The sequence below is a fragment of the Kitasatospora sp. NPDC058444 genome, assembly GCF_042721415.1.
GTDB lineage: Bacteria > Actinomycetota > Actinomycetes > Streptomycetales > Streptomycetaceae > Kitasatospora.
This window is the reverse complement of sequence record NZ_JBHXLL010000022.1, coordinates 99,938-145,280: the sequence shown is the minus strand read 5'-3', so window position 1 is coordinate 145,280 and position 45,343 is coordinate 99,938. Positions and strand designations below refer to the sequence as shown.

Below are 45,343 nucleotides of genomic sequence, written 5' to 3'. Positions count from 1 at the left end.
GGGGGGGGGGGGGGGGGGGGGGGGGGGGGGGGGGGGGGGGGGGGGGGGGTGGGGGCGGGGTGGGTCTACGGGGGCGGGGCGCCCGGGGGGGGGGGGGCCGCGGCCCGTCCGGCTGTGGTGGTGCGTGTCAGGCGTGGGCGCCCGCCGGGGCCGTGCGCCCGCCGTCGTCCGCGAACCCGCCCAGGACGAAGTCCTCGTCCACCTGTGTCGCGAGGTCGATGCCGACCTTGGAGTTGGCCCAGCTCTCCGCGTTGCGGCGGTGGAAGAGCACCGCCTGCTCGGTGTAGCGGCGCGCGTCCCGCCGCCCGTACGCCGCGTCGGCCGCGACCCGCAGTTCCTCCAGCACGGCCCGGTTGGCCGGCTCCAGGGACTTCAGCGGCGGCTCGGCGCCCTGCTCCAGGCGGCGCACCCAGTCCGACTGCCCGAAGGTGGTGAGCAGGTCGCCGCCGACCTCGCGGCGCAGGAAGGCCAGGTCGTCCGGGCCCTGCACCTTGTTGCCGACGACGTGCAGCTGCACGCCGAAGTCGCGGGCGTAGTCCCGGTACTGGCGGTAGACCGAGACGCCCTTGCGGGTCGGCTCGGCGACCAGGAAGGTCAGGTCGAAGCGGGTGAAGAGGCCGGAGGCGAAGGAGTCCGATCCCGCGGTCATGTCGGTCACCAGGTACTCGCCGGGGCCGTCCAGCAGGTGGTTGAGCAGCAGTTCCACCGCGCCGACCTTGGAGTGGTAGCACGACACCCCGAGGTCCTCCTCGGTGAACGCGCCGGTCGCCAGTAGCCGCACCGAGCCCTCGTCCAGCGCGATCGGGCGGGCGCAGGAGGCGTAGACCGGGTTCTCCTCGACGATCCGCAGCAGCCGCGAACCGCGGCCAGGCGGCGTGGTTTTGATCATCTCGTCGGAGGAGCGGATCAGCGGATTGCTGCCGCGCAGGTACTCCTTGATCTCCGGCAGGTGTCCGCCCAGCGGGGGCAGTCCGGCGGCCTGATCGTCCGTCAGCCCCAGGGCGGGGCCCAGGTGCTGGTTGATGTCGGCGTCCACGGCGATGACCGGCCGGCCCATGGCCGCCAGGTGGCGGATGAACAGCGCGGACAGCGTGGTCTTCCCGCTGCCGCCCTTGCCGACGAAGGCGATCTTCATCTGGGGACTCCGGCTCTCGCTCAGGGCCCTCGCTGCGGGCCGCCTGCCCAGGGTGCGCGCGTCGCGGACCCTAGTTGGAAATCGTTATCGTCTCCGATAGTGGTCATGCTAGCCGGGGTTTGGGTTTCGCCGCGGGCGGGAAGTGAGGATTGCCTCTAACGGGTGATGCGGGGTTGCTGTTCCGGGAGGGGCGGCCTGTTCATTACTCTCGGGTAGGTGAGCACTGGAACTGATCCCCTCGCCCCGCTGGCCCAGCTCCCCGGGGTCCCCGACGCGGTGGCCGAGGTGCGCAAGGCCGTCGACCGGCTCTACGGCCACCGGGTGATGCGCCGCCGCGCGGCCGAGGTCACCTCCGAGTCCGCGCTGCGCGGCGCCCGCGCGTCGGCGGCCCTGGCCGGGGCCGACTGGCCGCTGGAGGAGGTCCGCCGACGCAGCGACTTCAGCGCGGACCCCGAAGCCCGGACGGTCGGCGCGGCCCTGCGGATCGCCGCCGAGGCCGGTCAGCTGCTCAGCATCTGGCGGCACTCTCCGCTGCAGGTGCTGGCCCGGCTGCACCTGCTCGCGGTCGGCGACGGTGATCCGGCCGCCGGGCGCCCGCGTCGGGCCGGCGAGGGCGCCGAGGAGCTGTTCCCGCTGGCGCTGGAGCCGGTGGAGAGCGTCGAGGTCGACGCCGTGGACGGGCCGTTGCCCGTGCTGCCGCCCGCTCCGGGTGCGGAGGAGGTGGCGGCCCGGCTCGACCAGCTCTCCCGGCTGCTGGTGGCGCGAGCGGAGGGCCAGGGCGTGGGCACGCCGGCCCTCGTCGTGGCCTCGGTGGTGTACGGCGAGCTGCTCGCGCTGCGGCCGTTCGGCACTCACAACGGGGTGATCGCGCGGGCCGCCCAGCGGATCGTGCTGATCGCCGAGGGGCTCGACCCGAAGTCGATCTGCCCGGCCGAGGTCGGTCTGGCGGAGCTCGGCACCGCCGCCCACCGCCGGGCCCTGGCGGGCTACCTGGCGGGCACCCCCGAAGGGATGGCGGCCTGGATCGCGCACTGCGGCCGGGCGCTGCGGCTCGGCGTCCGGGAGAGCACGGCGGTCTGCGAGGCGATGCAGCGCGGGATGGTCTGAGCGATCGGACCGCGGCGGCGCGCGCCCCACGAGGGGGCGCGGGCGCTCGGCGCGGGGCGCGCGAAGAGGGCGCGTGGAGACGAGGATGCGGCGGCACCTGATCCTGCCGGGTGCCGCCGCTGGTGCAGATACCGGGTGACCATGCATGCACCGGAAGTGCCGATCAGACGGGGATCCTGCCCGTTCGTCTGGTCCGGCGGCCCGACAGCGGGTCGGCTGCATGTGGGTGCCCGGATATCTGTACGTGCGGTCCGTGGGGCCTGAACTGCGTTGTCGGTTTGACCTCTTAGGTCCTGACCGGGTCTCGCGGGCCGTGCTTCATTTGTATCGCGTTTCGGGCGAAAGGGGAACCCGAAACGAGAAGTCTGTCCTGGTTGCCCGTTTTGTCCAAGGGGGCGGGGCGGGGCGGTACGGCCTCAGGCGGCGGGGCGCCGCCGACGGGCCAGGTACCAGATCACCCCGGCGGTCAGCACGGCCGTCCCGGCCGCCACGGCGGTCAGCACCGAGCCGCTCGGGGCGGAGAACTCGGGCAGCCGGCGCCGCAGTTCCACCGGCTTCTCGAAGACCAGCACCGGCCACTCCCGGGCCTGCGCCTCCTTCCGCAGCGCGCGGTCCGGGTTGACCGCCGACGGATGGCCGACCGCCTCCAGCAGCGGCAGGTCGGTGGAGGAGTCGCTGTAGGCGTAGGACGCCGCAAGGTCGTAGCCCTCGGTGGCGGCCAACTCCCGGATGGCGGCGGCCTTGTTCTCGGCGTAGGCGTAGTACTCGATCTCGCCGGTGTAGCAGCCGTCCTCGACCTTGAGCCGGGTGGCGATGACGTGGTCCGCTCCGAGCAGTCGGCCGATCGGCTCGACCACCTCGGAGCCCGAGCTGCTGACGATCACCACGTCCCGGCCGGCCGCGTGGTGCTGCTCGATGAGCGAGGCCGCCTCGTCGTAGATGATCGGGTCGATCAGGTTGTGCAGGGTCTCGGCGACGATCTCGCGGACCTGCTGGACGTTCCAGCCCCGGGTGAGGGCGGAGAGGTACTCGCGCATCTTCTCCATCTGGTCGTGGTCCGCACCGCCGACCAGGAAGACGAACTGGGCGTACGCGCTGCGCAGTACGGCCCGACGGTTGATCAGTCCGCCCTGGTAGAAGGGGCGGCTGAAGGCCAGCGCGCTGGACTTGGCGATGATGGTCTTGTCGAGGTCGAAGAAGGCCGCCGTGCGCAGCCCGCCGGGTCGAGGGCGAACGGGCGGGCGGAGCTCTTCGGGCCCGGTCGGGTCGCCCTGGGACTCGTCGGCGTGGTCGTCGGCGTTCTCGGTGGTGTCCACGGGAACCGAGGATAGAGGGAGCCGCAAAACACCCCGCCATTCGGCGTACTCGCGGGCGTGCGGGTTTGTGTTTCTGGCCGCTCGGGTACACCATGGAAGTCACGGATCGTTCGCGACCGTGCTAACCCGGTCCGGCTCCTCCCCCCCGAGCCGGGCTGTGGATAGACGACCCCCGCTCTCCCCCCCGGCGGGGGTCGTCGCACGTCCGGGGCCATCTTCAGGGCTTGAACGCCCCTCGCGGCGCGTCCGTCGCCGTCGTGTCGCCGGCCTACAGGGGGTGTCGTCACCTCGGCCCGGCGATCGACTTTCGTCACTCTGCGTTGCCATTTGCTCATGTGCGTCGGGGATCGAACGGCTGGTTCCGATCGGTGGCGCGTGCCCGCTCGGAAGCGGTCCGCGGAAGGTGCCGCGCACCGGTCGGGAGAGCCTTCGAACGGGACGCGGCGGTTCACCGGTTCATCTCGGTGACCCCCTTTCGTCAATTCTTCGCCGATTAGCCCCCCGCCCGGGTGAACGATTTCTCCACAGCACACGAGTTATCCACAGGCAATCGGAACTCGGATGACGGATTCCTGATCTCCCCCCACCGTGATGTCCGACGGCGGTCGCCGGACAGGGCCTCACCCCTTCCATCCCCAGAGGCCTGTCGGGCGGCCGTCCGTCGGAACCGTCCGACGTGCGCCGGCGGCCCCCCCGGGGGCCGGCGGCGCGGAGGGGAGAATCCATGTCGACGCCGATCGCCGACCACATCACCGCCGAGGGCCCCTCGGGCGCCGGGCCGCTCATCGTCACCGAGGACGACGGCCTGGCCGAGCACCTGCTGCGGATCTGCGCGGCGGCGGGCACCGAGCCGAGGCTGCTCCGGGGCGCGCCGCCGACGCGGGAGCTCTGGGAGGCGGCCTCGTTGGTCCTGGTCGGGGACGACCAGGCCGTCCGCTGCTCCGGGCTGGGGCGGCGTGGCGGGGTGCTGCTGCTCGGGCTGGACCTCGACGACCCCGGGGTGTGGGTCAGAGCCGTCCAACTCGGGGCCGAGCACGTGCTGTTCCTGCCCGACGCCGAGGCCTGGCTGCTCGACCGGATCGCCGACGCGGCCGAGGGCGTCGGCAGCCCGGCGGTCACCGTCGCGGTGCTCGGAGGCTCCGGCGGGGCCGGAGCCTCGACCCTGGCCTGCGCGCTGGCGGTCACGGCCGCGCGGGCGGGCCGGCGGACGATGCTGCTGGACGGCGATCCGCTGGGCGGGGGCCTGGACATCCTGCTCGGCGGCGAGCGGGTCAGCGGGCTGCGCTGGCCCGATCTGGCCGGCTCCCGCGGGCGGGTCAGCGGGGCCGAGCTGGCCAGGGCGCTGCCGGCGCTCAAACGGCTCGCCGCGCTGTCCTGCCTGTCCTGGGACCGCGGCGACACCCTGACGGTGCCGCCGGAGGCCATGCGCAGCGTGCTGGCCGCCTCCAGGCGGCGCGGCGGGCTGGTGGTCGTCGACGTGCCCCGCCACCTGGACGCGGCGGCCGGGCAGGCGCTGGAGCAGTCCGACCTGGCGCTGCTGGTGGTCTCGGCCGAGCTGCGCGCGGTGGCCGCCGCGGACCGGGTCGCGGCGGCGGCCCGGATGCGGCTCGGGGACGTCCGGGCCGTGGTGCGCCCGGCGCGGGCCGGTGGGCTCCCGGCCCGGCAGATCGTCCGCGGGCTGCGGTTGCCGCTGGCGGGAGAGCTGGAACCGGAGCCGGGCCTGGCCCAGGACGTCGTGAAGGGCGTCCCGCCCGGGAGCCGGGAGAGCGGCCCGCTCGCGCGCTTCTGCGCGAGCTTCCTGAACGAGGTGCTGCCGCCGGTGCCGGTGGTCGGAGGAGGTGCGTACTGATGGTCCGTCTGCGCAGAACGGTACTCCGGAGCGGCTCGCCCGGCCCGGGCGGCGGCGGTGCGCGGGAGCACCGGCCGTTGCGGAGCGTGCCGCCGCCCGGTGGGCCGCCGGAGCCCGCGCCCGGGCACGGGCCCGGTCCCTGCCCGTACGGCCGGACGGCCCGCGAGCAGCGTACGGCGGCCCTGGTGGACGCGGTCCGGCTGCGGCTGGCCGAGTCGGGGGCCGCCCCGACGGCCGGCTCGGTCGCCGCCGCGCTGCGGGCCACCCGCCCGCCGCTCGGCGGGGACGAGGTCCTGGACACCGTGCGCTCGCTGCGCGCCGAACTGGTGGGTGCGGGCCCGCTGGACCGGCTGCTGGCGGCGCCTGACGTCACGGACGTCCTGGTGAACGGTCCGGACGAGGTGTGGGTCGACCGTGGCGGCGGCCTGCAGCGAGCCACCGGAGTCCGCTTCGCCGACGCCGAGGCGGTGCGGCGGCTGGCCCACCGGCTGGCCACCGCGGCCGGTCGGCGGTTGGACGACGCCCGTCCGTGGGCGGACGCCCGACTGCCGGACGGCACCCGGCTGCACGCCGTGCTGCCGCCGATCGCGGCCGGCTGCACGCACATCTCGCTGCGGGTCTGCCGTCCCCGGCCGTTCACGCTCGACGAGTTGGTGGCGGGCGGGTCGCTGCCACCGGAAGGTGCGGAGCTGCTGGCGGGCATCGTGCGGGCCCGGCTGTCGATGCTGGTGTCCGGTGGGACGGGCTCGGGGAAGACCACGCTCCTGTCGGCCCTGCTCGGCCTGGTCGGGCCGGACGAGCGGATCGTGGTCGCCGAGGACTCCGCCGAGCTGCAACCGGCCCACCCGCACGTGGTCCGCTTGCAGAGCCGTCCGCCCAACCAGGAGGGGCTCGGCGAGTTCACCTTGCGGGACCTCGTCCGCCAGGCGCTGCGGATGCGCCCGGACCGGCTGGTGATCGGTGAGGTCCGCGGCGCCGAGGTGTCGGACCTGCTGGCCGCGCTGAACACCGGACACGAGGGCGGCTGCGGCACGGTCCACGCCAACACGGCGGCGGACGTGCCGGTCCGGCTGGAGGCCCTGGGCTCGCTCGCCGGTCTCGACCGGCCGGCGCTGCACAGCCAACTGCGCGCCGCACTCGACGTGGTGGTGCACCTGGTCCGCGATCCGGGCTCGGGGCGGCGCCGGGTGGCGGAGATCCACACGCTGACCGGAGCCGGTGACGGGTCGGCCGTGACCACACCCGCGGTGGCCTTCCCGGCGTCCGGCGGCCTGAGCCCCGGTGCGGGCTGGGAGCGGCTGATCGGACTGCTGGCGGCGCGTGGGGTGCCGCTCGGGTCGGGGTGCCCGTGATCGCGGGGGCGGTAGCGGTGACGGCGGCCGGGTCGGCGAGTGCGGACGCGCGGGTGGTGGGAATCGCCTTCGCCCTGCTGCTCAGCGGGTGCGTCGTGGGCGCCCTGGTGCTGCTCGGTGGCGCGGGTCGGAAGGGCAGAGGACAACGGAGGTGAGAGAAATGACGCAAGGTCAGCAGGCTTTCTGCTGGACGATGGTGCTGTGCCTGGTGGCCGTCGCCGCGTGGCGCGCACTGCAGGAGCAGTTGCCGGGCGGCCGGCGCTCCAGGCTGGTGCTGGCGGGCGGCGGGCCCGCGGTGCTGAGAGCGGGCCCGGAGGTGGTGGTGCGGGCCGGGCCCCGGGGCCGGCTTCCGGAGTTCCTGGCACCCGAACTGCTTCTCCTGCCAGTCGGGTTGGCCGTCGGGCAGGCCACCGCCTCGCCGGTGCCGGTGCTCGCGGCGGCCCTGGCCGTCCTGCCGCTGCGCAGTTGGCGGGCGCGGCGGCGCCTGGCGGCGGAAGCTCGGCACCGGGCCGCGGCCGTCGTGGAGCTCTGCGCCGGCCTGGCGGGGGAGTTGCGCGGCGGGGCGACGCCGGAGCAGGCGCTGCACCTGGTGACCGCGCGGCTCGCCGCCGATCCGGAGGGGCTGCGCAGACTCGGAGAGGAGCCGGTGGCCCGGCTCGCGGCCGGCCGCTATGGCGGGGACGTGCCCGCCGCGCTGCACCTGCTGGCCGACCTGCCGGGCGGTAGCGGAGCCGCGGCCATCGCGGCCTGCTGGCGGGTGGCCGCGCACAGCGGGTCGGGGTTGGCCGCCGCGCTGGACCGGGTCGCCGAGGCGCTGCGCGGCGAGCGGGCGCTCGCTGAGGAGATCGCCGGGGAACTGGCCGGGCCGCGCGCGACGATCGCCGTCCTGGCCGCGCTGCCGGGTGTCGGGCTGCTCCTCGGCGCGGGGCTCGGGGCGCACCCGTCGGAGGTCCTGCTGCACACCCCGGTCGGGCTGGGCTGCCTCGTGGCGGGCGCGGTCCTGGAGGGGTTGGGCGTGCTCTGGACGGCCCGCATCGTCCGGGCGGCGGCCCACGGCGCGCTGGAGGTCCCTCCGGGGCGCGGTGAGCGGAGTCGAGCCCTCGGCCGTACGGTGCCCGATCCTCGGGCGAGCGAGCCGGCCTGTGGGCTGTCGCGGGTACGCACGCGGGCGCTCGGGGCGGGGGCGAGGTGATGCGAGGCATCGAGTGGGTGGCGATCGCTCTTCCGGTGGGCGCGGCCGCGGCCACGTGGACGCCGGCGCGTGGCCGGGCGAGGCACCGCCGGGTGCTCGCCCGGGCCCGAGGTGGAGAGGAGGCGGAAGGCCGAGTCGGGCCGGCGGCCTCGGGTGCCGGGCGTCGACGCCGGGTGGTGACGGCGGCTGTCGCCGGGCTCGCGGCGGCGGTGCTGGTCGGCGGCGGCGCCGGTCTGGCCGTCGGGGTGCTGCTGGCGGTGGGCGTCCACCGGTGGTCGGCCCGGGCACGGTCGCCGGTCGATCGCCGGGCGGTCCGTGACGAGGAGCTGCTGGCCAGGCAACTCCCCCTGAGTGCCGAACTGTTGGCGGCCTGCCTCGGCTCGGCGGCGCTGCCCTCGGACGCCGTGTCGGCGGTGGGGCGGAGCGTGGGCGCGCCGCTGGGCCCCCGACTGGTGGCGATCGGGGCCGAACTGGCCCTGGGTGCACCGCCGGAGCTGTGCTGGAGCCGCTTGGGCGAGCAGTACCCGTCACTGGCGCCGCTGGCGCGCTGTCTGGAGCGCAGCAGCCTCGGCGGTGTCCCCGCCGCCGGTCCGCTGATCGGGCTGGCGCAGGGGCAGCGCACGGCGGCCGCCCGCGCGGCCCACGCCCGGGTCCGCCGGGCCGCGGTGCTTGCCACCGCGCCGCTGGGGCTCTGCTTCCTCCCGGCCTTCGTCCTGATCGGCGTGGTGCCGGTGGTCGTCGGCCTCACCAGCCGTTTCGCCCAAGTGATGTGACTGAGAGTCAGTTGTGTGGACATCAGTGGACAACGAACGAAGGAGAATCTCATGACCGCAGTGACCGCAGTGACCGCGATCGGGCCCGGTGCCGGGCGTCCACTCCGCCCGTTGGCCGGGGCGTGGCGGGAGAGGAGCCGCCGGGCAGCCGGCCGGGTGCGCAGCGTGGCCCGGCTCCGGGGCCGCTCGGACGCCGGGATGACCACGGCCGAGTACGCCGTGGGGACGCTGGGCGCGTGCGCCCTCGCGGCCGGGCTGTACAAGGTGGTGACCAGTGAGGCCATCACGGGGGCGTTGACCGACATGCTGGTGCGGGCGCTCCATGCCACCTAGGACGGCTCGTCGGACCCCTGCCGGCGGGCCTCCCATGGTCGGGACGGCCCGGGGCGCCGGAGCACTCCGTGGGGTGGCCGTCGGCCGCCGACGGCCCCCGGCCTGCCGCCCGGGAGGCGCCCCCGCCGCCTCGTGCGGCACCCGCCTCGATGCCGCTCCGCCCGTGCTCCGGGTGGGCGGCAGGGGCCCGGGGACGGGTTTCGGCCGGTCGGGGGAGCGCGGTGCCGGCCGGGCGTTGTCGTCGCGGCCGCGCGGTGACGCGGGCTTCGTGACCGCGGAGACGGCGGTGGCGCTGCCCGCGCTCCTCCTGCTCGCGGCGATGCTGATCTGGGGCGTGCTCGCGGCGGCCGCGCAGATCCGCTGTGTGGACGCAGCCCGGGTCGGCGCGAGAGCGGCCGCGCGCGGGGAGGCGGACGCCGCCGAACTCGCCCGCGCGGCGGCCCCGCCTGGCGCACAGGTCCGGGTGGCCCTGGCGGCCGACACGGTGCGGGTCGACGTGGAGGCGCCGTGCACGGGCCCGGGCCGGCTCGGCGGGCTGCTCGCCGTCCGGCTCAGCGCGACGGCCGTGGCGGCCCGGGAGGACGTCCTGGTGGCGGTCACGGAGGGCGGCGGTGGCCCATGGCCGTCCTGACCGGGCTCCGGGAGACGGCGGAGCGGGCCGCTCGTGCCCGTGCGGCCCGAGCGGCCGCGGTGGGCGGACGGGGGCCGGACGCCGGCTCGGCGACGGTCTGGCTGCTCGCCCTAGCGATGCTGGGTACGGCGGTGTTCGCCGGGACGATCGCGGTCGGCTCGGTGGTCGCCGCACGGCACCGGGCCGAGTCGGCGGCCGACCTCGCGGCCCTCGCCGCGGCGGACCGACTGCTGCTGGACCAGGACGGCGGCTGCGTCCGGGCCGCCGGGATCGCCGCCGCGCAGGGCGCCGGGCTGGTGTCCTGCGCGGTCGACCGGCCGGCGGACGCCGTCGAGGTGGTGGCCGAGGTGGAGGTCCGCGGGCTCCCGGCCCGACTGCGGGTCGGCCCGGCGCGGGCGAGGGCCCGGGCCGGGCCGGTACGGGCCCCGGTCACCGGCCCCGAGGACGTACCGGACGCCGGGTCGGGCGGGGCTCCCCTCGAAGCCCCGAGCGCTCCGGCGGAGGGCTTATGAACCGGCGGGCGTTCCACCGTCCGGTTCCGAGGCCGCCGCCTCCGGCCCGGCATCCGCCTCCGGCCCGTCCGGTGCCTCCGGTGCTTGCGGTTCGTCCGGCGTCTGCGCGGCTCCGGGTGCCCCGGCGAGCAGGACGTCCAGGAGCCGGACGGCGGCGGCCTTGTCCAGCGGGTCGTTGCCGTTGCCGCACTTGGGTGACTGGACGCAGGACGGGCAGCCGCGCTCGCACTCGCAGGAGGCGATCGCCGTCCGGGTGGCCGTCAGCCACTGGACCGCCCGCCGGAAGCCGCGTTCGGCGAAGCCGGCCCCGCCCGGGTGGCCGTCGTAGACGAACACGGTCGGCAGACCGGTGTCCGGGTGCAGCGGGACGGAGACACCGCCGATGTCCCACCGGTCGCAGGTGGCGAACAGCGGCAGCAGGCCGATCGAGGCGTGCTCGGCGGCGTGGGCGGCGCCGGGCAACTGGTCGAGCGGGATGTCCGCGTCGAACAGCTGGTCCTCGGTGACGGTCCACCAGACCGCCCGGGTGCGCAGCGTGCGGGGCGGCAGGTCGAGCTTGGTCTCGCCCATGATCTCCCCGGTGGAGATCCGCTTGCGGAGGTAGCCGACCACCTGGTTGACCACCTCCACCGAGCCGAAGCTGAGTCGGCCCTCGCCCCATTCCACGGTGGTGTCGGTGTCCAGGACGGAGACGGAGGTGATGTCACGGGCGGCCGTGGTGTACGGCGGGTCGGCCCGTTCGACCAGGGCCACGGAGTCCTCCAGGTCGAACTCCCGGACCAGGTAGGTGCGGCCCTGGTGCAGGTGGACGGCCCCGGTGTGGACGGTGGTGTGGGCGGCCGCGGCGTCCACCGTGCCGAGCAGTCGGCCGGTGTCGGCCTCGACGATCTGTACCGGGCTGCCGCCGCTGCCGCGCAGGTCCACCGCATCGGCCGCGCGCTCGCGACGGGTCCAGTACCAGGAGCCGTCGCTGCGCCGGCGCAGCAGGCCGCGCCGTTCCAGGACCGGCAGCAGCGGCGCGGTGGACGGCCCGAAGAGTTCCAGGTCCGCATCGGTGAGCGGGAGTTCGGCGGCGGCCGCGCACAGGTGCGGGGCGAGCACGTGCGGGTTGTCGGGGTCGAGCACGGTGGCCTCGACGGGTGCCGCGAACAGTGCCTCCGGGTGGTGCACCAGGTAGGTGTCCAGCGGATCGTCCCGGGCGATCAGGACGGCCAGTGCGCCTTGGGCCTCCCGGCCCGCCCGGCCCGCCTGCTGCCAGAGCGAGGCCCGGGTACCGGGGTAGCCGGCCATCAGGACGGCGTCGAGGCCGGAGACGTCGACGCCCAGTTCGAGAGCGGAGGTGGAGGCGAGGCCGAGCAGTCGGCCCGAGTGCAAGTCGCGCTCCAGGGCACGGCGTTCGTCGGCGAGGTAGCCGCCGCGGTAGGCGGCCACCCGTCCGGCGAGCGGGCGGTCGAGCTGGTCCTGGGCCTGGAGCGCCACGAGCTCGGCGGCGCGCCGGGAGCGGACGAAGACGACGGTGCGGATCTCCTGCTCGACCAGGTCGGTCAGCAGGTGCGCGGCCTCGGCGGTCGCGGTGCGGCGCACGGGCGCGCCGTGCTCGCCGACGTTCTCGGTCAGCGGCGGCTCCCAGAGGCCGAAGACCATCGGCCCGCGCGGCGAGGCGTCCTCGGTGACGGCCACGGCGGGCAGGCCGGTCAGCCGCCGGGCGGTCGCGGCCGGGTCGGCGGTGGTGGCGGAGGCCAGCAGGAAGGTCGGTGACGAGCCGTAACGGGCACAGATGCGGCGCAGCCGCCGCAGCACCTGGGCGACGTGCGAGCCGAACACGCCCCGGTAGCTGTGGCACTCGTCGACGACCACGTAGCGCAACGCCTTGAGGAAGGAGGACCAGCGGGCGTGGCCGGGCAGGATGCCCCGGTGGAGCATGTCCGGGTTGGTGAGCACGTAGGAGGCGTACTGGCGGACCCACTCGCGTTCCTCGGGCGGGGTGTCGCCGTCGTACAGGGCGGCGCGGACCCTCGGCGGGGCGAGTTCGGCTGCCCGGCGGCGCTGGTCGGCGGCGAGCGCCTTGGTCGGCGCCAGGTAGAGCGCGGTGGCGCCGCGGCCGTTGCGGGCCTCGGTGCCGTCCAGCAGGTCGCTGAGCACCGGCGCCAGGTAGCCCAGCGACTTGCCCGAGGCGGTGCCTGTGGCGATCACCACAGTCTGGCCGCTTTTGGCCAGATTCATCGCTTCTGCCTGGTGCGCCCACGGCTGTTCCACCCCGAGCGCGCGTGCCGCGGCCACGACCTCCGGACGGATCGGGTCGGGCCACGGTGAATAACGTGCAGGTCGGGCGGGAAGGTGCTCCGTATGGGTGAGCCGGTCGGACCGCCCCCGGCTGGTGGCCAGGGTCGTGAGCAGGGCCTCGGGCGGGCTGTGTCGGGGCGGCATGGGGACCCAGTGTGTCACCGGCGTGACGGAGAATCGTCGTAAGCCATCGTGCGGGCATGGTCGCAGGTGGTTGAATGTGGCCGTGACGGCCGTATGGCCGTGGGTCGCAGCGCCGAGGCTTGCCACGCGTTGGCTGGGCGCGCCCGGGCTCGCGACCATGCGGTGGCGGCCGTCCGGCCGAGGATCGCACATGACGTAGCAAGGCAAGGTGCTGGAGGTTCCGTGGACCTGTCCCTGTCGACCCGTTCAGTCGGCGATCGTACGGTCGTCGAGGTTGGCGGCGAGATCGATGTGTACACCGCCCCGAAGCTGCGGGAGCAGCTGGTCGAGCTCGTCAACGACGGCAAGTACCACCTCGTCGTCGACATGGAGGGCGTTGACTTCCTCGACTCGACCGGCCTCGGTGTGCTGGTGGGCGGTCTGAAGCGGGTGCGCGCTCACGAGGGCTCGCTGCGCCTCGTCTGCAACCAGGAGCGCATCCTGAAGATCTTCCGCATCACCGGCCTGACCAAGGTCTTCCCGATCCACACCTCGGTGGACGACGCGGTCAGCGCGACCGACTGACGCGGCCGGGCCGGCCCGTGCGGTCGGCCCGCTCGTTTCATCGCGTCCGGGTGCCCGGGCCCGTGTGGCCCGGTGCGTCCCCGGGCGCCCCTGGGCCGGTTCCGCCGGCCCGCAGGGGCCGGACCTCCGGCCCCGGTCGGAGCACCCCGAAGGGGAGAGATGGCAACCGTCGAACTTCGATTCAGTGCGCTTCCCGAGCACGTGCGGACGGCCCGACTGGTCGCCGCGGCCGTCGCCAGACGGGCCGGGGTCGACGAGTCGGTGCTCGACGAGGTCCGGCTCGCGGTCGGTGAGGCGTGCTCCCGCGCGGTCGGGCTGCACCAGCGCGGCGGCATCGGCGGCACCGTCCGGGTCGCGTTGACCGATCAGGAGAAGCGTTTCCTCATCGAGGTCGAGGACGAGGCCGGCCCCGCCGCCGTCCCGGCCTCCGGCGCCGCCGAGGGCGGCGAGCCGGACGAGGACACCCTGGGCCTCGCCGTGATCACCGGCCTGGTCGAGGACCTGGAGGTCACCAACGGCACGGACGGTGGCCTGATTCGGATGAGCTGGCCGGTCTCGGTCGCCTCCGTCGCGGTCTGAGCGGCCGTTTCCGCGTTTCCGCGCTTCCGCACGCACCAGAGGGCCGGAGGGCCGGAGGGCCGGCGCGGTCGTCCGGCGGACCGGCAGCGCTTCCGTACGGCGGCGAGCGCAGGCGGCGTGATGCGCCGGACGGCGTACGGCGGGCACGCGGTGGGGAGTAGGAGCGGGGGAACCGGGAACCGGGGGACGGACATCGGCCGTGTAGGTTCGACGACCGATGACGACCGAAACCGAAAGGCTTCTCCCGGTGAACAAGCGACTGCTGGCCGTACCCGCTCTCGGCGTGCTGCTCGCGTTCGGTGCCGTCGGCTGCGGCGGCGACGACAACAGCAAGCAGCTGGAGTCCTGGGCGTCCAACGTCTGCGGCGCCGCCAAGGACCCGATCGCCCAGGCGCAGGCCGCGCTCGCCGACACCGGACAGGTGAAGACCGGTGAAGCCCCCGCCGACCTCCAGAAGCGGCTCTCCACGGACATCGGGCGACTGGCCAAGACCAACCAGGACATAGCCGCCGCCATCGACGCGGCCGGGACGCCCAAGGTGCAGGACGGCGCGGCCCTCCAGAAGGACACCGTCGACGAGCTGAAGAAGGCGGCCGACGGCTACGTCGAGGTCCAGAAGAAGCTGGACGCGCTGCCCAACACCGATCAGGCCAAGTTCGCCGACGGGCTGCGCAGTGTGGCCGACCAGGTGCAGCAGCTGGCCTCGCTCTCCACCCAGGCGCAGAGCAAGCTCCAGCGCGGCGAGCTCGGCGCGGCGATGGCCAAGCAGGAGGGCTGCAAGCCGTCCCCGACCACCGCTCCGACCAGCGGCTCCACCGGTGGTGCGGGTGCCGGCGCGAGCGGCACCCCGGCTCCGGGCGGTGCGGGCACGACCCCCGCCCCCGGTGCCACCGACACCCCTGCTGCCCCGGCCACCACCCCGGCGCCCGGCGCGACCGACGGCGCGAGCCCGGCGGGCGCGACCACCGCCCCGGCCGCCCCGGCCACCACCCCGGCGAACCCCGCTCCCAGCGCGAGCTGAGTCCGGGCGGGCCGGACGATTCGAGGCGCCCGGCCCGGACGTCGGCCCGGTCTCCGGTCCCGTCGCCGGCTCTGACGTGGGCCGGTGGCGGGAGGCTCGGCGGTCACCAGGGCCGCCGCCGGTCCGCCACGGGCCCGTGTGCCTTCGCGGAGTGCCGCCGCCGCGCGAGCCGCTGTCCCGGCCGCCCCGGCCGCCCCGGCCATCACCCCGGCGAACCCCGCTCCCAGCGCGAGCTGAGTCCGGGCGGGCCGGATGATCCGACGGCGTGCCCGTCACCGGCTGCGGGCCCGCATGCCTTCGGGGAACACCGCTGTGCGAGCCGCCGCCTGCGACCGACGCCCGCGGAGGTCGGTCGGACGACCCGGTGTTCCCGTGAGGGCGGCGCGCGGCGGCTTCGGGGGGCGCGCGTGGTGGTGCGGGCTTCCGTCCGATGGCCGCGGGGCGCAGCGGCGGCCGCGGGGCGGGAGGCGGGGGACAATGGCGGGGTGATCAGTAGCCCCGTTCTCGACCCGACCCGCCTCGCCAAGTTCCGCGAGGCGCTGCTCGCCGCCTCGTTCACCGCCGACGGGTGCCTGGACCTGCTCGGGCCCACCGGCTATTCGGCGTTGGCCCGCAGCGAGGCGGTCCCGGCACTGCGGGCGACCCGCGGTGGCAGCCCGCTGGAGACGCTGGTGCGGCTGTTCCTGCTCCAGCAGCCGGTCCCGTACCGGGCGGCCGCCGCCGCGCTGCCGGTGGAGGACTGCCTGGCGGACGGCTGGCTGCGTCCCGACGGCGATCTGGTGCGGGCCACCGTCGACGTCCGGCCGTACGCCAACGAGGTGGCCGGGATGCCCAGTTCGGATGCCTGGGTGGTCTCCGACCTGGGGTGCGCGGTGGGCGGCGCGGGTGGCATCGGTTCCGGCGAGACCGCGCACGGGGTGGCCCGCAAGGACCTGGTGCTGGGTGTCGGCGGCGCCTCCACCACGCTGGCCAACATCACCGTGCGCCGCCCCGTCCGGGCCGCGCTGGACCTCGGTTCGGGCTCCGGCGTCCAGGCGCTGCACGCGGCCCGCCATGCCGGGACCGTCACCGCCACCGACCTCAACGCGCGCGCGCTGCGCTTCACCGAGCTGACCCTGGCGCTGTCCGGTTTCGACAACACCGAGGTGTCCACCGGAAGCCTCTTCGAGCCGGTCGGGGAGCGGAAGTTCGACCTGATCGTCTCCAACCCGCCGTTCGTCATCTCACCGGCCGGCCGGTTCACCTACCGCGACGGCGGCATGGCCGGCGACGACCTGTGCCGCAGCCTGGTCCGCTCGGCCGCCGACCACCTGGAGCCCGGCGGCTACTGCCAGTTGCTCGCCAACTGGCAGCACATCAAGGGCGAGGACTGGCAGGAGCGGCTGGCCGGCTGGGTCGCGGGCACCGGCCTGGACGCCTGGATCGTCCAGCGCGAGGTCCAGGACGTGGCCCAGTACGCCGAGTTGTGGCTGCGCGACGGCGGCGACCACCGCGGCCCCGGCGGCGACTACCAGGCCCGGTACGGCGAGTGGCTGGACGCCTTCGAGGCGGGCCGGGTCGAGGGCATCGGGATGGGCTGGATCACCCTGCGGGCGAGCGGCGCCGAGCGTCCGACCGTCCGGGTGGAGGAGTGGCCGCACCCGGTGGAGCAGCCGCTGGGCCCGCACATCGAGGCCTGGTTCGACCGGCAGGACTTCCTCCGCTCGCACGACGACGCGGGCCTGCTCGCGGCCCGCTACGTGCTGGCCGACGAGGTGGTCCAGGAGCAGGTCGGCGCGCCGGGCGCGGAGGACCCGGAGCACGTGATCCTGCGTCACAACCGGGGCATGCGACGGGCCACCAAGGTGGACACCGTGGGTGCCGGCTTCGTCGGGGTCTGCGACGGGACGCTGTCGGCGGGCGAGATCGTGGACGCCATCGCGCAGCTGCTCGGCGAGGACCGGGTGGTCCTGCGGGACCGGGTGCCGGAGTCGCTGCGTCTGCTGACCGAGCAGGGGTTCATCGACCCGGTTCGCTGAGACACGGGCCGCTGAGACCCGGTCCGCCGAGACCCTGCCGAACGAGACCGGCCTCGCCGGGGTGGGCCGGCCGCCTTGCCGTGCCCGGCCCGGCGGGGCCCGCCCCTGCGCAGCTGCGCAACCCGTCGTAGCCGCGTACCCGCTGGAGCCGCGCAACCCGCCGTAACCCGTTGTAACCGTGCCGCCGTCGTGACCCGGCCGGTTCATCCGCCCGTACCCCCTGGTTCGTCCGGTCGCCGCCGGGCGGCCGTCTCCCGTTGGCTCTCCGCTGTGAAGCTCTGTCCACAGGCTGTGGACAGAGCTGGGGAGCCGGGGGCCAGGGGTGGACACGACGACGGCGATGGTGGGCGGGTCGGTGCTCGCCCTCTTCGGTGGCGTGCTGCTGCTCTGGTGCGCCGCCGAAGTGAGCCTGCGCCTGCGGGTGCGCCGCCGGGGGGCGTCGGCGGTGGCCACAGTGCTGGCCGAGGACGACGTGCACGGCCGGCTGGACAGCGCCCCGCTGCTCTCGTTCTCGGTGCTGCCCTCGGTCGGCGGCCACGGCGCGTACGGGTTCGCCGGGCTGGTGATCGCCCGCCCGCGCGGGCACACCCCACTGCGCCGTCCGGACCGTTTCGCGCCCGGTGCGTCGGTGCGGATCTGTTACGACCCGCAGCGCCCGAGCCGGGTGGTGCTGGCGGCCGGGGAGGTCGGTCGGGCGGCCGTCCTGGACCTGCTGTGGAGCGTCCTGGGCGTGGGCTGTCTGGCGGCGGGCGCCGGGCTCCTGGCCGTGGCCGGCGGCTGAGCCGCGCACTCCCGCGTACCCCCGCGCACCCCCACGTACCCCTGCGGACGACCCACGGCACGTCACGGCCGCCCGACGGAATCTCGCCCCGTCCCGCGCCCGCCCGTCGATTTTCCGTTGACAGATCTTGAAATCCGTCATTCCATCCTCCGGAACCTGCCGAAGGCCCCCCTCCACGGGGCGGGAACCTGCGTCATCGGGTTACCGTTCGAGTGGCGTCGGTGAGCCCGGCAAGTGAAAAAGCGGGATCCTTCCGTTTGACAAGGGTGGCCGGGGTACGGTCACACTCCGCTGGTGGGGGTGTCGTGCCGCGGCAGCCCCGGGACGGTGGAGGGGTCGGGCGGAGCGCAGCCCGTGCTGCCGCCGCCGACCAGCCACATAAGGACCGGGAGAGAAGAGCGAAGGTGTCCCCGAGCAGCGAGACCGCGCACGGACAGCGACTCGTCATTGTCGAGTCGCCGGCCAAGGCGAAGACGATCAAGGGCTACCTGGGCCCCGGCTACATCGTCGAGGCGAGCGTCGGGCACATCCGCGACCTCCCGAGCACCGCGGCCGAGGTGCCGGACAAGTACACCGGTGAGGTGCGCCGCCTCGGGGTGGACGTCGACCACGACTTCGCGCCCATCTATGTGGTCAACGCGGACAAGAAGTCCCAGGTCAGCAAGTTGAAGTCGCTGCTCGCGGAGTCCGACGAGCTCTTCCTCGCCACCGATGAGGACCGCGAGGGCGAGGCCATCGCGTGGCACCTCCAGCAGGTGCTCAAGCCCAAGGTGCCGGTGCACCGCATGGTGTTCCACGAGATCACCAAGTCGGCGATCCAGGAGGCCGTGGCCAACCCGCGCGAGCTCAACCAGCGCCTGGTCGACGCCCAGGAGACCCGCCGCATCCTCGACCGGCTGTACGGCTTCGAGGTCTCGCCGGTGCTGTGGAAGAAGGTCATGCCGAAGCTGTCGGCGGGCCGCGTGCAGTCCGTCGCCACCCGGCTGGTGGTCGAGCGCGAGCGCGAGCGGATGGCCTTCCGCGCCGCCTCGTACTGGGACCTGGTCGGCACCTTCGGCACCGGCCGCACCCCGGTCGACGCCGCCAACCCGGAGACCTTCGGCGCCCGGCTGGCCGCCGTCGACGGCAAGCGGATCGCCAGCGGCCGAGACTTCGGCCAGGATGGCCGGCTGAAGGCCGCCAGCGCGAACACGCTGCACCTGGACGAGCAGGCGGCCCGTCAGCTGGCCGCCGCCCTGGAGCAGACGGCGTTCGCCGTCCGCAGCGTCGAGTCCAAGCCGTACCGCCGTTCGCCGTACGCGCCGTTCCGCACCACCACGCTCCAGCAGGAGGCCAGTCGCAAGCTGGGCTTCGGCGCCAAGCGGACCATGCAGGTGGCCCAGAAGCTGTACGAGAACGGCTTCATCACCTATATGCGTACCGACTCCACCACGCTGTCGGAGACCGCGATCTCCGCCGCCCGGGCCCAGGTCACCCAGCTGTACGGCGCCGACTACCTGCCGGACGCCCCGCGCACCTACGCCAGCAAGGTCAAGAACGCGCAGGAGGCGCACGAGGCCGTCCGCCCGTCCGGCGACCGCTTCCGCACCCCGGCCGAGACCGGCCTGACCGGTGACGACTTCAAGCTGTACGAGCTGATCTGGATGCGCACCGTCGCCTCCCAGATGAAGGACGCGGTCGGCCAGTCCGTCACGGTCCGGGTCGGCGGCACCTCCGCCGACGGCCGGGACGTCGAGTTCTCCGCCTCCGGCAAGATCATCACCTTCCACGGCTTCCTCAAGGCCTACGTCGAGGGCGCCGACGACCCGAACGCCGAGCTCGACGACCGCGAGCGCCGGCTGCCGCAGGTCGCCCAGGGCGACCCGCTGGCCGCCGAGCGGATCACCCCGGAGGGCCACTCCACCAAGCCGCCGGCCCGCTACACCGAGGCCTCGCTGGTCAAGGAGCTGGAGGACCGGGAGATCGGCCGCCCCTCCACCTACGCGTCGATCATCGACACGATCATCCAGCGCCGGTACGTCTTCAAGAAGGGGACGGCGCTCGTCCCGTCCTTCCTCTCGTTCGCCGTGGTCAACCTGCTGGAGAAGCACTTCGGCCGGCTGGTCGACTACGACTTCACCGCCAAGATGGAGGACGACCTCGACCGGATCGCCGCCGGTGAGGCGAAGTCCGTGCCGTGGCTGAAGCGCTTCTACTTCGGTGAGGGCGAGGGCCACGCCACGGGCGGCGCCGCCGAGGCCGGCAACGGCGACGGCGACCACCTGGGCGGCCTGAAGGAGCTGGTCACCGACCTCGGCGCGATCGACGCCCGGGAGATCAGCTCGTTCAGGGTCAGCGACGACATCACCCTGCGGGTCGGCCGCTACGGCCCGTACGTCGAGCGCGCCTCGGCCGTCGAGGGCGAGCCGGGCCAGCGTGCCGACATCCCGGACGAGCTGCCGCCGGACGAGCTCACCGTCGAGCTGGCCGAGGAGCTGCTGGCCAAGCCCAGCGGCGACTTCGAGCTCGGCCCGGACCCGGTCAGCGGCAACATGCTGGTCGCCAAGGACGGCCGCTACGGCCCGTACGTGACCGAGATCCTGCCCGAGGGCACGCCGAAGACCGGCAAGAACGCGGTCAAGCCGCGCACCGCCTCGCTGTTCAAGACGATGTCGCTGGACACCGTCACGCTGGACGACGCGCTGCGGCTGCTCTCGCTGCCGCGGGTCGTCGGCACCGACGCCGAGGGCGCGGAGATCACCGCGCAGAACGGCCGCTACGGCCCGTACCTCAAGCGCGGCACCGACTCCCGCTCGCTCACCAGCGAGGACCAGCTCTTCACGATCACCCTCGACGAGGCACTGGCGATCTACGCCCAGCCGAAGCAGCGCGGCCGGGCCGCCGCCGCCCCGCCGCTCAAGGAGCTGGGCAACGACCCGGTCAGCGAGCGCCCGGTGGTGGTCAAGGACGGCCGCTTCGGCCCGTACGTGACCGACGGCGAGACCAACGCCACGCTCCGCAAGGACGACGACGTCGAGACCATCACGCCGGAGCGCGGGTACGAGCTGCTCGCCGAGAAGCGGGCGCGCGGACCGGTGAAGAAGGCGGCGAAGAAGGCCCCGGCCAAGAAGGCCGCGGCCAAGAAGACGACCACCGCCAAGACCGCGGCGACCAAGACCGCGGCCGCGAAGAAGACCGCCGCGAAGAAGACCACCACCACCAAGACGGCGGCGGCGAAGAAGACGGCGGCCAAGAAGACGGTGGCCGAGAAGACCGCCACGAGCACGACGGCCGAGAGCACGACGGCGGCCGGCAAGACCTCGGCCACCGAAGAGGGCTGATCCCAGGTCACCGCGGCCGGGCCCGCGCCCCCGATCCCGGGGGTGCGGGCCCGAGGCCCGCCGGGTCTGTGCGGGGTACGTCACAACCCGGTGATGAGCGCGATCCGGAAGCCCGCTCGCTCCGTTCCGGCCAGGCCCCGCCCGCTACGCTGACCGTATGACGAGCGAGGAGCAGCCCACCCCCAGCGCCGCCCCGGCCGCCAGAGCCGGGGGGTCCGACCTGCCCGAGGTCGCGCCCGCCGGGACTCCGGCGGACCGGGCCCGGGCGCTGCTGCGGACACGTGCCTACCGGCGCCTGTGGACCACCCAGCTGATCGGCGGCACCGCCGACCGGCTCGGTCTGCTGGTGCTGCTCGCGCTCACCGTGATCGCCGCCGCCCAGGGCGGCCAGTTCGGCAGCCCGCCGCGCAGCCTCGCCTTCGCCCTCGCCGCGGTCCTCGCCGTCCGGGTGGTGGCCACCGGACTGGTCGGCGTCGCGCTGCTCGGCCCGGTGCACCGGCTGGTCGCGGGTCGGCTGGACCGGCGCTGGACGCTGTTCGGCGCCGACGCGCTGCGCGCCCTGCTGATCGGCCTCGCCCCCTGGTGGAGCGTCTGGCTGGGCTCCGCCGCCAAGCCCTCCGGGGTCGCCACGTACGTCCTGCTCGCCACCGTCTTCGTGACCGGTGCCGCCGAGCGGGTCCGGGGGATCGCCAAGGCCGCCGCCGTTCCCGGCCTGCTGCCGCCGGCCGACCCGTACGCACCGGTCGCCGAACAGCGCCCGGCCGCGGCCAACCTGGAGAGCGTCCGGAGCATCGACCGCTTCACCGGCTGGGTCACCGTGCCGCTCGGCGCGCTCGGCCTGGTGGCCTTCACCCTGCTCAACAACATCGGCGCGGCCCTCGGCTCCGACTGGCTGCGCGCCCACCAGCTCACCTTCGCGGCGCTCGGCGCGGCCGGGCTGTTCGCCGCCTCGGCGGTCCGCGACCACCTTCAGCAGCTGCCCGGCGGCCCCGTGTCCGTCGCCCCGGTCTCGCCGTTCCAGGGCCTGCGCGCCCCGACCGACGCCGTCCCCGGCCCCGCGCTGAGCAAGGGCCGCACCGGCAGTGCCCCGTACTTCACCTTCGCCGTCGCGGCCGGCTACGCCGCGATGGCGGGCGTCGCCGCGCTCGCGCTGCTCACCGCCGCCGAGCACCGCGCCGGGCCGATCGGCTACGGCCTGCTGGTGCTCGCCGCCGCCGGGACGCCCGCCCTGGGCGCCCGGCTCACCCGGGCCACGCTGCCCTCGCTGTCCCGCCGCCGGCTGCTCGCACTGGCACTGCTCACCCAGGGCGTCGCGCTGATCCTGGCCGGGCTGGTGCTGGACTTCGTGCTGGTCCTGCTGCTCACGGTGCTGGCCGGCCTGGCCGCCGGGATCGTGGTGTCGGCCGGTCGCACCCTGCTCGCCCAGGAGGTCGAGGAGGCCCGGCTGCCGAAGGTCACCGAGCACCTGTTCGCGGTGCTCCGGGCCGTCGTCGCCGCCGCGCTGGTCGTCGTCCCGCTGATCGCCGCCGCCTACGGGGACGTCGAGTACGGCACCGTCGAGCCCGGCTCCTTCACCTTCATCCACGGCGGCGCGGCCCTGGCCGTCGCCACCTCCGGGCTGCTCACGCTGGTGCTCGCCGCGGTCGTGCTGGTGCGCACCGACGACCGGCGCGGCACCGCGCCGTTCGTCCGGGACCTGGTGGACTCGGTGCGCGGCCCGGGCGGCCCGGTGCCGCACCGGGGCGCGGGCACCGGCTTCTTCATCGCCCTGGAGGGCGGCGACGGCGCCGGCAAGTCCACCCAGGCCCAGGCGCTCGCCGAGTGGATCCGCGGCAAGGGGCACGAGGTCGTGCTCACCCGCGAGCCCGGCGGCAGCCCGGTCGGCCAGCGGCTGCGCGGCCTCGTCCTGGACGTCGGCAACACCGGCCTGTCGCACCGCGCCGAGGCCCTGATCTACGCCGCCGACCGCGCCGAGCACGTCGAGAACGTCATCCGGCCGGCCCTCGCCCGCGGCGCCGTGGTGATCACCGACCGGTACATGGACTCCTCCATCGCCTACCAGGGCGCCGGGCGCGACCTGGCCGCGACCGAGGTCGCCCGGATCTCCCGCTGGGCCACCGGCGGGCTGCTGCCCGACCTGACCGTCGTCCTGGACGTCGACCCGACCAAGGCCCGCGAGCGCTTCACCGAGGCGCTGGACCGGCTGGAGTCCGAGCCCACCGAGTTCCACCTGCGGGTCCGGGCCGGCTTCCTCGCCCTCGCCGCCGCCGACCCGGCGCGCTACCTGGTCGTGGACGGCAGCCAGGCCCCCGGCTTCGTCACCACCGCCATCCGGCACCGGCTCGACCGCGAGCTGCCGCTCTCCGAGCAGGAGAAGGCCGCCCGCGTCGAGCAGGAGCGGCTGGCCAAGGAGGAGGCCGAGCGCCGCGCCGCCGAGGAGGCTCGCAAGAAGGCCGAGGAGGAGGCCGCCGAGCGCAAGCGGCAGGAGGTGCTGGCGCAGCTGCGGGCCGAGCAGGCGGAGAAGGAGCGGCTGGCCGAGGAGGAGGCCGAGCGGGCCGCCGCCGAGGCCCGGCGCAAGGCCGAGGAGGAAGCGCGCCGCCGGGCGGAGGAGGAGGCCCGGCGCCGCGCCGAGGAGGAGGCCGAGCGCCGCGCGGCCGAGGAGGCCCGGCTGGCCGCCGAGGCCGCCGAACGCAAGCGGATCGCCGACGAGGCGGCCGCCCAGGCCGAGCTCCAGCGGCAGCGCGAGCTGGCCCGCGAGGAGCAGCGGCGCCGGGCGGAGGAGGCGCTCCAGCGGGCCGAGGAGGCGCGGCTGGCGCAGGCCGCCGCGCTCGCGGCCGCGGCTGCGGCGGCGGAGTCCGCGGAGGGGCGGGCCGAGGGGCGTCAGGGGTCGGGTTCGGGTGCGGCTTCGGGGCCGAAGTCGGGGTCGGGTTCGGGTGCGGCTTCGGGCCCGGGTTCGGTGGCCGGGGAGTCGGCTGCGGAGACGACCACGGAGCTGCGGGCGGTCCGGGACGTCCCGAAGGACGCTGCCCGGGACGAGGCTCAGGCGTCGGCGCAGGCTCCGTCGGGCGGGCTCGGGGACGAGGCGACGCGCGAGCTGTCGCCGCGGGACCGGCAGGCGGCCGTCCGGGCGGCGGAGGCCGCGGAGGCGCGGAAGGCCGCCGAGGCGCGCCGCGTGGCGGGCGGGACCGCCGGTGCGGTGGACGCGACCGCCAAGCTGCCGGTGGTGCCGGCCTCGGCGGTGGACGAGACGGCCGTGCTGCCGAGGGTCCCGGCGGAGGCCGACCGGACCGAGGTGCTGCCGCGGATCGAGCCGGGTCGTGCCGAGGCGCGCGCCGAGGGGCGCGCCGGAGGCCGTACGGAGGGCCGGCCGGCGCAGGGGCCGCGGCGCGCGGAGCCCGTGGACAGCACCCGTGAGCTGCCGGTGGTCGGCGCGGAGCCGGCTGCCGAGCCGCGGACGCCGTCCCAGACCGAGTCCCAGTCCCAGTCCCGGGCCGGCGGCGAGCGGCCGCGGCCGGAATGGGCCGAGGAGACGCCGCTGGACGACCTGCCGAGCCTCACCGACACGCTGCTCGGCTCGCACGACGAGTGGGCGCGCTGGGAGCGTGGCGGCCCGGGCCAGGAGGCTCCGAACGGCGGCCCGAACGCCGGCCCGCAGGGCGGCGCGGAGCGGCCCGACGACCGCGGGGACGCGCAGGACAAGGGCGACGGCAAGGGCAAGGGCCGTCGCTGGGGCCGCCGGGGCTGACCGGACACGCGTGGCGGCGCCGTCGGGGCAGGTCCCCGGCGGCGCCGTCGCGTTTCGCCGGGCCCGCGTTCCGTCGGACCGCGTTTCGCCGGGCGGCGTTCCGTCGGGCCCGTGGGCCGACGTTCCACGGGCCCGACGTGACCCGGACGGAGCAGTGGGTGTCGGAGCGGAGACGTATGCTCGACGGCGGGGAAGAGGCGCCACGACGGGCGCTGCCGTACGGAGCTTGGGAGCAGCAGTGGCCGTCTGGGACGACCTGGTGGGCCAGGAGCGGGTGGTCGAGCAGCTGACCGCCGCGGCCCGGGCGGCCGGGGCGACGGTCGAGGCCGGCCGCGGGGCCGCGCCGGTCGAGGGCGCGAACGCCTCCCTGATGACGCACGCGTGGCTGTTCACCGGCCCGCCCGGTGCCGGGCAGGTCACCGCCGCGCGCTCCTTCGCCGCCGCCCTCCAGTGCACCAGCCCCGACCTCGCGCTCGGCGGCACGCCCGGCTGCGGGTTCTGCGACGGCTGCCACACCGTGCTGGCCGGCAGCCACGCCGACGTGAAGTACGTCCGCACCGACGGCCTCTCCATCGGCGTCGGCGACATGCGCGACCTGGTGATGCGTGCCTCCAGCTATCCGACCGGCGGCCGCTGGTCGGTGATCCTGGTGGACGCGGCCCACCGGCTCACCGAGGCCGCCGCGAACGCGCTGCTCAAGGGCGTGGAGGAGCCGTCCCCGCGCACCGTCTGGCTGCTGTGCGCCCCCTCCGTCCAGGACGTGCTGCCGACCATCCGCTCGCGCTGCCGCCTGCTGGTGCTGCGCACCCCCGCGGCCGAGGCGGTCGCCGACACGCTGGTCCGCCGCGACGGCGTCGACCCGGAGACCGCCCGGCTCGCCGCGCTCGCCGGACAGGGCGACATCGAACGCTCGCGCCGCCTCGCCGTCGACGAACAGGCCCGCACGCGCCGGACGGAGGTGCTGCGCATCCCGCTGGAGGTCGGCGACATCGGCGGCTGCCTGACCGCCGCCCAGCGCCTGGTCGACACCGCCAAGGCCGACGCCGAGGCGCTCGCCGAGACCCAGGACGCCAAGGAGACCGACGACCTCAAGGCCGCCTACGGCGCCTACGAGGGCGGCAAGGCGCCGCGCGGCATGGCCGGCGCGGTCAAGGAGCTGGAGAAGCGGCAGAAGAGCCGGGCCACCCGCACCCGCCGGGAAACCCTCGGCGTCGCCCTGCTCGACCTGCTGGGCTTCTACCGGGACGTGCTCGCCATCCAGCTGGGCTCCACCGGCGCGCTCGCCAACGAGGACCAGCGGCAGGCGCTGAACCGGGTGGCCCAGGCCGGGCCGGCGGAGAGCACGCTGCGGCGGATCGAGGCGGTGCTGGCCTGCCGACAGGCGCTGGACCGCAACGTCGACCCACTGCTCGCGGTCGAGGCGATGACGGTGGCGCTGCGCGCGGGCTGAGTGCCGGCCGGGGCCGGTCTCCGGTCCGGGGTCCTGCGCCTCTTCGGCTCTGGCGGTTCCACGCCTCTCCGATCCGGGGTTGTACGCCTCCCGGAGCCGGTGCGCCATCCCACCTTCGAGTGAACGAGCGACACTCGCCGGGCACACCGTCGTGTGACCGTCCACCCGTTGTGCACGCTGGGGGCCGACCGCGCCCGCTGCCGGGGCGGTCGCCTCCCGTACGCGCCGGGTCCGGATCGGCGCGACCCCCTCCAGAGGTGGTGCGTCCCGTGGTTCGTTCGCTCCTCGTCATCCCCTTGCTGGCCGCCGCCCTCGGCGGGATCTGGCTGGCCCGGGGTGCCCGACAGCGCTGGCGCGACCTGCGCGCCGCCGAGACCTACGAGCTGGCCGGCGACCGCTGGCCGATGCTGGTGCGGGCGGCCGGGGCGATGGTCTGCGGGGTGTGCGTCACCGCGCTGACGGTGCTCACCGCGCTCGGCGCCTTCGGCGGCCTCGGCCGGGACACCCAGGAACCGGACCGGGCGGAGCCGGTCGTGGACACGGCGGGCTCGGGCTCGGGTTCGGGTTCGGGTTCGGGCGCGGAAGCGGGTACCGGGACGGGCTCGGGGACACCGGTCCGGCAGCAGCAGGCGGCGCCGCCCGTGGACACCGAGTCGGCGGCCGCCCCGGCCGCCGTCCCGGCCGGCGCGCCTGCCGTAGCCGCCGCAGCCCCCGCTGCCGCCGCTGCCGTGGTCAGCCGCTTCGACAGCGTCGGCCACCCCGGCGGGGGCGAGCTGCTCCAGTCCGCCGTGCTCGGCCCCGACGGCCACCCCCGCAACATCCGGGTCTGGCTCCCGCCGCAGTACGCCAAGGAGCCGAACGCCCGCTTCCCGGTCGTCGTGATGCAGGCCGCCACCCCCCTGAAGACCGCCGACGCCGAGGTCCCGGACGTCTTCGAGGGCATCGGTTCGGCCCTCCAGAGCGGCAGGTCCCACCCGTTCATCCTGGTCGCCCCCGAGGCGCCGAACGGCACCGCGCACCCCTGCGAGCTGGTCGCCGCCGCCCCGGCCGCCGTCGCCGACGACGCGACGCTGCGCACCACCGTCGCGACCTCCTTCCGCACCCTGCCGCCCGGCCCGGCCTCCTGGGGCACCCTCGGGGTCGAGGGCGGCGCACCCTGCGCGGCCGCCGCCGGACTGTCCCGGCCTGACCTGTACGGTGCGGCCGCGGCGGTCTCCGGCCGGTACGACGCCACCGCGCTCACCCAGACCGGCGCCGAGGCCCCGGCCGGCAGCGCCGCCAAGCTGCTGCTGGCCGCCGCCAAGGGCGACTCCGCCGGGCTGGACGCGGCCCGCAAGCTCCAGGCCGCGCTGAAGGCCGGCCCCGGAGCGGCGGCCAAGGCCGACGTGCGGATCTCGGACAACGTGCAGGACTTCACACCCGAGCGCGAGCGGCTGCGGCTGGTCCGTCAGGCGGCGCAGTTCCTGGCCGAGGCGCTGGCCAAGGCGTCCTGAGGGCAGGTCCGGCGGCGCTACGCTGCCCGGTACCCCGGGGCGGGTGCCGGGCAGCGGCGTTTCCTCCGGTGCTCCTTCGGGGTTCTTCGGATCTCCTTCGGTGTTCCTTCGGTTCTTCCACGTGCTGGTCGACTGCGGAGAGGTGGCGGATGAGGGCCTTCGGGCGGGCACGGGCACGGGCGCAGGCATCGGCACGGGTAGGGGCACAGGCCTCGGCGCGGGCGCAGTCCCGGGCGCGGGCACGGGCACGGGCGCTGGCTGCGGCGCTGGTCGTCGTCGGGCTGCTGACGGGCGGGTGCAGCGCGGATCCGTCCGGGGCGCCGACGGCGTCCTCCTCGGACCCGGCGGCCTCCGGCGCGCCCTCGGACCAGGCGGTCGTGCGGCCCGGCGCCACTCCGCTGGAGCCGCTGCCCGCCGCCGTCCCGGCCGCGCTCGCGCCGTACTACGCGCAGCGTCCGGTCTGGCAACCCTGCGACAGCGGGTTCGAGTGCACGACGTTCCGGGTGCCGCTGGACTACGACCACCCGGGGGACGGGGACCTCACCCTCGCCGCCGCCCGCGCGGCGGCCGAACCGCCGGGCCCCGGGAACGCTTCCCCCGCCCCGTCCGCCACCGCCTCCCAGGACACGCGGCTCGGATCCCTGCTGCTCAACCCCGGCGGCCCCGGCGGCTCGGCGATCGAGTACCTGGAAGCCGCCGCCCGGACGTACGACCGCGGCGTGCGGGCCCGCTACGACCTGGTCGGCCTCGACCCGCGCGGGGTGGGCCGCAGCACCCCCGTCAGCTGCCTGAGCGGCGACCGGATGGACGCCTACACCGCCGTCGGCCTGACGCCCGGCGACCAGCAGGGGATCGACGCGCTGATCACGGCCGACAAGGAGTTCGCCGAGGGCTGCCGGAAGCAGGCCGGGGCGGCGCTCGGCCACCTCAGCACCGTCGAGGCCGCTCGCGACATGGACGTGCTGCGCGCCCTGCTCGGCGACGAGAAGTTGAACCTCGTCGGCAAGTCCTACGGCACCTTCCTCGGCGCCACCTACGCCGGGCTGTTCCCCAGCCGGGTGGGGCGGCTGGTGCTGGACGGCGCGATGGACCCCGCGCTCGACTCCGTCACCGGCAACCGCACCCAGGCGGGCGGCTTCGAGACCGCCTGGACCGCCTTCGCCCAGGACTGCGCCAAGCGCGAGGACTGCCCGCTCGGCCGCACCGAGCAGCAGGTCGGCGAGCAGCTCACCGCCCTGCTCGGGGGAGTCCGCACCGCCTCGCTGCCCACCACCGAGGCCGGCCGTCGGCTCACCGAGTCCCTGGCGACCACCGGCGTCATCCAGGCCATGTACGCCGACTTCCTCTGGCCCAAGCTGCGCGCCGCGCTCACCGACGCCGCGGCCGGCGACGGCACCGGTCTGCTGAAGCTCTCCGACGACTACTACGGGCGCGAGCCGGACGGCTCGTACCCCAATCTGATGTTCGCCAACACCGCGGTGAACTGCCTCGACCTGCCCGCCCCGTTCCACGGGCCGGAGGACGTCCAGCGGGCGGTGCCGGAGTTCGAGCGGGTCTCGCCGCACTTCGGGCGCGACATGGCCTGGATGGCCCTGACCTGCACGTACTGGCCGGTCCGGGCCACCGGGGCGGCGCACACCATCCGGGCCGCCGGCGCGGCCCCGATCGTCGTCATCGGCACCACCCGCGACCCGGCCACCCCGTACGCCTGGGCGCGGTCGCTGGCCGGCCAGCTGGAGTCGGGCCGCCTGCTCACCTTCGACGGCGACGGCCACACCGCGTACGGCCGGCACAGCACTTGCGTGGACGGCGCGGTGAACCGCTTCCTGCTGACCGGGGAGGCCCCGGAACAGGGCAAGCGCTGCGAGCGGTAGGGCGGGCCCGGTACCGCCCGTCCGACAGGTGGTTTCCACTTCAACCGATTACCGGTGCGACGTTACGATGAGCGCCCCCTGCCACCCTCTCCTGCCCCGGAGCTCATCGTGCTCGGAGTCAACGACCTGGCGACGTACGTCCTCGGCGCCCTCGTCATCATCCTGCTGCCCGGCCCCAACTCCCTGTACGTCCTGTCCGTCGCGGCCCGCAAGGGCATCCGCACCGGCTACCGGGCCGCAGCCGGCGTCTTCATCGGCGACCTCACCCTGATCAGCCTCACCTCGCTGGGCGCGGCCTCCCTGCTCAAGGCCAACCCGGCCGTCTTCGCGGTGGTCAAGTTCGGCGGCGCCGCCTACCTCCTCTGGATCGGCTACGGCATGCTCCGCGCCGCCCGCCAGCTCTGGCGCGAACGCCGCGACGCCGCCGACCCCACCGCCGAACCGGCCCCCGAGAGCACCGAGAACCCCTTCCGGCGCGCCCTGGTGATCAGCCTCCTCAACCCGAAGGCCATCCTCTTCCTGCTCTCCTTCTTCACGCAGTTCGTCGACCCCTCCTACGGCCGGCCCGCCCTCTCCTTCGTCCTCCTCGGCGGCATCCTCCAGACCTTCAGCTTCCTCTACCTCTCCCTCCTGATCTTCGCGGGCACGACCCTCGCCTCCGCCTTCCGCCGCCGCAAGCGCCTCTCCGCCACCCTCACCAGCGGCGTCGCCGTCCTCTTCGCCGGCTTCGCCGCCAAGCTCGCCGTCTCCTCCGCCTGACCCCCGCCCCCGGATACCGAGTACGGATCACCCGCGAACCTGTGTAGACTGGCCCGCGTTGCCGCCACACACGGCAACGGTGCCGCCTTAGCTCAGTTGGCCAGAGCAACGCACTCGTAATGCGTAGGTCGCGGGTTCGAATCCCGCAGGCGGCTCAGAGGAAGGCCAGGTCAGACAATGTCTGACCTGGCCTTTTCTGTTATCCGATGTGCGCAGAGGCACACGGTGGTGGTGCCGCGGGTTTGCTTGCGTGAGCGATGCGTGAGCTGGCCTGCCTCGAGGCTCGCGCCGGGGGAACGTAGGTGTGCGTTGTCACCCCCTTCGCCACTCATCGCGTACCGCAGGTCATCGGGCACGCCCACAACGACATGCACCCACCGGCCGAAATCCTCTTCGAGGCGGCGGCCGAGCAGGGCATCACCGACCCCGGCACTATCTCCACGGACATGCCCTCCTCACTGATCGCCGGCGAGAAACTGCTCGCCCGGATCTACCACGTGATCCGCTCCTCGACGGCGAACGGCTCGAACCACCTCAACACCACGCTGCTGGTGACCTTCGACGAATACGGCGGCATCTACGACCGCGTGCCCCGCCACCGGCCGCACCTCCCGCCCGGCGGCCGGCCCGGGACAGTTCGGCTTCGCCTTCGGCCGCTCCGGCGTGGGCATCTCCACACTCGCGATCTCCACACGGATCCCCGAGCGGACGGTCGTCACCGACGAGTACCGGGCCTCTACGCGGTCCAGGGTGTGTGGAAGTTGTCGCGGCGCAACGGCTGGACCTGCCAGCAGCCGGTCCGTCGAGCCCGCCCTGACCGTCGGGGCCCACAATCAGCTCGACGGCCCGACCGTACTGGTCTGGGGCAACCTGAACACCCATCTGGCCGCTGGGATGAAGGAGTTCATCGCAGCCCAGGACTGGCTGACCGTCTACCAGCTGCCTGCCTACGCTCCGGACCTCAACCCGGTCGAGGGGATCTGGTCGCTCCTGCGGCGAGGCTTCCTCTCGAACAGCGCCTTCGCCGACCCGACCCACCTCGTTCGGACAGTCAGACGCGGCCTACGGAAGAACCAGCACTGCCCCACCTCATCGACAGCTGCCTCGCCGAGACCGGCCTGATCACCGCCCCAACCTGACCACCGACATCGCGAGTGAAATCTGAGTAGTCATCAACTATGGCCTGCTCTTTTAGAGTTATCACCTTTCACGGTACGGTCCGTGCGCTACGCTTCCGTCACGCAGGGAGTCGACGCATCAGACTTGGGGTACACATGCCACTGGTAAAGAAGCTCGTGTGTCTGGCAAATTCCCGAAAGCTTTCCGGTCGGTGTGTGGCAGGAATGGTTGACGGCGCATCAGGAGAGTGGGTGCGCCCGGTCAGTGCCCGCCCGAATCGCGAAGTCTCCGCTGGCGAACGCTTGTACAAAGATGAAACAGAACCGGATATCCTCGACATTGTCTTAGTCCCGCTTCATCGGCCTCAGCCGCACGGCTTCCAGAGTGAGAACTGGCTCCTTGATTCCGGTTTCTATTGGGAGAAGGTCGGTCGGGTAGGGTGGAGTGAATTGATGAGGCTGGAGCAGCGCCCCAGCGCCCTGTGGATCAACGGCGACAGCACATACAACGGCATCAATGACCGCATCCCGACCGAAGAGGCAGTCGCTCTACCTGACTCGCTCAAGCTTATACGCGTCACTGGCCTGACGCTACAAGTGCACACCCCCGGGGCGATGTTCGGAGATCGGCGGCTAGTCCTGCGCGCCCGCTTCTCTCATGCAGGAAATCAATATATGCTACGGGTTACCGACCCAATATATGAAGCGGAATACCTAGCCAAGCCGGAAGGGGTTTATGAGCTGAGCGAAGCCTTCCTTACGGTGAGCCTCGGCGAGCCCTATGAAGGCCATGTTTACAAATTGTTGGCGGCTATTATCGAACGAGCGAAGATCCGAGCGGGTAGTAGACCATGAAGCTTAATACAGTATTCACTGTCGGCCACTCCGTGCACGACATCTCATCCTTCCTGGGCCTACTGCAGAAGCATGCAATCACCGCGATTGCAGATGTGCGGTCGATGCCCGTCAGTCGATTCGCGCCCCACTTCAATCGATACGCTTTGGAGCGTAGCCTGTCCGGCGTCGATATCAAGTACGTCTTCCTGGGAAAGGAACTTGGTGCGCGCACCGAAGACCCCACTTGCTATATCGATGGACGAGTGCAGTACAACCTTCTTGCCCAGACCCCGAATTTCATCAATGGCATTAAGCGCCTGCGGAAGGGCGCGCAGAGCGAGCGAATCGCCGTCATGTGTACTGAACAGGAACCACTCGACTGCCATCGTTGCGTGCTTGTCGCGCGAGCCCTTGAAAGGTTCGGGATCGCTGTTGAACACATTTATGGCGATGGGCATGTCGAAGACCATTCCTCGGTAATGTGGCGCCTAATGGTCAATTTTGGCCTGGATCAGGAGGACCTGTTCCGGACCCCGGCCGAGCGCCTCCAAGAAGCTCTCGACCGTCAGGAGCAGCGGATCGCATATGTCAATGAGGAACTTCGCATCGACAGGAAGCCTGGAAGATGAAAATCTACACCATTGGGTTCACGAAGAAGTCGGCTGAGAAGTTCTTCGGTCTATTGCGCGAAGCTGAAGTAACAGCGCTGATTGATGTTCGACTTAACAATGTCTCGCAGCTGTCCGGTTTTGCTAAGCGTGATGATCTGAGATACTTCCTGGGTGAGATTTGCGGTGCGCAGTACGCTCATCGTACCGAGCTTGCCCCGACTCAGGACCTGCTCGACGCCTACAAGAAGCGGAGTGTTGGCTGGGCGGCCTACGAAGAGCGCTTCCTCGAGTTGATGAAAGTTCGCCAGATTGAGGATGTCGTCCGACGAGAAGCGCTTGAAAATGCAGTCCTGCTCTGCAGTGAAGACAATGCACAGAATTGCCACCGCCGGCTGGTCGCGGAATATCTCGCAGAGCAGTGGGGAGATGTCACGATCGAGCACCTGGTGTGAGCGGAGGTATTCCAAGCCCAGGGCCCATAGCCCCGACCGCCGTTCCCGCCGGCTGAAGCACGCGGCCGCCGGCTGAGCACGGGCAGCTTGATCGGCATCTCTTACGACCTCATGCATGGTTGGCGTGGCCCGTCGCATGGGAGAACCTAGCCTTCTCGATCACGCGGCTCGGCCTGCCAGGAGCGCAATCAACTTGGGCGTGTGCATAGCTTGTTGGTCCGATAGGAGTCCGGCTACGGCTCGGATGGTGTCGGGCAGGCGGTTACTGCGGCGGTGGTGTTGGGCAAGGGTGCGCCAGTTCTTCAGATAGGCGATGCCGTGCTCGACCGGCATTCGGCGTGAGGAGTGTTCGAAGCGGGCCCGTTCGCGGTGGGCCATGAGCCACCTGGCCTCAGGTCTGGGCGCCCAATCCGGCGTCCGCGAGGATCTCCAGGTGGATCGTGTCGGCGAGCAGGTCGACCAGGCCGGCACTGCCGGCCTGGGTGGTGTCGGCGACCGATCCTTCCCGCACCGCAGACCAGCATGCAGCCGCGGTCGTCGGTGACCACCAGCGCCTTCATGGCGTTCATCCGGCTCTTGCCCGAGACGAAGCTGTTCCGGTCGGGCCGGTTACTGACGTCGGCTCGTCAGGGTGAGGCTGGGGTGTCGAGGGTCAGGCCGGTGCCGGCTATGAAGCCGTCGAGGGTGTCGGGCCGGTACTGCAGGCGCTTGAGCCGGTTGCGCACGAGGGCTTCGAGTCGGTCGAGGGCGACCACGGCGAGGTTGGCGAGGCTGCGTTTGACGTGTGCCCAGACCCATTCGACGGGGTTGAGGTCGGGTGAATAGGCGGGAAGCAGGAACACCGTCAGCCAGGCACGCTCGGCGATCAAGTCGCGCATGGCGTGGGAAATGTGCGTGTTCAGGCGGTCCCAGACCAGGACGATCGGCGCCTTGACCAGTTGGTGGACGCTGTCGATCAGTGCGATGAAGTCGCGCTCGCCCATGCTGCGGCGCTGGCCCTTTCCTGCGGGGTGGGTGCGCAGGCGGTGGCACAGCCTGGTGCGGGAGCCGGGCCGCATGGCGATCAGCCCGGCCACGGACAGGCGTCCCGAGCGGCGGCCGCTGACGGTCACGACCGGGGTGCGGCCCCGTCGGCCCCAGGTGCGGCCTTTGGGCGGACGGCGGGTGAATCCTGCCTCGTCCTCGAAGCAGATGTAGCCCCCGCAGGCCGCCCGCGCTCTTTTACCTCCTCCCAGGTCGCCTCCTTCCACGCGGTGACGGCCGGCTCGTCGCGCTCGGCGACCCTCCGCGCGGGGACCTGCGGGCTGAAGCCGAGCCGGTGCATCAGCCTCGTGGCACCCGAGACGCTGTAGGAGACGTGGAACTTCCTCCCGATCAGCGTGGCCACCCTCGCCGCGGTCCACACCTGGTCCTCCACCCAGCCGTGTTCGGCCGGGCCTTGCTCCAGGTACGCGGCCAGTTTCTCCAGGCAGCGCGGGGACAGGCGACACCGCGACCCGCTCGGGCCGCGAGAAGCCAGAGCCTGCACACCGCCCTCACACCACAACTGGTGCCACTGGTAGGCCGACTTCGGGCTCACCCGCAGACGCCGCGCCACCTCCGGCGGCTTGACGTCCTGCTCGAACAGCTCGGCCGCCTGCATCCGCACTGACTCCCGGCGCAGCCGTCCCGCGGCGGTCAGCCCGCCCCCATCCGCATATCTCACACACCATCGGATACAGCCACCGCAGCGAGCCCGTCAGGCAATTCAGGACCGTTCACCCTGACGCGCCGAAGTCAGTAATGCTGTCGGGAGTGTCCCTCCTGGACGCACGACCAGGAGGGGATCGCCGCCATGGGCGAACATCCTCATCCCGGCCAGCGCCCTGCCCGTTGTCCACGGCCAGGGCGCTGCCCTGCTTCTGCTCCTGCGTGCCACACCTCTGCAGCGGGTGGTCTGCTGGGACACGCGATGTGTGCTGCCGTACCTAAGAATCCACCTGCTGATCGACCGCTGCTTCGTAGAAGGCATCCGCCAGGGCGACGATGATCGCGTTGATAGCTGGCCCGTCTGTGAAGAAGTAGTCAGCCATCGTGTTGTGGGCATCCTGATTGTCTGCAACTGCCTCCGTAACAGCTGCTCGGAAGTCTTGTGACTCCACGAACTGCTTCTTGGAGTTCACCTTGGTCTGCTTGACCAGGTTCGGGTCGGTGAGCAACTGCTGGACGAGCCCCTGCACGAACTCTCTGACCTGGAACGCGGCGAACGATTCGGCGCCGAAGAGGTCGTTCATCTTGTCTATGACGACCTGGAGCGCGACGTACTTCGGATCCTTCTTCGTTCCCGTGCCAGCCGCGCTGATGCCCTTCAGCTGCCCATCGCCCACGAGTGAGATGTCGACCGGGATTGCCTTGTTGTGCTTGACCCCGACGAGCACCACGTCGGAGAGGTCGACGTCGGCGGCCCAGGTGGACTCGGCGATGACCTTTTCCAGGAGACGCAGGAAGATCGAGAGCATCTCCATGTAAGGGTCGCCATAGTCGACGATCTGGGACATGTAGTCATAGAGGCGTACATAGGTGGAGACATCCTTGCGGAACAGGTCGAGCGCACTGAGCGTGACCTTGTCCTCTTCCTCGATCGCCCTCGCGTAGCGGCGCCGGAAGTCGTGCTGCGCCGGGCTGATCGCCGCCGAGAGCGCATTGTTGCCCTTGCGCGTCACCCACAGCCCGGCTACCTTGCGGACGTCGTCCTCGGCGTAGATTCCGGCCTGGGCGAGTTTGTTAGCCAGGTGGACAACGATATACGGGTCGGTCTCGGTCTCCAGGGTGGCGTTCTTGAAGTACGGCTCGAAGGCCGTCTTGATGTCCTCGGGCTTGTTCTTGAAGTCAATGACGAACGTCTTGCGTTTCTGTTCCCCACCAGCGGTGCGGTGGATGCGGTTCAGCCGCGAGAGCGTCTGCACAGCGGTGAGCCCCGGCAGCTTCTTGTCGACGTACATCGCCGAGAGGAGTGGCTGGTCGAAGCCGGTCTGAAACTTGTTGGCGACCAGCATGATCTTGTAAGTGTCGCCCTTGAACGCGGCCGCCAGGTCAGCCCCGGCACCGGGGTTCATGTTGGCCTCGGTGAACTCGTCGTCTTTCGATGGCTGCGGTCCCCAGTCCTTGTGCCAGGTCTCGTCCTCGGGCATCGTCACCCCGCCGGAGAAGGCGACCAGGGTGCGGTAGTTGTACGAGGAGTCCTCGGCGCGACGCTTGGCGATGTAGGCGTCTATGGCCAGCTTGTACTTCACTGCGGACCTGCGTGAATCGGTCACCACCATCGCCTTCGCCTTACCTTCGAGGAGGTAGGCGACATTGGTGTGGAAGTGCTCGACGATGATCTGCACCTTCTGGCTGATGTTCGTCGGGTGGAGCTGCACCCACCGCATCAGACCCTTGCGAGCGGTGGCCTCCTCGACCTCGTCCCCGTCTCCATCGCCCTTCCCTGCCTTGCCCGCGATTTTCAGCGCGGTGTCGTAGTGCTGATAGCCCTTGAGTACGTCGAGGATGTAGCCCTCTTCGATCGCCTGCTTCATCGAGTACAGGTGGAACTCGCGGGGCTTCCCGTCGGCGCCCTTGCGGCCGAACAGTTCGAGGGTCTTGGTCTTCGGCGTCGCGGTGAAGGCGAAGTAGGAGATGTTCTCCGACTCGGCCCGCTCCGTCATCTCCGATGCGAGGATCGACTCCACATCGACCTCGCCGCCGTCCTCGATCGCCTTGATCTCCTCAGCGGTCAGCACCTGCTTAAGTTTCGCGGAGATCTGACCCGACTGGGAGGAGTGCGCCTCATCGGCGATAACGGCGAACCGCTTGCCCTTCAGGCCGGCGTCAGTGCGGATCTCGTCCAGCGCGTGCGGGAACGTCTGCAGCGTCACCACGATGATCAGCTCACCGTTCTTCAGCGCTTGCGCCAGCAGACCCGACTTCGACTTCGCGCCGGCCTTGCGGACGTCCTCGGGGCTGATAGTGGCGACGATCTTGCCGGTGCCGTCGATCTGCCGGATCGCATCCTGCAGCTGGGAGTCGAGCACGGTGCGGTCCACGACCACGAGGATCGAGTCGAAGACCTTCCGATCATCGACATGCAGCCGCGCCAGCCGGTGGGCCGTCCAGGCGATGGTGTTCGTCTTCCCCGACCCGGCAGAGTGCTCAATCAGGTACCGCTGCCCGACACCCTCCTCCTTCACCGCGTCGACGATGTTCGTGACGGCCTCCCACTGATGGAACCGTGGGAAGAGCATGCTCGTACGCCGCACCGAGGTGCCGGCACTGACGTCCCACTCCTCCTTGGTCTGAACGATCATCAGCCGCCCGATGATGTTCAGCCACGCGTGCTTCTCCCAGACCCGCTCCCACAGGTACGCCGTCGCCGACCGTCCGTCCGCGCCAGGCGGGTTGCCGGCGCCGCTGTCGAAGCCGATGTTGAACGGCAAGAAGTGGGTCTTCTCCCCCTCCAGCTTCGTGGTCATCGCCGCCAGGTCGTTCGAGACCGCGAAGTGCACCAGCGCCCGATGACCGAAGGACAGCAAGGGCTCCGGCCGCCCGTTCGTCAACGGGTTGCGTTTCTGCTTGTACTGGTTGACCGCCTCGTCCAACGACTGGGTGAAGTCTGTCTTCAGCTCCACCGTGGCCACCGGGAGCCCATTGACGAAGAACACTAAATCGATACTGCGCTGGTCAGCGGTCGAGAAGTGCACTTGCCGCACCACCCGCACCCGCATCTGCTCGTAGTGCGCTGCCGTGGTCTCGTTGAGCGACGTCTCCGGACGGAACTGCGCCATCTTCAACCGACCGCCGCCGATGTACTGCACCCCGTTACGCAGGATGTTGAGCGTCCCACCGCCGTGTTCCAGCGGGCGGTCGAGCGCCGCGGTCAGCACGTCGAGGAACTTCGCCTGCGAGCCCGCCGCCTTCAACGCCTTCTCGTACGCCTGCTTCTGTGTCTCCTTCAGCCAGGCGAACAGGTCGTCCGGGAACAACGCCCGCTCTCGGTCGTACTCACCATCGTCACGGTCGTTCGCTGAGTACAGCCAACCGTGAGCCTCGAGGTGCCTACAGATCTCCGTCTCGAAGACCACCTCGTTGTGGTCGGCCATTACGCCACCTCTCGTACGTTGATCTGCCCCGTCACCGCCGCCGTGATCAACGCTGACCGGCGCTCCCGAGCGAGCTCGATGAAGCGCTCCGTCTCAGCGATGAGCCTGTCGATCTTCGCGACCTGTTCGTCGAGATACGCAGCAATCCGACGCTGCTCATCGATGGGTGGCAACGCAACCCGCATCTGAGCTAGGTGGGTTGGACCGAAGTGCTGGATCGTCGACCCCGTCTTGAGCGAATCGACCTGGTCAATGAACTCGCCCGAGACTACGAACCATCGAATGAAGTCCTTATGCATGCCCCCAGGCTTGATCCGAATGATTCCTGTATAGGGAACCGATCCGGCGGTTTCCTCAGTGACCTCAGAGACCGTCCCCATGCTTGCACTTGCGCTAATGAGCAAATCACCGAGTTCGACCCGGAAATGTGACCACCGCCGATCGACCTCGCTGGGCTCGAGGTAGTTGCAACCCTCAAGCGTCGATCGAGCCGTGCGCACAGAGCTGACCCGCAGTAGCGGGACACCCTCATCGCGGAAGTCCGCGGCCATGATGCCTGGCCCCTCCTGAAACCAGATGGTGTAGCGGAGGGGCATGATCTCCCAGTGAGCTGGCACTGGTCCAGCTCCGGGGAGACCAGAATCCTTGAGCGCGACCGTCTCATCAACGCCTCGCGCCACGGCGTGCGAGATCACTGCTCCTCGCCGCTCGCGGAGCATCTCGATCAGTCGCTGCTGCTCTTCGATGAGCGTGTCGATGCGAGCCGTCTCATGGTCGAGGTAGTCGGCGATGGCTCGCTGCTCCTCCAGGGGAGGAACCGGCAGTGGGAGATTGTCCAGGTCTGGCTGCTGTACGCGGCGATCAAAGGTCGTCTGTGCCCGCGTGTATAGGAGGTATTGGTCAAGGTACGGCTGCGATCGCAGCAGGTTATGAACGAACCGCGGAAGCAACGCACCCCGAGACCTGAAGACGCGGTAGTCGGGGCTGACCGCTCCTGCCCGCCGCGACACGCCGATGCCGCCGCCGATCAGCCACATCGGGTTGACAACAAGGTCGTCGATTTCGGCGATGAGGTACTTCGGCAGGCTGGCTTCGTCGGGCTCCTGCCGTCCGCCCATCTCAGCGCGCGCGACGACTTCACCTGTCGAGCGCAACGACAACATCTCGTGTGTGAGGTCGACATTTCGTCGATCGATTCGTTCGAACAAACCCTTAAAGCGAACGACGTCCCATGACCCAGGCCGGTTCTCTAGCAACTCGGAGACAGCGTGGTGATCGCCGATCAGCGTCAGACCGCTCACGCCTCGACCTCCCGCAGCAAGTCGAGGATCTTGGTGACCTGCTTTTCCAGGTCGGCGTCGATTTCGGTGAGAGGGCGAGGTGGGGCGTACCTGTAGAACTGACGGGTGAAGGGGATTTCGTAACCGGTCTTAGTCTTGGCCCAGTCGATCCAGGAGTCAGGAACGTGCGGCTTCACCTCCTTGTCGAAGTACGTCTGGATGACTTCGCGCTCCCCTGCCGCGCCGGAGGTTGAGCCGCCGTAGGTGAAGGGTACGTTTTCGGTGTCACGCTTTTTTGAGTCGGGCTTCGGATTGCCCTTGCGGTCGACGACAGGGTTTCCGTCCTCATCGAGCAAGGGGCGTTCGACGGTGACAGTCCAGTAGCCGAACTCATCGTTGCGCAGCACCTTGGAGAGGTCGGGGTCAGCGTCCTTGAAGTCGGCGTACAGCCGCACGACCTTGGCGCGGTCATCGTCGCTGATCTCGCGTCCCTTGGACCCGAGGTTCTTGCGCATCTTGGTCCAGAACGATGTGCCGTCGATGAGCTGCACCTTGCCCTGGCGGTCGGGGTGCTTGGTGTTGTCGAGGATCCAGATGTAGGTAGCGATGCCGGTGTTGAAGAACATGTTGGTCGGCAGGGCGACGATCGCCTCGACGAGGTCGTTCTCCAACAGCCACCTGCGGATGTTGGAGGGGCCGGATTCGGCGGCGCCGTTGAATAGCGGCGAGCCGTTCATGACAATGCCGACGCGGCCGCCGCCGTCCTCAGGTGCGCGCATCTTGTGGACCAGGTGGAGCAGGAAGAGCATCTGGCCGTCCGAGGTCGCGGGGAGTCCCGGCGCGAAGCGGCCGTAGGGGCCGGCGGAGTCGCGCTCCTCATTGACCGCCTTGGCGTACTGCTTCCAGTCCACTCCGTAGGGCGGGTTGGACATGCAGAAGTCGAACTGGCGACCCTTGAAGGCGTCGTCGGTGAGCGTGTTGCCGAACGCGATGTTGGTCGCGTCATGGCCCTTTGCGAGCAGGTCGGACTTGCAGATGGCGTACGACTGCGGGTTGTACTCCTGGCCGTACAGGCTCAGCTTCGCCTCGGGGTTCTGCGCGAGCAGGTGCTCCTCTGCCAGTGAGAGCATGCCGCCGGTGCCGGCGGTGGGGTCGTACAGCGACCGGATGATGCCGCCCTCGGTGAGGTCGACGTCCTTCTCCGCAAAGAGCAGGTCGACCAGCAGCCGGATCGCATCACGCGGCGTGTAGTGGTCCCCGGAGGTTTCGTTCGCGGCCTCGTTGAACTTACGGATGATGTATTCGAACGCATCCCCCATGTCTGCGTTGGACACCACGTCGGGATGCAGGTCGACGGCGCCGAAGGACTTGACGATCTCGCGCAGGAGCCCGGCCTTCTCCAGGGCCAGGATCTCCTTCTTGAAGTCGAAGTACTCGAACACGTCCACGTCGGCGGAGAACCGGTCGATGTAGTCAGTGAGGTTGTCCGCCAGCCCGTCCGCATCGGCCAGCAGGTTCGCAAACTCGTAGTTGGAGGTGTTATAGAACGTCCGCCCCGTGGCCTTCTTGACCTCGACCTTGAGCCGGTTCGGGTTCTCGAACCTCGCAGCCAGCTCCCTCACCGCCGCACGGTCCGGCTCGAGTACGCAGTCGAGCCGTCGCAGGATCGTGAACGGGAGGATCACTGTCCCGTACTGGTTGGGACGGTAGGGGCCTCGAAGCTGGTCAGCGATTGACCAGATGAAGCTACCGAGCGCGCTCACAAGGTTCCTCACGAGAATCGTCTAGCAGAGATGACCACTCTGCCAGAGGCAGCAGCCAGCGTCCCAGGGTTCAGCGTTCCGTGACCTCGGCCAGGGCTGATCTGCGTGAGCGATGCGTGAGCGGACGGGGCAGCACGTGCCGGTTCGGGCGGGATCGTGCGACCACGCCGCAACGCTCTGACCTGCGGGTTCATCATCAAGTGATCAGTGCTGGCAGCAGCCAGCATGATCACTCTCGGGCTCGTAATGCGTAGGTCGCGGGTTCGAATCCCGCAGGCGGCTCAGCCATCGGAAGGCCCGGTCAGTTCGCTGACCGGGCCTTCCGTCGTCTTCAGGGCGCGGCGACGGACGCGGGCCGCTGACCCCGTCTTGCCCGCTCTCGCCACCATCCTCGCCATCGCCGTCGCCCTTGCCCTCGACATGGGCCGAATTGGCCAGCCGGCCCGGCCAATCCGCCGCGGATATCTGCCGAACGGCAGATGGCAGGCGTTCTCGGATCGGCCAGGCTTGCGAGCGTGTTCACGTGACCCAGGGAATGCGCCCGGAGGGGCGCATCCGACCACGGCCGCAAGGAGGATGGGGTGGACCGACGTGCGAGATCGGGATACGGGCTGGTCGTTCTCGGGGTGGCCGCGCTGGTGGCGATCGGCGGGTGTGCCGACGCGATGGACGCCACGCCGGAGGACAAGACGTTCGAGTTCGCGGGGCGGAGTCTGGACGTGAAGTCGCACGGTGCTCCGGCGGACCTCGTCGTGGTGGACCGTGCGGACGTGAAGGTCACCCGGTGGTTCGACACCAGCGGGAAGGTCGGCAGCGCCAAGGAGTCGTGGACGCTGCGGGACGGGGTCCTGGAGCTTCGGGCGGGGTGCTCGGGGCTGGCCAACTGCGATGCGAAGTACCGGGTCGAGGTGCCCAGGGGGGGTCGCGGTGCTGCGGGACGGGCGCGAGACGGAGCTCAAGGGGTGAAGGCGGAGGGCATGCTCGAACTGATCGACGTCACCAAGGTCTACAAGGGCGGCAAGCGGGCCGTCGACGGCGTCACGATGCGCCTCGGCCCGGGGATGGTGGGGCTGTTGGGGCCGAACGGCGCGGGGAAGTCGTCGCTGATGCGCATCGTGGCGACGGTCACCCGGCCCACGGGCGGGCAGGTTCGGTACGAGGGGGCCGACGTGGTGGCCGAGCCGGACCGGCTGCGTCAGGAACTCGGCTACCTGCCACAGGACTTCGGGGTCTACCCGAACCTGACCTCGCGGGAGTTCCTGTCGTACCTGGCGGCGGCCAAGGGGATCGGCGCCCGGTCCGCCCGGGCGCGGATCGACGAGCTGATCCGGCTGGTCAACCTGACCGAGGCGGTCAAGCGCCCGCTCGGCACGTACTCCGGCGGCATGCTCCGTCGGGTCGGCATCGCGCAGGCGCTGCTGGCCGACCCCAGGGTGATCGTGGTCGACGAGCCGACCGCCGGGCTGGACCCGGAGGAACGGGTGCGCTTTCGCAACCTGCTCAGCGAGCTCGCGGCCGAGCGGGTCGTGATGCTGTCGACCCACATCGTCTCCGACGTGGAGTCGGTCGCCTCCGACATCGCGGTGGTCGCCCGCGGGCGGGTGCTGCGCCGGGGTACGCCGGACGAGCTGCTCCGGGAGATCGACGGGCAGGTGTGGGAGGCCGTGGTCGATCCGGCCGAGGTGCGGGCCGTGCAGGCCCGTCACGTGGTCAGCCGGATGGTGCGGACGGGGAGCGGCGTGCGGGTGCGGGTGCTCGCCGCAGATCCGCCCCGGGCGGACGCGGTTCGGGTGGTGCCCGATCTGGAGGACGCCTACCTGGGCGTCATCCACCGCTCGGGCGAGCGGAACCGGGCCGAGCAGGGGGTGGTGCACCGATGACCGCAGGACTGGTGGTCGGCGACTTCCGCGACCGGGTGCGCCGGCCGGTGTACGCGGTGACGCTGCTCGCCGCGGTCGGGCTCGGCTACCTGGCCGTACCGGACGCGGGCGGCCACTGGACGATCATGGACGTGGGCGGGAACCGGGGGGTCTACAACAGCGCCTACGTCGGTGCGGTCACGGCGCTGGCCGGTGCGCTCTGGCTCACCTTCGGCGGCTTCTACGTGGTGCGCAGCGGCATCGCGCGGGACGAGACGACCGGGGTCGGACAGATCCTCGCCGCCACCCCGCTGCGAACCTCCCGCTACCTCCTGGCCAAGTTCCTGAGCAATCTGCTGGTGCTGGCCTCCATGATCGGCGTGCTGGCCGTCACCGCGCTGCTGATGCAGCTCGCCCGCGGCGAGGACCGCACCGTCGACCCGATGGTCCTGCTGGAGCCGTTCCTGCTGCTCGCGCTGCCCCTGATGGCGATCACCGCGGCGGCGGCGCTGCTGTTCGAGACGGTGCCGCTGCTGCGGGGCGGCGTCGGGAACGTCGTCTGGTTCGTGCTGGCCATGGTGCTCGCGATCGGCGGGCAGTCGGCCTCCGCGCCGCTGGACGGACTCGGAGTGCACCAGGTCGCGGGATCGATGGGCGCGGCGCTGGAGGCCCAGCACGGGACGGTCGACCCGGGCGGGTTCAGCCTCGGCCTGACCAAGGTCGACAAGCCGCTGGACACCTTCCGCTGGGAGGGGTTCGACCCGTCCTCGGGGTTCGTCCTCGGCCGGCTGGCGCTGTTCCTGGCGGCGTTCGCCGTGGCGCTGCTGCCGGCCCTGTGGTTCGGCAGGTTCGATCCCGCGCGCGATTCCGGGGCACGGACCGCCCCGGTGACGGCCGCAGCGCCGTCCGTGCCGGACGGGGCGGACGGGACGGAGCCCGCGGGGGCGCGCTGGGGGACCGCGCCGGGCGTCCTGCCCCGGACCGAGCCTCGGCGGGCCGGGGCGTTCGGGCGGCTGCTGGCGGGTGAGGTCCGCATCCTGGTGCAGGGTGTCTCGCGCTGGTGGTGGCTGGTCGCGGCCGGGCTGACGGTCGCCGGTCTGACGCTGCCGATGAACGCCGTCACCGGGCTGCTGCTGCCCCTGGCGTGGCTGTGGCCGGTGCTGATCTGGTCCCGGCTGGGCAGTCAGCAGGTCGAGAACGGCCTGGAGGTGCTGCTCGGCGCCTACCCGTCCGCCCGGCGCCGGCTGCTCGCCGAATGGGCGTCCGGGCTGGTGCTGACCGCGGTGGCGGGTGCGGCCCCGCTGATACGCATGCTGGTGGCGGGCGACGGTGCGGGGACGGCCAGTTGGGTCGGCGGCGCGCTGTTCGTCCCGTCGCTGGCCATGGCGCTCGGCGTGGTGAGCCGGAGCCACCGGCTCTTCCAGGCGGTCTACCTGCCGCTCTGGTGGGTGCTCGTCAACAACGTCGCCGCGCTCGACTTCATGGGCGCCGTGCGCGTGAACGGCAGTCCGGCCGGTCCCGGTCCGCTGCTGGTCGGGGCGGTGTCCGCGGCGCTGCTCGCGGGGGTGTTCCTGGTCGGCGCGGCCCGACGGAACGTCAAGGGCTGAGCGGGGAGAGGTCGGAGGGAGACGGCGGAGGGAGCTGACTGAGGAAAGGGCCGAGTCGGGGTGACGGGCCCGGGGGCCGACCGAAGCCGGGAGCCCGGGCCATCGGCGGACGGCCCGGGCTCCCCTGGTGCTTCGGGGTGTCGCGCGGCTACTCGTCGTCGCCGAGGTCGCCCGCGAGGTCGCCGTCCGGGGTGCCGCTGATCGCGTAGCCCTGCCGGCGCGCCTCGTAGCAGGCCACCGTCGCGGCCGCCGAGACGTTCAGCGAGCCGACCCGGCCCAGCTGCGGCACGAACACCACCTGGTCACAGAGCGCCAGCGCCTCGGGCGTGATCCCGCGGTCCTCGTGCCCGAGCACGAAGGCCACCGCCGGGGTCAGCTCCGCGGCGAACATCGGCACCGCCTCGTCCGCCAGCTCCAGGCCGACGACCTTGAAGCCGTCCGCCTTGGCCGCGGCGACGGCCTCGGCGA

General features: G+C 72.0%; 33 protein-coding genes, 1 tRNA gene and 2 pseudogenes (1 of these 36 only partly in view). 27 read left to right on the top strand and 9 right to left on the bottom strand.

Annotated features, from left to right (window positions below; all coding sequences use genetic code 11):
* Nucleotides 1–127: 127 nt before the first annotated feature.
* Complete coding sequence (locus tag ACFWP2_RS23285; protein ID WP_380454372.1) at nt 128–1,135, bottom strand: ATP-binding protein; 1,008 nt, start codon at nt 1,133–1,135, stop codon at nt 128–130.
* 216 nt (nt 1,136–1,351) lie between these two features.
* Between ACFWP2_RS23285 and ACFWP2_RS23280 the strand changes: the two genes are divergently transcribed.
* Entirely contained in the window at nt 1,352–2,242 is an 891-nt protein-coding gene (locus tag ACFWP2_RS23280; protein ID WP_380454370.1) for an oxidoreductase, read from the top strand.
* Nucleotides 2,243–2,658: 416 nt separating this feature from the next.
* Here the strand turns inward: ACFWP2_RS23280 and ACFWP2_RS23275 are convergent, their stop codons facing one another.
* Complete coding sequence (locus ACFWP2_RS23275; RefSeq protein ID WP_380454390.1) at nt 2,659–3,456, bottom strand: HAD family hydrolase; 798 nt, start codon at nt 3,454–3,456, stop codon at nt 2,659–2,661.
* An 826-nt stretch (nt 3,457–4,282) separates the two neighbouring features.
* On the opposite strand from ACFWP2_RS23275, the gene ssd reads away from it, so the two are divergent.
* The 7 genes from ssd (at nt 4,283) to ACFWP2_RS23240 (ending at nt 10,200) form a co-directional block, all read left to right on the top strand.
* Complete coding sequence (ssd, locus tag ACFWP2_RS23270) at nt 4,283–5,407, top strand: septum site-determining protein Ssd (RefSeq protein WP_380454368.1); 1,125 nt, start codon at nt 4,283–4,285, stop codon at nt 5,405–5,407.
* Between the two features lie 77 nt (nt 5,408–5,484).
* Nucleotides 5,485–6,759, top strand: coding sequence for a TadA family conjugal transfer-associated ATPase (locus ACFWP2_RS23265; RefSeq protein WP_380454366.1), 1,275 nt, complete (start codon nt 5,485–5,487; stop codon nt 6,757–6,759).
* Between the two features lie 160 nt (nt 6,760–6,919).
* Entirely contained in the window at nt 6,920–7,951 is a 1,032-nt protein-coding gene (locus ACFWP2_RS23260) for a type II secretion system F family protein (protein WP_380454364.1), read from the top strand.
* A gap of 176 nt (nt 7,952–8,127) precedes the next feature.
* The gene (locus tag ACFWP2_RS23255) at nt 8,128–8,724 is read left to right on the top strand and encodes a hypothetical protein (protein WP_380454361.1); all 597 of its coding nucleotides are present in this window, start codon (nt 8,128–8,130) and stop codon (nt 8,722–8,724) included.
* A gap of 51 nt (nt 8,725–8,775) precedes the next feature.
* A complete protein-coding gene (locus ACFWP2_RS23250; protein WP_380454359.1) occupies nt 8,776–9,057 on the top strand; it encodes a DUF4244 domain-containing protein in 282 nt (93 codons plus the stop codon).
* Nucleotides 9,058–9,325: 268 nt separating this feature from the next.
* Entirely contained in the window at nt 9,326–9,688 is a 363-nt protein-coding gene (locus ACFWP2_RS23245) for a TadE family type IV pilus minor pilin (RefSeq protein ID WP_380454357.1), read from the top strand.
* Nucleotides 9,676–10,200, top strand: coding sequence for an Rv3654c family TadE-like protein (locus ACFWP2_RS23240; protein WP_380454355.1), 525 nt, complete (start codon nt 9,676–9,678; stop codon nt 10,198–10,200). The genes ACFWP2_RS23245 and ACFWP2_RS23240 overlap by 13 nt, the downstream gene beginning before the upstream one ends.
* Here ACFWP2_RS23240 and ACFWP2_RS23235 read toward each other — a convergent pair.
* Nucleotides 10,195–12,627 carry a DEAD/DEAH box helicase gene (locus ACFWP2_RS23235; RefSeq protein ID WP_380454353.1) on the bottom strand — a complete coding sequence of 811 codons (2,433 nt, stop codon included), beginning with the start codon at nt 12,625–12,627 and terminating at the stop codon, nt 10,195–10,197. The genes ACFWP2_RS23240 and ACFWP2_RS23235 overlap by 6 nt on opposite strands.
* A gap of 222 nt (nt 12,628–12,849) precedes the next feature.
* Here ACFWP2_RS23235 and bldG point away from each other — a divergent pair, with 222 nt between their 5' ends.
* The 17 genes and pseudogenes from bldG to ACFWP2_RS23150 all read left to right on the top strand — a co-directional run bounded on the left by bldG (nt 12,850) and on the right by ACFWP2_RS23150 (nt 33,249).
* The gene (gene bldG / locus ACFWP2_RS23230; RefSeq protein ID WP_030240921.1) at nt 12,850–13,191 is read left to right on the top strand and encodes an anti-sigma factor antagonist BldG; all 342 of its coding nucleotides are present in this window, start codon (nt 12,850–12,852) and stop codon (nt 13,189–13,191) included.
* 159 nt (nt 13,192–13,350) lie between these two features.
* Nucleotides 13,351–13,770, top strand: coding sequence for an ATP-binding protein (locus ACFWP2_RS23225; protein WP_380454350.1), 420 nt, complete (start codon nt 13,351–13,353; stop codon nt 13,768–13,770).
* Between the two features lie 247 nt (nt 13,771–14,017).
* A complete protein-coding gene (locus ACFWP2_RS23220; RefSeq protein ID WP_380454348.1) occupies nt 14,018–14,791 on the top strand; it encodes a hypothetical protein in 774 nt (257 codons plus the stop codon).
* 485 nt (nt 14,792–15,276) lie between these two features.
* Entirely contained in the window at nt 15,277–16,809 is a 1,533-nt protein-coding gene (locus ACFWP2_RS23215; RefSeq protein ID WP_380454346.1) for a methyltransferase, read from the top strand.
* A 322-nt stretch (nt 16,810–17,131) separates the two neighbouring features.
* Nucleotides 17,132–17,590: a DUF3592 domain-containing protein gene (locus ACFWP2_RS23210; protein WP_380454344.1), complete on the top strand. Its 459-nt coding sequence runs from the start codon at nt 17,132–17,134 to the stop codon at nt 17,588–17,590.
* A 404-nt stretch (nt 17,591–17,994) separates the two neighbouring features.
* Nucleotides 17,995–20,910: a type I DNA topoisomerase gene (gene topA, locus ACFWP2_RS23205; RefSeq protein ID WP_380454342.1), complete on the top strand. Its 2,916-nt coding sequence runs from the start codon at nt 17,995–17,997 to the stop codon at nt 20,908–20,910.
* A 157-nt stretch (nt 20,911–21,067) separates the two neighbouring features.
* A complete protein-coding gene (gene tmk, locus ACFWP2_RS23200) occupies nt 21,068–24,655 on the top strand; it encodes a dTMP kinase (protein ID WP_380454340.1) in 3,588 nt (1,195 codons plus the stop codon).
* Between the two features lie 238 nt (nt 24,656–24,893).
* On the top strand, nt 24,894–26,105 hold the full coding sequence (locus tag ACFWP2_RS23195; RefSeq protein ID WP_380454388.1) for a DNA polymerase III subunit delta': 1,212 nt from the start codon (nt 24,894–24,896) through the stop codon (nt 26,103–26,105).
* Nucleotides 26,106–26,374: 269 nt separating this feature from the next.
* Entirely contained in the window at nt 26,375–27,598 is a 1,224-nt protein-coding gene (locus ACFWP2_RS23190; protein ID WP_380454337.1) for a hypothetical protein, read from the top strand.
* A gap of 377 nt (nt 27,599–27,975) precedes the next feature.
* Entirely contained in the window at nt 27,976–29,472 is a 1,497-nt protein-coding gene (locus tag ACFWP2_RS23185; protein ID WP_380454335.1) for an alpha/beta hydrolase, read from the top strand.
* Nucleotides 29,473–29,580: 108 nt separating this feature from the next.
* The gene (gene leuE / locus ACFWP2_RS23180) at nt 29,581–30,231 is read left to right on the top strand and encodes a leucine efflux protein LeuE (protein WP_380454333.1); all 651 of its coding nucleotides are present in this window, start codon (nt 29,581–29,583) and stop codon (nt 30,229–30,231) included.
* An 81-nt stretch (nt 30,232–30,312) separates the two neighbouring features.
* A tRNA-Thr gene (locus ACFWP2_RS23175) sits at nt 30,313–30,386 on the top strand.
* Nucleotides 30,387–30,599: 213 nt separating this feature from the next.
* Nucleotides 30,600–30,821 (top strand): annotated as a pseudogene (locus ACFWP2_RS23170) (hypothetical protein); the annotation flags it as partial.
* Nucleotides 30,822–31,044: 223 nt separating this feature from the next.
* A pseudogene (locus tag ACFWP2_RS23165) lies at nt 31,045–31,370 on the top strand (transposase); the annotation flags it as partial.
* A 39-nt stretch (nt 31,371–31,409) separates the two neighbouring features.
* Nucleotides 31,410–32,204, top strand: coding sequence for a hypothetical protein (locus ACFWP2_RS23160; RefSeq protein WP_380454331.1), 795 nt, complete (start codon nt 31,410–31,412; stop codon nt 32,202–32,204).
* Nucleotides 32,205–32,236: 32 nt separating this feature from the next.
* A complete protein-coding gene (locus tag ACFWP2_RS23155) occupies nt 32,237–32,815 on the top strand; it encodes a DUF488 family protein (protein ID WP_380454329.1) in 579 nt (192 codons plus the stop codon).
* On the top strand, nt 32,812–33,249 hold the full coding sequence (locus ACFWP2_RS23150; RefSeq protein WP_380454327.1) for a DUF488 family protein: 438 nt from the start codon (nt 32,812–32,814) through the stop codon (nt 33,247–33,249). The genes ACFWP2_RS23155 and ACFWP2_RS23150 overlap by 4 nt, the downstream gene beginning before the upstream one ends.
* Nucleotides 33,250–33,875: 626 nt before the next feature.
* Here ACFWP2_RS23150 and ACFWP2_RS23145 read toward each other — a convergent pair.
* The 5 genes from ACFWP2_RS23145 to ACFWP2_RS23125 form a co-directional block, all read right to left on the bottom strand.
* The gene (locus tag ACFWP2_RS23145) at nt 33,876–34,442 is read right to left on the bottom strand and encodes a transposase (RefSeq protein WP_380454386.1); all 567 of its coding nucleotides are present in this window, start codon (nt 34,440–34,442) and stop codon (nt 33,876–33,878) included.
* The gene (locus tag ACFWP2_RS23140) at nt 34,358–34,897 is read right to left on the bottom strand and encodes a winged helix-turn-helix domain-containing protein (RefSeq protein ID WP_380454384.1); all 540 of its coding nucleotides are present in this window, start codon (nt 34,895–34,897) and stop codon (nt 34,358–34,360) included. Before ACFWP2_RS23140 ends, ACFWP2_RS23145 begins: the two co-directional genes overlap by 85 nt.
* Nucleotides 34,898–35,216: 319 nt before the next feature.
* The gene (locus tag ACFWP2_RS23135) at nt 35,217–38,366 is read right to left on the bottom strand and encodes a type I restriction endonuclease subunit R (RefSeq protein WP_380454325.1); all 3,150 of its coding nucleotides are present in this window, start codon (nt 38,364–38,366) and stop codon (nt 35,217–35,219) included.
* Nucleotides 38,366–39,667, bottom strand: a complete 1,302-nt coding sequence (locus ACFWP2_RS23130) for a restriction endonuclease subunit S (RefSeq protein WP_380454323.1) — start codon at nt 39,665–39,667, stop codon at nt 38,366–38,368. Before ACFWP2_RS23130 ends, ACFWP2_RS23135 begins: the two co-directional genes overlap by 1 nt.
* Entirely contained in the window at nt 39,664–41,409 is a 1,746-nt protein-coding gene (locus tag ACFWP2_RS23125) for an N-6 DNA methylase (RefSeq protein WP_380454321.1), read from the bottom strand. Before ACFWP2_RS23125 ends, ACFWP2_RS23130 begins: the two co-directional genes overlap by 4 nt.
* Before the next feature lie 977 nt (nt 41,410–42,386).
* Here ACFWP2_RS23125 and ACFWP2_RS23120 point away from each other — a divergent pair.
* Complete coding sequence (locus ACFWP2_RS23120; protein WP_380454382.1) at nt 42,387–43,289, top strand: ABC transporter ATP-binding protein; 903 nt, start codon at nt 42,387–42,389, stop codon at nt 43,287–43,289.
* Nucleotides 43,286–44,875, top strand: a complete 1,590-nt coding sequence (locus ACFWP2_RS23115) for a hypothetical protein (protein WP_380454319.1) — start codon at nt 43,286–43,288, stop codon at nt 44,873–44,875. The genes ACFWP2_RS23120 and ACFWP2_RS23115 overlap by 4 nt, the downstream gene beginning before the upstream one ends.
* 148 nt (nt 44,876–45,023) lie before the next feature.
* Here ACFWP2_RS23115 and ACFWP2_RS23110 read toward each other — a convergent pair whose 3' ends face one another.
* Nucleotides 45,024–45,343 carry the 3' portion of a TrmH family RNA methyltransferase gene (locus tag ACFWP2_RS23110; protein WP_380454317.1) on the bottom strand. It continues 253 nt past the right edge of the window, so the window shows 320 of its 573 coding nt (coding positions 254–573); the start codon falls outside the window, past its right edge; the stop codon is at nt 45,024–45,026.

Coding starts and splice junctions, on each gene's coding strand:
- ACFWP2_RS23285 (WP_380454372.1), bottom strand. CDS start 1,135: ATGAAGATCGCCTTCGTCGGCAAGGGCGGCAGCGGGAAGACCACGCTG.
- ssd (WP_380454368.1), top strand. CDS start 4,283: ATGTCGACGCCGATCGCCGACCACATCACCGCCGAGGGCCCCTCGGGC.
- ACFWP2_RS23260 (WP_380454364.1), top strand. CDS start 6,920: ATGACGCAAGGTCAGCAGGCTTTCTGCTGGACGATGGTGCTGTGCCTG.
- ACFWP2_RS23250 (WP_380454359.1), top strand. CDS start 8,776: ATGACCGCAGTGACCGCAGTGACCGCGATCGGGCCCGGTGCCGGGCGT.
- ACFWP2_RS23240 (WP_380454355.1), top strand. CDS start 9,676: ATGGCCGTCCTGACCGGGCTCCGGGAGACGGCGGAGCGGGCCGCTCGT.
- ACFWP2_RS23235 (WP_380454353.1), bottom strand. CDS start 12,627: ATGCCGCCCCGACACAGCCCGCCCGAGGCCCTGCTCACGACCCTGGCC.
- ACFWP2_RS23225 (WP_380454350.1), top strand. CDS start 13,351: ATGGCAACCGTCGAACTTCGATTCAGTGCGCTTCCCGAGCACGTGCGG.
- tmk (WP_380454340.1), top strand. CDS start 21,068: ATGACGAGCGAGGAGCAGCCCACCCCCAGCGCCGCCCCGGCCGCCAGA.
- ACFWP2_RS23160 (WP_380454331.1), top strand. CDS start 31,410: ATGGCCTGCTCTTTTAGAGTTATCACCTTTCACGGTACGGTCCGTGCG.
- ACFWP2_RS23150 (WP_380454327.1), top strand. CDS start 32,812: ATGAAAATCTACACCATTGGGTTCACGAAGAAGTCGGCTGAGAAGTTC.
- ACFWP2_RS23135 (WP_380454325.1), bottom strand. CDS start 38,366: ATGGCCGACCACAACGAGGTGGTCTTCGAGACGGAGATCTGTAGGCAC.
- ACFWP2_RS23120 (WP_380454382.1), top strand. CDS start 42,387: ATGCTCGAACTGATCGACGTCACCAAGGTCTACAAGGGCGGCAAGCGG.
- ACFWP2_RS23115 (WP_380454319.1), top strand. CDS start 43,286: ATGACCGCAGGACTGGTGGTCGGCGACTTCCGCGACCGGGTGCGCCGG.